Source organism: Actinomadura formosensis, assembly GCF_050948385.1.
GTDB classification, from domain to species: domain Bacteria; phylum Actinomycetota; class Actinomycetes; order Streptosporangiales; family Streptosporangiaceae; genus Spirillospora; species Spirillospora formosensis.
Window position 1 is genome coordinate 4,903,388 of sequence record NZ_CP192011.1, and the last position, 57,671, is coordinate 4,961,058.

Below are 57,671 nucleotides of genomic sequence, written 5' to 3' on the forward strand. Positions count from 1 at the left end.
TCGTCCTCGACGACTAGAACACGCACAGGGGGTTCCCTCTCTCGGTCGGGGCCACGGCCGGCCCACGGGCTTCCAGATATGCCACGGGCGCCGTAAGACGTCCGTAAGCAGGTGTTCAGCTCGGCGTAGACCGCACCCCGCCCGCACAGACGCAAGAATCCGCGAAAATTGCATCCGCGAACAGGTTTGCTTTCAGCTTAGGTCTGGGTAGGGCATGGAAACGATCCGGGAGGAGGCCCATGGGCGAGTTGTCACGCATGATCCAGCAGCGGCTCGACGATGCGTACGCGTCGCTGCGCACCGCCCACGCAGAAGGAGACACCTACCTGGTGGACATCCGTCAGGAGGAGATCAGCGAACTGCGCCGGATCGCAGCGAACAACGACATCGGCGTCGAACCACCCCGCTGCGACTGACCCGCCGCATATACACGAGCACCACCGCCGGCTGAGCCCGGGACGGCCCACCGTCCCGGGCTCAGCCGCGCACGGGGTCGAGCGGGACGAGAAGGGCGTGCAGGGCCTCGAACGTGCCCGGTCCGGCGGCCACGGTCAGCTCCGGGCCCGCGGGCGCCCCGTGCAGGCCCTCGACGCGTCCGCCCGCCTCCTGGACGATCAGCGCGCCGGCGGCGATGTCCCACGCCTGGACGCCGCGCTCGTAGTACGCGTCGACCCGTCCCGCCGCGAGGGAGCACAGGTCCACACAGCACGAGCCGCCGCGCCGGATGTCGCGGACGTTCGGCAGCACACCGGTGAGCACCTGCGCCTGCCGGGCGCGCCGTGCCGCGTCATAGCCGAACCCCGTGGCGACCAGGGCCGCGCCGAGCGGCACCCCGGCGTTCACGCGAAGCTCGCGGGCGCCGGAGACGGTGTGCAGGAGGGCGCCGCCGCCGCGCACCGCCGTGTACGACTCGCCGCGGCGCGGTATTTCCACGGCGCCCGCGACGGCCTCGCCGTCCACTTCGGCGGCGATGCTGACCGCCCAGTCGGGCAGGTCGTAGAGGTAGTTGACGGTGCCGTCGATCGGGTCGATCACCCAGCGGACGCCGCTACCGCCCGCACGGGTGCCGCCCTCCTCGCCGAGGAACGCGTCGTCCGGGCGAACCGCCCGGATCCGCTCGATGATCAGCCGCTCGGCCGCGCGGTCCATCTGGGTGACGACATCGGTCGGCGACGACTTGGTCTGCACGACGTCCGGGCCGCCCGCGGGACGCTTGTCGACCAGCATCCGGCCGGCCTCGCGGGCGGTCGCGGCGGCCAGTTCCAGCAGTTCGCCGGCCAGGCTCATCCGGCGTCCTCCAGGAGGTGGCGGGGCAGCGCCGCGAAACGGGGGTCGGCGCCGGGGGTGGCCGCGCGCGCGAACGCGAGACCGAGTTCGGCGGCCCGCCCGGCGGCCTCCACGTCGAGGTCGTACTTGACCTCCATGTGGTCGGAGACGAACCCGATCGGCACGACCGCGACGGCGCGGACGTCCTCGCCGTGGAGCTTCTCCAGATGGTCGGTGATCTGCGGGTCCAGCCAAGGCTGGCTCGGTGGCCCGCTCCGGCTCTGGTAGACGAGATCCCACGGCGCCCCAGGGGCCGCCTTCTGCGCGACGGTGCGCACGGCCTCCTCCAGTTCGGCCACGTACTTCTCCTGGCCGGGCTGGGACAGGGGGACGCTGTGCGCGGTGAAGACGAGGCGTGCGCCTTCTGGGAGGCGGCCCAGCGCGTCCTTGGTCGCGTCCACGAACGGCTCGATGAAGCCGGGCCGGTCGCAGTAGACAGGGAGCTTGTCGATCTCAGGGGCGCCCGGGACCTCTTCGCGCGCACGGGCGATGTCGGCCAGGTACTGGTCGTTCGTGGAGAAGCCGCTGTAGGCGGACGTGACGAACGCGGCCGCGCGGCGGATCCCGTCGGCCTTCATCTGCCGGACGGTGTCGGCGAGATAGGGAGTCCAGTTCCGGTTGCCCCAGTACACCGGCAGATCCACGCCATGGGTCGCGAAGTCGGTTTCGATCGCGGACTTGAGGTCCCGGCACAACTGGTTGATCGGGCTGACCCCGCCGAACAGGAAGTAGTGCTCCCCAACCTCCTCCAGGCGTTCCTTTGGGATGTTGCGGCCCCGGGTCACATTCTCCAGGAACGGGATCACGTCCTCGGGTCCCTCCGGTCCCCCGAAGGACAGCAGAAGCAACGCGTCATACGACGTCATGCCTCCATCCAACCAGCCTCCGCGCAGCGCCCGATCCTGGGGCGCCGTCCCGTTGCTCAGGCGTACCGGGCCGCGTACGCCCTGGCCAGGTTGAGGACCTTCTGCACGTACCAGTCGGCGTGGTTGTAATGCCACACCGCGTTGTAGAGCTGCTTGCCGCCGCGTCCCGCGCCGTTCGCGCACAGGTACCTGGCCGCGCCCGGGATGGCGTCGAAGGGGTTCATGATGTCGGCCTTGCCGTCCCCGTCGCCGTCCACCCCGTACGCCTTCCACGTCGCGGGCATGAACTGCATGGGGCCGAGCGCGCCCGCGCTGGACCGGCCGGCGTTGCGCCCGTGGTCGCTCTCCACCTGGCCGATCGCGGCGAGGACCGTCCAGGACAGGCCCGGGCAGGTCGTGGCCGCCTGCTTGTAGAGGTCCAGGTAGCCGCTCGAACGGCCGTCACCGGCCCGGTACCTGCTCTCGTGCAGGTTGAGCACGTTGGTGCGGGGGCCGAGGACCTTGCGGACGGCCTTGACGACCTTGGCGGGGCTGACGCCCGGCGCATTGACCAGGACCGCCACATTCGGGACGAGGCCCATCTCGCCGCCGGACCTCTCGCTGACGAGCATGTCGATGCCGGGCAGGCCGAGCGGGCCGGAACCGCCCATCATGAGGTTCGGCATCGTCCGCGCCACGACCGGATACCGGTAGCCCCGGGTGAGCTGCAGCTGCCCGGCGGCGGCCGAGGAGACCACGAACCTGTCGGCGGCCAGCGCCTCCCACAGCTCGGTCCTCTTGGCCGTGCCGGGCGGCGTCCAGGACCGGAACGAGGACGGGTCCACGGCGAACGCGTTCACCTGGCGGCCCTGCAGCTGAACGGCGCCGCCGGCGACCGCCGTCACGTCCTTGACCCTGCTCAGCCTCGCGATCCGCTTGATCTTGGCGGCGGAGATCGAGCCGGCGCCGACCGCGAGCACGTCCGGCGGCACGATGCGGCGCAGCGGCGCGACCTGGCCGCCGGTGGCGACGTTGACCGGGTCGCCGGCGCCGGTGCCGGGCCGCCGGTCCCGCGGCGAGTCGGACGCGGTGGGCCCCGCCCGTTCGGTGGTCAGCGCCGCGTAGACGCCGCCGGAGGTGCTGGCCATGGCGAGGACGGCGATGCCGCCGATGACGAACGGGAGCGCACGTCCACCCCGCCGCGTCCGCCCGTCCCTGCGCGGATTGCGCTGCTTCTTCTCCGGCCTGGGTCTCGGCGGGCGGGCGGGAGGCGCCTCGCCATCGCCGGACGCTTCCCCGATGGGGCCGGTGCGTGATGCTGATGGAGAAGCCACAACATTTCCCAACGAGTGTCGCTACGGACGGTTACCCAGCCGTGGTTACGGGATCGTACGTTATCGCCGGCTCCGCGCTCTCCCCGGGGCGAAAACATGAACTTTCCTCACGATCGATTGCCGAGTAGAGTCGCCGCATGTCCCCCGAGACCAACTCAAAATGGCAGAACTGGGCGGGAAACCAGCAGGCCACACCCCAGCGCGTCGCGACGCCGCGCACCCCCGATGAGGTGGCCGCGGCGGTCCGGTCGGCCGCCTCCGACGGCCTCACCGTCCGCATGACCGGCACCGGGCACTCCTTCACCGGCGCCGCCGTCGCCGAGGGCGTCCTGCTACGCCCCACGGCGCTCACCGCGGTCCGCTCGGTCGATCCCACGACCGGGCTCGTCACCGTCGAGGCGGGGCTCCCGCTGCACAGGCTCAACCGTGTCCTGGACGAGCATGGTCTCGCGCTGGCCAACATGGGCGACATCCAGGAGCAGACCGTCGCCGGCGCCCTGCAGACCGCCACGCACGGCACCGGACGCGACGCCGCCGGCCTCGTCTCGCAGGTCGCCGCGCTCGAACTCGTCCTGGCCGACGGCACGACCGTCACCTGCTCGCGCGAGGAGCGTCCCGACCTGTTCGACGCCGCCCGCGCGGGTCTCGGCGCGCTCGGCATCGTCACCGCCATCACCTGGCGGACCGTCCCCTCGTTCTTCCTCCGGGCACAGGAGGAACCGATGAAGTGGGACGAGGTCCTCGCGCGCGTGGACGAGTTCGACGCCGCCAACGAACACTTCGAGTTCTACTGGTTCCCCCATACCGAGGGCTGCCTGACCAAGCGGAACAACCGCGTCGAGGGCCCCGCCGAGCCGGTGTCCAAGTTCAGGTACTGGCTGGACGACCGCTTCCTGTCGAACACGGTCTTCGAAGCCGTCAACAGGGTCACGCACCTGGCGCCCGCCACGACACCGTTCGTCAACGGGATCTCCGCCAAGGCACTCGGGGCCCGCACCTACAGCGACACGTCCCACAAGGTCTTCACGAGCCCGCGGATGGTCCGCTTCAAGGAGCAGGAGTACGCGATCCCGCGGGAGGAACTCGTCCCGGCGCTGCGTGAGCTTCGCTCCCTGTTCACGAAGCGGAATTGGCGGATCAGCTTCCCCATCGAGGTCCGGGTGCTGCCCCCGGAGGACGCCTGGCTCTCGATGGCCCACGAGCGGCGGAGCGCTTTCATCGCCGTGCACGTCTACCACCGTGACCCGCATGAGGAGTACTTCCGCGGCGTCGAAGAACTTCTGACCGGGTTCGACGGCCGTCCGCACTGGGGCAAGCTCCACACACGCGACGCGTCGTATCTGGAGAAGGTCTACCCCCGGTTCGCGGACTTCCGCGCCCTGCGGGACGAGCTGGACCCTGAGCGCCGGTTCGCGAACCCGTACACGAGGCAGGTCTTCGGCGACTAACCGGCGGGCGTCTGCGGGACGTCGCCGCCCTGCCCGCCGCCCTGCCCGCCGTTCTGGCCGCCCCCGGTCGGCGCCGGCGTCCGCGGAGTGGTCGGCACCGGGGTCGTCGGCTCCTGCGTGGGCCGCTCGGTCGGCCGGGTCGTCGGCGCAGGCGCCGGAGTGGGCGCCTGCGTCGAAGGCGTCTCACTCGTCGGCTCCCGGCTCGGGGCGGTGCTCCGGGGCTCGGTCGGGCGGCCGGACGGGCTCTGCGGCGGCGGGTTGCCCGGCTGCCCGCCACCCCCGCCGTTCCACACCCTCGTGACGGTCAGCCCGCTGTTGCCGCCCTGGCCGATGGGCCCGCCGGTCGCCGCCTCGTAGGCGGTGATCCCGCCGATGACGACGGCGAACACCGCCGCCGACGAGACCACCAGCTTCACCCAGTGCGCCTTGGCCCAGCGGACCGTGCTCTGCCACGCCGTCCGGCGGACGACCTCGCGCACCGCGTCCTCGCCGGCCGCCGCGGCGAGCGATCCGGCGACCGCGTCCCTCGGGTCCAGGCGGGTGACGTTCGGATCATCGACCGGGTCGAGCCGGGTGGCGTTCGGGTCACCGCCGAACGGCGGGTCGAACCGCGTCGCGCCCGGATCCCCGGACCACACCGCGGTCCTGGTCGGATCGGCGCTCGTCGCCTCGTCCGCCGCGCCCTCGGCCACCGCCCGCCGCCGCATCGCCGCCTGCACGTGGGTCAGCTCCCTGAGCTGGTCCCGCCCCTGGTCGAGGTAGTGCTTGCCCACCACCGCCCCGGCCGTCGAGATCACGCTCATCAGGGCCGCGCCGATGATCGTCCCGTACACGCCCAGGTAGGACGCCCCGAAGGCGGCGGCCGCCGTCGCTCCCGCACTCGCGATCAGCTGCGTGGTGCTGAGATCCGGCAGCTTGCGCGGCATTCCTCCACTCACCCCTGTCCATAACCACAAATCCCCCGAACGGAAACTAACCGGAAGATCTGCGTGTTCCTGCCCAGTACGTGACACTCGCAACGTCCGGCGACTGGAACCGCACCGCCACGTCGGGCACAGTGTGGAAAAGAATGCACAAGGATCCGTCATGCCGGCCCTCGGCCGGTCACGTCCCCGGCAATCTTGGTCAGGTGTCCTCTTCCACCTCGTGAAGGGGGCTTCGAGAGCGGCGATGTTCGGACATGCCGGGTACGGTGCTGGCAGCAGGTGTGTCCGAAAGAGAGACTCGGGAACCCGGGGGAAGGGCACGCATGCGCCCTCGGTGGGCATCGGGCGGCCGACCGTGAGAGCACGGTCGCACGCTCCGGTGTCCTCCGTGCCATCAGGACAGGGCAGGAAGGACACGCATGCAGGAGCTGCGCCTCGTCGCGGTCAGCGAGGACGGAACGTACCTCGTCCTTGCCACCGCGGGCCGGGGCACCCGGTTCACCCTGCCCGTCGACGACCGGCTGCGCGCCGCAGTCCGTGGGCATTTCTCCCGCCTCGGCCAGTTCGAGATCGAAGTGGAGAGTCCCTTGCGTCCCAAGGAGATCCAGGCCCGCATCCGATCCGGTGAGACCGCCGAGGAGATCGCCGAGTCGGCGGGCATCCCGGTCGAACGCGTTCGCTGGTTCGAGGGTCCGGTCCTGCAGGAACGCGAGTACATGGCCCAGCAGGCGCAGCGCGTCGCCGTCCGCCGCCCCGGCGAGTCCACCCCCGGCCCGCCGCTCGGCGAGACCGTGGAGGAACGCCTCGGCCGCGGCGGCGTCGACCTCGAAGAGGCCGAGTGGGACTCCTGGAAGTGCGAGGACAGCACCTGGCGCGTCCGCCTCTCCTTCTTCGAGGGCGGCCGCCCGTACGCCGCCGAGTGGACCTTCGACCCGCGCCGCCGGCACGTCTCCCCGCTGGACGAGGTCGCCGCCCGGCTGACCTCGGTCGAATGGGACGACGACGTGCTCTCCGACACCGTCACTCCGCTCGTCCCGCGGCGTCCCGCCATGAAGGTCGTCGCCGGCGACCGCGCCCCGGCGGCCCGCGGCCTGCCCGCCGACCCCGGCGCCCCCGAGCCCCTCCGCGCCGCCGAGCCCCGCGAGTACCTCATCGAGCGCGGCCGGATGACCGACCCCCGCTCCCCCTTCCGCGAGACCTCCGAGCCCCCTCCGCTGCGCGAGGCCGCCCGTCCCTGGTCCCCCGAAGAAGCCCGCGAGCAGGAGATCGGCGAAGCGCGCGAAGGCGCACAGGCGGGTGGACCCGGGGCGACCGCATTGCACGACGTCTCGCAGGCGCCCGGCGACGCCCGGCCGCAGGACGAGCACGAAACGGCGCAGGCCGGCGACACGTCCCCGGCACACGACGAGCACGAACTCGGCGAAGACCGCGAAAACGCACAGGCGAGCGAGCCCGGGACGGCCGGTGACGCGTCACAGACGCGCGGCGACGTCCACCCGCGCGACGAGGACGAATCCGACGAAGCACGCGAAGGCGTACAAGCCGCCGAGTCCGGAACGGCCACACCGCACGACTCCGCGCAGACGACGGACGCCGTCCGGGCCCAGGACGAGCGCGAGTCCGACGAAGATCGCCAAAGCACCCGGGCGGACGAGCCCGGGACGGCTGCGCTGCACGGCACCTCGCAGGCGCCCGGCGACCGGCCCCAGGCCGAGCGCGACAAGGACGAAGCCGGCGAGGCGGCGCACACGGACGAGCGCGAACTCGGCGAAGACCGCGAAAACGCGCAGGCGGGCGAATCCGCGGCGGCCGAGCCGCACGACGCTCCCCAAACGCCGGGTGCCGCGCAGCCGCGGGATGAGCCCGAAACCGCGCAGATCGATGCGGACGAGGAAGCACGGGCGGGCGAGCCGCACGACGTCTCGCAGGCGCCCGGCGACGCCCGGCCGCAGGACGAGCACGAAACGGCGCAGGCCGGCGACACGTCCCCGGCACACGACGAACGCGAACTCGGCGAAGACCGCGAAAACGCACAGGCGGGCGAGCCCGAGACGGCCGAGCCGCAGTCCGGCGGGGGTGAGACGGCGCGGTCCGTCCCTCCGCGGGATGAGGACGAATCCGGCGACGCGGCTCAGCGCCAGGCCATCACACGTGCGGGCGACGGCGGCGCGGCGGCCGGGCGGTCGCGGGGTGCCGCGGCTCAGCCGCGCACGGCGGAGGCGCCGGGCGCGGAGAAGCCTTCGCCGGCCAAGAGGCCGGCGGCGCAGCGGCAGGCGGCGCGGCCGCCGGCCAAGAAGAAGCCGGCGAGCCGTCCCACCATGCCCGCCGCGCAGGACAAACCGGTCACCGGATCGCCCGCGGCCGCCGCGAACGGCGAGTCCGCGGCGGCCCAGCGGCCGGCCCGGCGCCGCAAGCCCAAGGGCAAGCGTGCCTCCGTCCCGTCCTGGGACGAGATCATGTTCGGCGCGCGCCGTCCCGACTAGGCGGCGCGTCGGCGGGCGGAGCCTCCAGGAACGGGGCCAGCCAGGCGGGGGTGATGGCGGCGGCCAGGGCGACCGCGTCCTCCTCGGCCATGTCGGCCGAGGAGTAGCCGCCCTCGCCCGCGCCGACGGCGGCGAAGAGGGTGGCGAGGCCGAGGCGGCGCTGGAAGAGGGTCCGGCGGATGCGCCAGCCGACGATGGCGCCGTGCTCGATGACGACCTGGCGGCGGCGCAGGGAGCCTGAGCGGACGCTGAGGCGTCCGCTGTCGGTGCCGTGGCCGAGCTGGCGGTACCGGTCCAGGCCCAGCGGGACGGCGAGGACGGCCAGGACGGCGCATACGTAGGCGACCCACGGCTGACCTGCCAGGACGGCCAGGACGGCGATGCCCACCGGGGGCGCGGCGGCACGGGCCACGCGGCGGCTGCGGGCGGCGGGCGGGTGGGCGACCAGGGGGCCGGGAACGGCGCCGACGATGCGGGTGGCGAGGGATTCGGCGACCGTGCGCGGCGCCGCGGGCAGGAGGCGGCCCCGGTGGGCGGCGTCCCCGAGCCCGGTGATGAGGGCACCGAGGCGGGTCACGCCGGCCATGCGCTCGAACGGGTTGTCGGTGAGTTCGACGCCGCGCAGCCGGCGGCGTTCGAGCGAGACGCTGCGCCGGGTGACCAGGCCGCGTTCGGCGACGACGGAGCCGTCCCGCTCGTGGACGGTGAAGTCCCAGTTGAACAGCGTGAACGCGATGACCGACATGACCGGCATGGCGATCAGGACCAGGAGGACCAGCGCGAGGACGAGGGCGGAGGGGAGGCCGACCACGTCGTGGCCGAGGTTCGCCACGCGTTCCCGCGTGATCAGGCCGAGGTCGTCCCCCAGGTTGTAGACGGTGCCGAGGAGGCTGCCCGCCACCGCGAACGGGGTCAGCAGGTAGGCGCCGCTGAGCGGGGCGTAGACGTACCAGCGGGGCCGCATCCGGGCGAGGACACGGCGGGGCGGGGTCCCCGCGTCCCGGGCCAGCAGGGCGCGGCGGAGCCGTTCGGCCTCGTGCCGGGAGACGGCGTTCAGTTCCCCTTCGCCGCCGTCCGCTCCGGCGTCGATGTGGACGATCGCGAGACCGAGCAGCCTGTGCGGGAGGGACGCGCTGATGTCCACGCCACGGATCCGGTCGCGCGGAATGCTTTTGACCGACCGTCCTATGAGCGCGCGCCGGAGCTCTATGCGGTCGTCATGCAGGACGTAGGTGAACGTCAACCAGCTGGCGACGTGGAAGAACAACCCCAGCGTCAGGCCGACGATGGTGAAGTAGAACGCCGTGGACATGCCGCCGACCAGCAGACCCGTGGCACCGGCGGCGAGGAGGGCGATGAGTTCACGGACGGCGCCGACGACGAACGTGAGCGGATGCAGCCGCACGTTCACGTCGCGTCGTCGCGGAGGTCGTGCGCGCGGTGCGCGAGGTCCTCGGCCAGGCGGGTCGCCACGCCTACGGGAAGGCCGGACACCTCCGAGGAGCCCGTATGGGACGCCGTGTTGACCTCGATGGTGGCGAGCCCCAGCATCCGCTCGATCCAGCCCTGTTTGGCGTCGACGGTTTGGATGCGGCCTACGGGCACCAGCAGCCATTCGCGGCTGAACCAGCCCGTCCGGGTGTAGACGACGTCGGCGCTGACCTCCCAGCGGTGGACGCGGTAGCGCCAGACGGGCGCGACGGTGACCATGAGCAGTCCGGCGGCGCCGATGATGTAGGGCAGCCAGCCGACACGCCCGGACAGCCAGCCGGGCAGGGCGTCCCAGTGCGCATCGCCGGCCCAGGCCGCCACACCCAGGGCGAGGCCGAACGCGAGCCCCCAGAGCAGCAGGTATTCGATCGCCCAATGCGCGATGGCGCGGCGTGAAAGCCGGTGTGCGGGCGGCCGGAGCCGCGGCGGGTGCGGCCCCCCGCCGTCCTTCTGGTGACCGCGCCGCACCGTCGTCACACCGCGAGTTTAGAACGCCGGAGACCCTCTCCCGCCGTTCCGGCCTGGACGAGCCGCCGGACTCAGTGGCCCGCCCCCGCGCCGTCAGCGTTTTGTCAGAGGCGCGTGCGAGGTTGAGAGCGCACATCACGCAGCCCGCGGAGCCTGAGCGGAGCGGCGGGAAAACCGAATGCGCACCGCCCCGGACAACACATATTTTGTCTGCTTCCCCGTCCGACGGGGCACAGACGTCCGGCAGACGAGTCCCAGGAGATCACATGACATACGCGATCCAGGCCGAGAGCTTGGAGAAACGGTTCGGTGAGACCCAGGCGCTGGCCGGCGTCTCGCTCACCGCCCAACCCGGAACGGTCCTCGGGGTGCTGGGGCCGAACGGCGCCGGCAAGACGACCATGACCCGCATCCTCGCCACGCTGATCGAGCCGACCGGCGGCACCGCCGAGGTCGGCGGGTTCGACGTGGTCAAGGAGGCGCACAAGGTGCGCCAGCTCATCGGCCTGACCGGCCAGTACGCCGGGGTGGACGAGATGCTGACCGGCACCGAGAACCTCATCCTGATCGGACGGCTGCTCGGCCTTTCCCGGAAGGCGGCCAGAACGCGCGCCGCCGAGCTGCTGGAGCGGTTCCAGCTCACCGAGGCCGCCGAACGCGCCGCCAAGACGTACTCGGGCGGGATGCGCCGCCGCCTCGACCTGGCGGCGAGCCTGGTCGGCCGCCCGCAGATCCTGTTCCTGGACGAGCCGACCACCGGCCTCGACCCGCGCAGCCGGGGCGGCCTGTGGGACATCGTCCGCGGCCTGACCGACGACGGCGTCACCGTCCTGCTGACCACGCAGTATCTGGAGGAGGCCGACCAGCTGGCCGACGACATCATCGTCATCGACCACGGCCGGGTCATCGCGCACGGCACGTCCGACATGCTGAAGGCGCAGGTCGGCGGGCAGGTGCTGGAGGTACGCCCGGTCAAGGAGAGCGACGGCGACACCGCGGCGCGGATCGTCGGCGAGCTGGCCGAGGCCGTCCCCGAGGTCCGCGACGGCCTGATCAGCGCGCCGATCGGCGACCCGGAGCTGATGCCCGCCGTGGTCCGCCGCCTCGATGACGCCGGGGTCGCCGTCGGGGAGCTGTCGCTGCGCAAGTCCAGCCTGGACGAGGTGTTCTTCGCCCTCACCGGTCACCACACCGACGACATCGACGCCGAGGCCGGCGAACCGGCCCGGTCCACTGACAAGGCTCAGTCCACCGACAAGGAAGGGGCGTCCGCATGACCACCGCGGCATTCGCGCCACAGGACCTGTCCAAGCGGGTCGCCCCGGCCACGGCCCTGCGCAACACGGTCACGCTGGCCTGGCGCAACCTCGTCCAGATCAAGCACAACCCGATGGAGCTGCTGGACCTGTCCATCCAGCCCATCATGTTCGTGCTGCTGTTCGCCTACGTGTTCGGCCCGGCGATGGAGGGCAGCGTCGAGGCGTACCTGCCGATCGTGATCCCCGGCATCATCGCGCAGAACGCCCTCTTCGCCGGGATGAGCACCGGTTTCGGGCTGAACACCGACATCACCAAGGGCGTGTTCGACCGGTTCCGGAGCCTGCCGATCGCGCGCAGCGCCCCGCTCGCCGGACGGATCATCGCCGACACCGTCAAACAGGCGTGGTCGATGACGGTCCTGCTGCTGGTCGGCATCGCCATCGGCTTCCGGGTGGAGACGAACGTCCTGGCGCTCCTCACCGCGTTCGCCCTCCTGCTGGCCTTCGCGATCCTGTTCTCCTGGACGTCGGTCTACATCGCGATGAAGGTCAACGAACCGGAGAAGGTGCAGATCTTCGGGTTCGTGGTGATCTTCCCGTTGAGCTTCCTCAGCACCGCGTTCATCAAGTCGACCCACGGCATCCCCGGCCCGGTGGCGTACATCATGGACAACAGCCCGGTGACCCACCTGGTCGAGGCGCTGCGAGGCCTGCTGGTGGGCGGCCCCGTCCTGGAGCACGCCTGGATCTCCCTCGCCTGGGGCATGGGCATCTCCCTGGTCTTCGCCCCCCTTTCCCTGAGGGCCTTCAAACAGCGCGCGTGATCTCGGGGGCGGACGGTCCGGCCACCGGTCAGGTGGCCGGGCCGGCCTGCGGGAGTTCGCTGGGGTCGGGCAGGGCGAAGGCGGTCAGGATGTCGCGGAAGGTGCGGGTCCGGCCGGTGTCGTAGGCGGCGGTGAAGGCTTCTTCGCCCAGGTCGGCGCGGGTCGCGGCCTCTATGGCGAGGACGTCCGGCTGGGAGAGGTCGCGGGTGCCGCGCAGGGCGTCGGCGGTGCCGAGGAGTTCGGCGGCACGGCGGGGGTCTGCGAGAAGGCGGGCGCGTTCGGCGTGGCCGGCCAGAACATGGGAGAGAACCGGGTAGTCCTGGGCTTGGACGGCGCCGCGCAACGCCTCGTCCAGGCGGGCGGCGGCGGAGTCCATGGCGCCCATCGCCATGTCGAGCTGGGCGCGCGTGCACAGGACCATGGCGCGGAACTGCGGGGGGCCTGGCAGGTCCTCGGTGAGCTCCTCGGCGCGTGCCAGGCGGCGCAGGGCTTCGGCCATGTCGCCGGAGCGGCGGGCGAACTCGCCGAGCTGGTAGTGCAAGGCGGCCGTCTTCTCCGGCCCGAGCGAGACGGAGTCGCGCATGGCGGTGTGGAGGAGCGTCTCGGCCCGCTCCCGTTCGCCGATGAGGTCCAGTTCGTTCGCCAGTCTCATGTGGACGTGCAGGAGCCCTGCGGTACCGCCGCCCAGCTCGGCGTTCAGCCGCAGCGCCTCCTCGTAGAGGGCGACGGCGCCATGGTGGTCGCCGTGGCGGCCGAGGATCTCCGCCTGTGAGGTCAGGGTGAACGCCAGGCCCCAGCGGTCGCCGGACTCGCGGAAGGCGGCCAGAGCCCGGTCGAAATCGTCCTCGATCCGGTCGAGCCGCCCGAAGTTCTGGGAGATCTGGCCCCGGATGAAGTACGCCAGGCCGCGCACCCATGGGTCGGGGTCGTCCAGCAAGGTCTCGATGCCAGGGGCGGACGACGGGTCCCAGCCGACCGTGTACATCCAGGTGGTTTCGAGGACGAGCCGCAATACCGGGTGCAGGGACGCGCGGTCGAGCCCGGCGCAGATGTCCTGGGCGCGCGTGAGCCAGGCGGAGATGCGGTCGCCGTCGGGCTGGTTGTCCAGCAGCGTCAGGGCGCTGAGCGCGAGGACACGGGCGGTGGTCTGGTCATCGGGGACGCCGGGGAGGGCGAGGATCTCCTCCAGGTTTTCCACACCGTCACCGAGCCGGCCGTGCAGGAACCAGTACCAGCCGAGCGCCGCGCAGAGCCGCATGGCGAGCGGGGCGTCCGCGGCGGAGATCGTCCAGCGGAGGGCGGCGGAGGTGTTGTCGACTTCGGTGGACAGGAGGCGCAGCCACGGCAGCTGGTCCGCGCGGTTCAGGTGCGGCTCGGCCTCCTCGGCGAGCCGCACGAAGTACTCGGCGTGCGCCCGCCTGGTCGCGGCCTCGTCGCCGGACTCGGCGAGGCGTTCCAGGCCGTAGGCGCGGATCGTCTCCAGCATCCGGTAGCGGGGTTCGGGGCCCGTGACGGTCACCAGCGACTTGTCGGCGAGCGCGGCGAGGAGGTCGAGGGTCGCGGCCCGGTCCGGGCCGGGGCCGGCGCAGACCGCGTCGGCGGCGTCCGCGGTCGCGCCGCCGGGAAAGACGGCGAGGCGGCGCCAGAGGATCCGTTCGGGTTCCTCCAGCAGGTCCCAGCTCCATTCGACGGCGGCGCGGAGGGTCCGGTGCCGTGGCAGGGCGGTGCGGCTGCCCGCGGTGAGCAGCCGGAACCGGTCGTCCAGCCGGCCCGCGATCTGCGCGGGCGTCATCGCGCGGAGCCGGGCGGCGGCCAGCTCGATCGCCAGCGGCATCCCGTCCAGGGCCCGGCATGTCCGGACGACCGGGGCGACGTTGGCCGCGGTGACCGCGAAGCCCGGCGAGACGGCCGCGGCGCGGTCGGCGAACAGCCGGACGGCCGGGTAGGTCAGCGCCTCCCGCGGTCCGGCGGTGGCCGGCGGCGGTTCCAGCGGCTCGACCGGCCAGAGCGTCTCCCCGGTGATGCCGAGCGGTTCGCGGCTCGTCGCGAGGATCCGGACGCCGGGGCATTTCTCCAGCACCCTCCCCGCGAGCCGCGCCGCCGCGTCCAGCAGGTGCTCGCAGTTGTCGAGGACCAGCACGAGCCGCCGGCCCGCCAGTGCCGAGACGAGCCGGTCGGACGGGTTCGGCGCCGGTCCGGGGCCGCCGATCAGGGTCATCTCGCGGAGCCCGAGCGCGGTGATGACGGCGGCCGGGACCTCGGCCGGGTCGGTGACGGGCGCCAGTTCGACGAGCCGGGCGTCGCCCGGCATCCGGTCGGCGGTCTCCAGCGCCAGCCGGCTCTTGCCCGACCCGCCCGGTCCGGTCAGCGTGACGAGCCGTGCCCGCGCCAGCAGGTCGTCCACCCGCTTGAGGTCGGTGTCGCGGCCGATGAAGCTGGTCAGCCGTGCCGGCAGGTTCCCCCTGGGCGGCTCGGGCGGCGTTGGGACGTCCGGCAGCAGGGACGCGTCCTGCCGCAGAACCGACAGGTAGACGGCCTCCAGCTCGGGGGACGGGTCGACGCCGAGCCCCTCCCCCAGGGCGCGCTTGGCCTGCGCGTACCGGGCCAGTGCCTCCGCCTGGTGTCCGGAGGCGTAGAGGGCGCGCATCAGCAGGGCGATGACGGGCTCGCGCAGCGGGTCGCCGGCGGCGAGGGCCTGCAGTTCGGGGATCAGTTCCGCGTGGCGGCCGAGCGCCAGGTCGGCGTCCAGCCGTTCCTCAAGCGCGGTGCGGCGCAGGGAGTCCAGGCGGGCGGTGGGCGCCTGCGCGAACCGCAGGCCCGCGGCGTCCGCGAGCGCCGGGCCGCGCCACAGCGCGAGCGCCGCACCGAGGCCGGCCGACCGCGCGGCCGGGGACGCGGCGCGCCGCGCATCGCGGACCCGCGCCTCGAAGTCGTGGGCGTCCACGGCGCGGGGCGGCAGGACGAGCCGGTACGCGCCGGGCCGCGACTCGATCAGGTCCCGGCCGATCGCGGCCCGCAGCCGGCGGACGAGCGACTGCAGCGCGTTCGGCGCGCCGCCCGGCACCCCGTCCTCCCAGAGCGCGTCGATGATCCACTCGGCCGGGATCACCGCGCCGGGGTCGAGCGCGAGCAGTGTCAGCAGGGCGCGCAGCCGGGCGCCGCCGACGGCGACGGGCTCGCCGCCGTCCGCCCGCACTTCCAGCGGCCCCAGGATCGCGATCCGCACCCGTCGATTCTTCCGCACCCCGCCCGGACGCGGGACGCCCCGGCGGTCACGGGAACCGCCGGGGCGTCATGGCGTGCGGGCCGGGTCAGGCCGCGTTCTCCTTGGTCTTGCCCCTGGTTTCGTCGAGCGCGGCGAGCTGGAAGTCGGCGCGCGGCTGCTCCACGGTCGCGAGCGAGACGGTCTCGCGCTTGAGGAACAGCGCGAGCGTCCAGTCCGCGACGACGCGCAGCTTGCGGTTGAAGGTCGGGACCTTCGCACCGTGGTAGCTGCGGTGCATGAACCACGCCGGCCAGCCCTTGACCTTGAAGCCGTAGGTCTGGGCGACGCCCTTGTGCAGGCCGAGCCCGGCGACGGCGCCGATGTTGGCGTGCACGTACGGCTTGAGGGTCTTGCCGCGCAGCGACCGGACGATGTTGTCGCCGAGCAGCTTGGCCTGCCGGACGGCGTGCTGCGCGTTCGGCGGGCAGTACATGCCCTCCTGCGTCAGGTCCGGGATGGCGGCGTTGTCCCCGGCGGTGAACGCCCGCACCAGGCCCTCGATGGTGAGGTACTCGGTGCCCTTGACGCGGCCGCGCTCGTCCAGCGGCAGGTCACCGTGCCGGACGACGGGGGACGGCTTGACGCCCGCGTTCCACACCAGCGTCCCGGCGGGGAAGCTGCTGCCGTCCGACAGCTCGATCTGCCCGTCGACCGCCGATTCGAGGTAGGTGTTCATCTTCACCGCGATGCCGCGGCCGCGCAGCTGCTCGGCGGTCCACTTGCCCATGTCGGGCCCGACCTCGGGCAGGATGCGGTCGGCGGCCTCGACGAGGATGAACCGCAGGTCCTGCGGGGTGACCTTGCGCATGTACTTGGTCGCGTCGCGGGTCATGTCCTCCAGTTCGGCGACGGCCTCCACGCCGGCGAACCCGCCGCCGACGAACACGAAGGTCAGCGCCTTGCGGCGCAGCTCGACGTCGTTGGTCGACTCGGCGATCTCCAGTTGCTCCAGGACGTGGTTGCGCAGGTGGATGGCCTCGCCGACGGTCTTGAGGCTGATGCCGTGCTCGGCGAGCCCGGGGATCGGCAGCAGCCGTGGCACGGCCCCGGCGGCCATGACCAGGTAGTCGTAGGAGATCCGCTCCGGGGGGCCGGCCAGCGGCTGCAGGATCGCCCAGCCCTCGTCGTGGTTCAGTTCGGTGACCCGGCCCTTGCGCACGGTGCACTTGGGCAGCACCCGGCGGAGCGGGACGACGACGTGCCGCGGCGAGATGTTCCCGGCGGCGGCCTCGGGGAGGAACGGCTGGTACGTCATGTACGAGTTGGGGTCGACGATGGTGACCTTGACCTCGCCGCGTCTCAGTTCTCGCTTGAGCTTCTTCTGCAGACGCAGCGCGGTGTACATGCCCACATAGCCGCCACCCACGATGAGGATGTGGGGAGCGCCAGGGGTGTCCTCGGCGGTCCTGGCCATTGCGGCCCTCCAATTAGTCACGGTCGGCTTGTGAAGACATTCACAAGCTAGCGGATGGAACGTGCCCGACACCAATGAAAAACCAGGAAAGAACCCGAAAACTTCCCATCCCGGCAAAGGGAAGAGGTGGATCGGCTGTGAAACCCGCCACTCTTTCTCAAATAGTGGGATGGAGCGGGACAAAACACGCATGACCAACGTCACAGGGATCTTCTTCGGGCGAACCGCGGGACGACACCGGGATCGGCCCGTTCCAGTCCCGGAAAACCCCTATCGTGGGGGCGGACGAGGAAGGGGGCGCCGGCGGCGGACGCGCGCGGCCGAGACGCGGGCCGAGAAGACGGCGGCCCGGCGACGTGCGGCGTACGATCTCGCCCGGGAGCGTATCGATGATGAGCAGAGACCGGCGTCCGATCCTGGCCGCGGCGGGTGCCCTCGCCCTGGCCGGGGCGCTGAGCGGCTGCGGCCTGATCGGCGAGCCGCAGAACAAGAGCGCCGAACTGTCGGAGTGGTTCACGGTGACCAGCCCGGTCTTCCATGATGGCGGCGACCTGCCCCCGCGGTACGGCTGCGCGACGTACCCTGGCGGGCAGGGCAAGACCCCGCCGCTCCGGTGGTCGGCGCCGGCGGGGGTCAAATCGTTCGCGATCGTCATGGACGACCCCGACGCCTCTGGCGGGGCCTACGTCCACTGGGTGATCGCGGGCATCGACGGAACGGTGAACGAGATCGTCGAGGGTGCCCGGCTGGACAGGACCCTCGCGGGGCTGACCACAGGCAAGAAGGCGGGTTACGCGCCCCCGTGCCCGCCCAAGGGAGAAAAGCATCGGTACCGGTTCACCATCTACGCGCTGGACGATCCGGCACCGTTCCAGAACGGCGCCGCACTGAAGAACTCGCTTCCCGCCATCGCCAAGCACACGATCGGCCGCGGCAGGATCACCGGGAACTTCGGCGGCGAACAGGCGCGTTGACCGTGGGGCCTGAGAGCACAGGGTCAGGGCGGACCCCTCGGGGGGCTGGAGCTGACGGGGGTGTGCGGGTCGGCGAGGTTGGCCGATCGGCACGCGCCGTGTGAGGGTAGATGTGCGCGAAGGGTGTGACAACGGTCATAGCGCTCGGACAGAATCGGGCTGAGCCGCGGGGGCGGAAACCCGTGATGATCGGGTCATTTGCGACAATCGGGACGAACCCGCGGTCCGCGCCGGCGACTCCCGCTGGGCCAAGGCATTGGGTGGTGGCATGACTTCTTACATCGTGGTCTTCGGCCTCATTGTGGTCGTGGTCCTGGTGGTCGTCCTCGTGGCCCTGGGCCTGCGGGCCAGCAGGGCGGGACGCGACGACGACGACTGGATGGACGACGAGCCGCAGCAGCCGCGCGGCCGCCGGGGAGTCCCGCCGCCCGAGCAGATGAGCGGCCCGGACAACTACGGGCCCGGCTACAACGACGGGTACGACGAAGGCTATGACGGCGGCTACGACCGCGCCCCCGAGCCCGTGCCGGACCGCCGTGTCGCCGGCGGCGGCCCGCTCGCCGCCCCCACCGGCTCCGCCCCGCCGCCGCCCGCCCCGAGCGGCCGGCCGTCGGACGAGATGGAGGACGACGACTACTGGGCGACGATCACCTTCGACAAGCCCAAATTCCCCTGGCAGCACGACCAGGGCGGCGGCCATGCCGAGCCGGACCCCGCCGCCGACCCGCTGAACGCGCAGCCCCCGCCGCCCGAGCAGCCACCGGTCGAGCCGCCCCAGCTGACCCAGCCGGTCTCGATGAGCGCGGACGGCACCGTCCTCAACGGCCTCGGCGGGCAGGGCGGCGGACCGGGCGGCGGCACCGGGCCGCAGCATGTGCCCCCGCCGGCGCCCGGCGGCTTCCAGGGCGGTGGGCCGTTCGGCGGCGACCCGGGCTCGACGGCGCTCGACCCGATCCCCACCGACCTTGCGGGCCCGGGTGGTCAGAGCGGTCCGAGCATGCAGCCGCCCTACGGCGGGCCGGGCGCGCCCGACCAGCCGGTGTACGGCGGCCAGGAGCCGCAGCCCGTGTACGGGGCCGCCGACTACGGGCCCGGTGACTCCTCCTACGGCGGGCAGGACCAGTACGGCGTCCCCGAGCAGCCCCAGTACGGCTCCCCCGAACCCTCCTTCGGCGACTACGGCGCCGACCCGCTGGGCGGACGTCCGGCCGCCGGGCCGCCCCCCGGTGGACTCCAGGACTTCGAGATGCCGCTCGGCTCCGGTGGCGGGCTCGGCGGCGACCAGCGGGCGTCCGACCCGCTCGGGCTGCCGCTCGGCCGTCCCGACGAGCCGGCCGCGCCGCCGCCACCGGCTCCCGCGGCTCCGGCCGCGCACGGTGGCAGCGGCGGAGGGTCCGACACCGACGGCCACAAGCTTCCGACGGTGGACGAGCTGCTGCAGCGCATCCAGTCCGACCGGCAGCGGACTTCGGACCCGGGCGGCTCCTACGGCGGCGGTTCGCTGAACGATCCGCTGGGCGACCCGCTCGGCACCGGCTCCTACGGGACCGGCTCGACCCCCGCGAGCACCGGCAACACGGGCCCGTGGCCGTCCGGCGGGCCGGGCGGCGGGTACGACTCCGGCATGGGCGGGCAGGCCGGATACGGGCAGGGCCAGCAGAGCGACGGCTACCCGACCGCCCCCGCCTACGGCGAGTCGACGCGCTACGAAGACCCGCTCGGCGGCGGTGGCGGAGTCTACGGCGACTTCAGCGGCAGCAGCTACAGCGGCGGTGACCCGCTGGCCCCGCCGCCCGAGCAAGGCGCACAGGGCGGCTACCCCGACCCGAACTCCACCCAGGCGTACGGCTCCGGCTACCACGGTTCACAGCAGCAGGGCGGCTCGCCGCAGCAGGGCGGATACCAGGATGGCCAGTCGAACGACGACTGGGAGAACTACCGCCGCTAGGCGCACGGCACGTTCGCGCGAGGGCCGCCGGATCTTCGTCCGGCGGCCCTCTCACTGTTCCAGGGCGCCGCCCCCGTCCACGCCCTGCGGCCCCATCCGCAGGCCACGCCCGCGGGGGCGGCTCGCCCGCGAACGCCGGCGAAGGCGGGGTCGGCATCGACGGGGTTCACGGCGCTTGGTATGAAAGAGCCGTGACAGGCGATGCGACCCAGCCACGTAAGACGATCCCGCCGGCCCGCTGGTGGGCCCCCTGGGCGAACCGGCGGCGTCGCGCCGACGCCGAACTCGACGCCCCCGAGGTCTCCCCGGCGGCCGTGCTGCTGGACGGCGTCCGCGAGTACCACGACAGCACGGCCCGGCTCGTCCGGCCGATCATGGCCGAGCTGGCGATGGAGCAAAAGCCCGAGCACCTGTTCATCACCTGCGTGGACTCCCGCGTCGTCCCCAACATCATCACCGCGAGCGGCCCCGGCGACCTGTTCATCAACCGGAACGTCGGCGCCCTCGTCCCCCGGCACGGTTCCCGGACGCCGGACGACTCGGTCTCCGCGACCGTCGAGTACGCCACCAACGTCCTCGACATCCGCACGATCACGGTGTGCGGCCACTCCAACTGCGGTGCGATGGCCGCGCTCCTCGCGGGCGGCACCGAGGTCGAGCACCTGACCGGCCTGTCGCGCTGGCTGCGGCACGGCAACCACAGCCTCGCCCGCCTCCTCGCCACCGACCCCGACACCTGGGACGAGCCGCCGCTCACCCGGCTCTGCAAGATCAACGTGATGCAGCAGCTCGACAACCTGCTGACCTACCCGTGGCTGCGGGACCGGGTCGAGGCCGGCGAGATCGAACTGGTCGGCCTCTACCTCGACCTCTCGTCCGCCACCGTCGAGATCCTGGACCGCTCGTCCGGCACGTTCGCGCCCGTCCCGGACGAGGCCCCCGAAACCCGGACCCTCACCTGACGAGGCGCGGGCCGTCCCCCCGCCAGGACGACCCGCACGCCCATCCCCCGATCAGCGTCCGACGAGCTCGTCGTCACGCCGGTAGTCCCGTACGTACATGCCCGTCACCCGGCGCGCCCGCCGCGCGCGCCGGTCGGGCGCCGGCAGGAACAGCGCGTCGCGCCGGCTGGCGCGCGAGAAGTCCCACAGGTACACGAGCCCCCCGAGCAGCCCGGCGAGCACGAGGGCCGCGAACACGATGCTGAACATCAGCGCTCCTTTCCACGGAGCCCAGGCCCAGCACCCCGACCCCGCCGCAGTCACCGGTCAAGCCGACCGGCTTCTACCAGGACAGTAAGCGCCCTGTTTCATCCCCTCTGTGTCCTGTGACCCGCTTCCCGGGAGTCGCGCGGCGCATGCGAAGAAGGACGGCACACGCGAAGAAGCGCCGAAGGGCGGACGAGCCGGCCTGTAAGCCGGGTTCTGTGCCCGCCGGCCCTTGCGGGCGGCGGGTGACGGCCATCCATCTCGGACCGCCGTTGCCGGCGGCCTCCAGCGGTCTACCCGCAGGCTCGGGCGGGCCGCCCTCGGGCACCTGCGCGGGGCCTCTCCCGAGGCCCCTTCTTGACCTTGCTCCGGGTGGGGTTTACCGAGCCGCCCACGTCACCGTGGGCGCTGGTGAGCTCTTACCTCACCGTTTCACCCTTACCACCGGGGACCGGTGGCGGTTTGCTTTCTGTGGCACTGTCCCGCGGGTCACCCCGGGTCGGTGTTACCGACCACCCTGCCCTGTGGAGCCCGGACTTTCCTCGACGGGAATCGCTCCCCGACGCGGCCGTCCGGCCGGCTCGTCCGCCGTAGGCCAAGGGTAGCGGGTTCTCAGGGGAGGGTGGTCAGGGCCTCGTCCAGGCGGGCCTGGGGCAGGGTGTGGTCTTCCATCTGGCCGGACAGGAAGCGGTCGTAAGCGGCCATGTCCAGGTGCCCGTGGCCGCAGAGGGCGGTGAGGATGACCTTGGGTTCGCCGGTCTCGGCGCAGCGGCGGGCCTCCTCGACGGCGGCGGCCAGGGCGTGCGTGGGTTCGGGGGCCGGGACGATGCCCTCCGTCCGGGCGAACAGGACGCCGGCCTCGAAGCACTCGCGCTGGTGTTTGGCCGTCGCCTCGAAGAGGTCCAGTTCGTACATGTGGGAAAGCAGGGGGGCCATGCCGTGGTAGCGGAGGCCGCCCGCGTGGATGGGGTCGGGGACGAAGTCGTGCCCGAGCGTGTGCATCTTGAGCAGGGGGGTGAAGCCGGCCGTGTCGCCGAAGTCGTAGGCGTAGCGGCCGCGGGTGAACGACGGGCACGCGGCGGGTTCGACGGCGCGGACGACCGGGTTCATGCGGCCCCGCAGTTTCTCGCGGAGGAACGGGAAGACCAGGCCGGCGAAGTTGGAGCCGCCGCCGGTGCAGCCGACGATCACGTCCGGGGTGTCGTCGACGAGGGCGAGTTGTTCGAGGGCCTCCTCGCCGATCACGGTCTGGTGCAGCAGGACGTGGTTGAGGACGCTGCCGAGGGCGTAACGGGTGTCGTCGGGGGCGGCGGATTCGACGGCCTCGCTGATCGCGATGCCGAGCGAACCCGGCGAGTCCGGGTCGTCCGCGAGGATCTTCGCGCCGGACGCGGTCAGCGGCGACGGGCTGGGATGCACCCGCGCCCCGTACAGCCCCATCATCGAGCGGCGGTACGGCTTCTGGTCGTAGGAGGCGCGCACCATCCAGACCTCGCAGTCCAGGCCGAACTGGGCGCACGCGAAGGCGAGGGCGCTCCCCCACTGGCCGGCGCCGGTCTCGGTGGTGAGGCGGCGGACGCCCTGGCGCGCGTTGTAGTACGCCTGCGGGACGGCGGTGTTCGGCTTGTGCGACCCGACCGGCGAGCCGCCCTCGTACTTCACGTAGATGCGGGCGGGGGTGCCGAGAGCGCGTTCGAGGCGGTGCGCCCGGATCAGCGGTGTCGGACGCCAGAGCCGGTAGACCTCGCGGACCTCTTCCGGGATCTCGATGTACCGGTCGCCGCTGACCTCCTGGGCGATGAGGTCCGCGGGGAACAGCGGCGCCAGGTCGTCCGGCCCGACCGGCTCGCGCGTGCCCGGGTGCAGGGGCGGGGGCGGCGGCGCGGGCAGGTCGGGGACGATGTTGTACCAGCGGTCCGGGAGCTTCGACTCGTCCAGCAGGATCTTGGTGATCACGCGGTCCCTCCCCAGGTCAGGCGCCTACCGGGCAGGGTAGGCGCCGCCGGGTCATTAGGGAAGGTGGTGGACGTCGTTGAAGGTGCGCAGTGTCGCGGGCCCATCGGCGTACCAGTCGATGGACGAGAGCGCCGCCACGTCCAGGTGCATCCGGTACAGGGATGACATGGGAGCGCCCAAGGCGTCCTTGACCAGGAGCTTGATGGGCGTGACGTGCGAGACCACCAGCACCGTCTGCTCGCGGTAGCGGACTTTGAGCTTGTCCAGGGCCGTGCGGACGCGGCGGGACACCTGGGCGAAGCTCTCCCCACCGGGCGGCGCGGCGCCCGGGTCGGCGAGCCACGCCTTCAGCTCGTCCGGCCAGCCCTTGCCCGCCTCGGCGAACGTGAGGCCCTCCCACCGGCCGAAGTCGGCCTCCCGGAAGCCGTCCTCAACGCGCACGTCCAGGCCGGTGACGGCGGCGACCTCGGCGGCGGTGTCACGGCAGCGGGACAGCGGCGAGGTGACGATCGCGTCGAGCCCGCGGTCCTTGAGCGCGAGCGCGGCGGCGCGGGCCTGGGCGACGCCGTTCGCGGTGAGCGGGGTGTCGCCCGTCCCGGCGAAGCGCTTCTCGACCGACAGCGGCGTCTCACCGTGCCGCAGCAGGACCGTGGTCATCGGGGTGGACGAGACGGGACGCGGCGGCGGCTCGGACTCCCCCGGCGTCTCCTCGACCTTGCGGGTCCAGTGCTCGCCGCGGGCGGCGGCGTCCATGGCCTCGTTCGCGAGCCGGTCGGCGTGCGCGTTCCGGTTGCGCGGGATCCAGCCGTAGGACACCGAGCCGAGCCCCTCGGCCAGCTCCCGCGCCCGCAGCGCCAGCGGGACCATGTCCGGGTGCTTGATCTTCCAGCGGCCGGACATCTGCTCCACGACGAGCTTGGAGTCCATCCGGACCTCGACGCGGGCGGACGGGTCGATCGCGGCGGCGGCCGTCAGCCCGGCGATCAGGCCCTGGTACTCGGCCACGTTGTTGGTGGCGTGCCCGATCGACTCGGCGACCTCCGCGAGCACCTCGCCGGTCAGCGCGTCCCGGACGAGGGCGCCGTACCCGGCCGGGCCGGGATTGCCGCGCGAGCCCCCGTCCGCCTCGATGATCAGCTTGCGCGAGCCCCCGCCCCCGGTGCGGGACGGCTCCCCGCGGCCACCGGCACCCGCGCTCACAGCCCCGACTCGGGCGTGCGGACGAGGATGCGCCGGCATTCCTCGCAGCGGATGACCTCGTCCTCCGCGGCGGACCGGATGTTGTTCAGGTCGACGGTGTTGAGCGCCAGATGGCAGCCCTGGCACGCGCCCCGGAACAGCTTGGCCGCGCCCACGCCGCCGAACTGGCCGCGCAGCTTCTCGTAGAGGGCGAGGAGGTCCTCCGGGATGTCCTTGGCGACGGCGGTGCGCGCGGTGCTCGTGGTCCCGGCCTCGTCGTCGATCCCCCGCTGGGCGGTGTCGCGCCGCTCGATGAGCCCCGCGAGCTCGTCCTGCACGGCGGACCGCTCGGCGCGCAGCGCGGCGACCCTCCCCTCGGCCTCCTCCGTGCGCTCCATGATCTCCAGCACGACCTCCTCCAGGTCGGACTGGCGGCGCTGCAGCGACTCGATCTCCGTCTGCAGGCCGGCGAGGTCCTTCGCCGAGGTCACCAGGCCCGAGTCGAGCCGCTGCCGGTCGCGGTCGGCGCGGGTGCGGACCTGGTCGACGTCCTGCTCGGCCTTCTTCTGCTCCCGCTGCAGGTCGCCGAGCTCGGTCTCGGCCGCCACGATCGCGTCGCGCAGCTCGGTCAGGCGTCCCTCCAGCCGCTCGATCTCCGCCAGTTCGGGCAGCGTGCGGCGGCGGTGCGCCAGCCGGTCCAGCGAGCTGTCGAGCTCCTGCAGGTCGATCAGGCGAAGCTGGGCTTGCGGTGCGGCTTTCACATTGCTCCTTCTGCGTGGAGGCGCCACGCGTCGGTGACGAGCGTGGACACCCGTGTCTCCAACTTGCCCGCTTCCGGGGAGGACGCGGCCAGCCGGCGTTCGGCATCGGCCAGCCACGGCCATTCGGTCGCCCAGTGCGCGGCGTCCACCAGCGCGGGCCCGCCGTACTCGGCGAACTCCGACGCGGGATGGTGCCGCAGGTCGGCGGTGAGGTAGGCGTCGACACCGGCGGCCCGCGCGGTGCCGAGGAGGGAGTCGCCGGCGCCGCCGCAGACGGCGACGGTGCGGACGGCGGCGTCCGGGTCGCCCGCCGCCCGGACGCCCCAGGCGGTGGACGGCAGCCCGGCGGCGGCCCGCTTCGTGAACTCCCGCAGCGTGACGGGCTCGTCCAGCTCCCCGATCCGGCCGAGGCCGCGACGCGGGTCGTCGGCGGCGGGGACCATCGGACGCAGCTCGCCGGTGAGGCCGACCGCCCGCGCCAGCGCGTCCGACACGCCGGGATCGGCCCGGTCGGCATTGGTGTGCGCGGTGTGCAGCGCGATCCCGTTGGTGATCATCCGGTGGACGAGCCGTCCCTTGGGGGTGGTGGCGGCGACCGAGTGCACCCCGCGCAGCAGCAGCGGATGGTGCGTGACCACCAGGTCGGCACCCCACTCCAGCGCCTCGTCGATCACGGCGGCGACGGGGTCGACCGCGAACAGGACCCGGCCGACCTCCTGATCGGGGTCTCCGCAGACCAGGCCGACGGCGTCCCAGGACTCCGCCCAGGCGGGCGGGTAAAGCTCCTCCAGAACCGTGATGACATGGGATAGGCGCACGTCCCGCAGGCTACCGCGCTGAGCCGCTTCCAACGAGCCACCGAGCGTCACCTCGGGACACCGCCGTCTGTAACGATATGGACGGGACAGTGCACGATGGAGGGGAGAGCGCCATGTCGGCCGCCGGTGCCGCGGGACGGGGACCAGTCGAACCCACTGCGGAACGTCCGTACATGCCCGGCTACGGCATCCGGGGACCGGATGAGGGAAGCGGCCTGCTGCCGTGGTCGTGGGCCGTGGAGCGGCTGCGCGCGGCGCGCAACTTCTGGGTGTGCACGGTGCGGCCGGACGGACGTCCGCACGCCATGCCCGTGTGGGGCGCCTGGTCCGGCGAGGCCCTGCTGTTCAGCAGCGCCGTCCCGTCCCGCAAGATGGTGAACCTGCGCGCGAACCCGCAGGTGGTGGTGGCCACCGAGGCGGCGGAGAACCCCGTGGTCATCGAGGGGCGGGCCGAGATCGTCACCGCGCCCGGGGATCTTCAGCGGTTCATCGACCTGGTCAACGCCAAGTACGCCACCCGATATCGTGTTGATTTCCTGGACCCGGAGGTGAACGCGACCGTAGCGGTGCGTCCACAGTCGGTGTTCGGGCTCCGCCAGGGAGATTTCACCGGTTCTCCCACTCGGTGGTCGTTCGTACCCTGAATGTCCGCCGGGATCATTCTGGAGCCTCATCGCGTTGGAGAGTGTGTGAAGTCACCCTTTCGCCGCCGTAAGCGCGTCAAGGGCCGTCCGATGGGCAACCGCCCCGAGGCGGCCGAACCGGAGATCATCGAGTGGCCTCGCGAGGGGACGGGCAAGTCGTCCCTGATGGGCGCCATCCGCGGCGACGGCGAGACCGGCGCCGGCTTCGGCGGCGGCATGTTCGAGGACCTCGCGTCCGCGTTCGAAGGCTCGAAGAAGGTCAAGCTGGAGGAGCAGCAGCGCCAGCAGGTGCTGCGCCAGGACGACCACGAGCAGACCGGATCGGGCGCCACCCGCGACGACCTGGATTCGGGCAGGATCCGGATCCGCCGGACCCCGCCACCGGAATAGCGTCCGTTTTGTCTCGAACATAGGTTCTAATACGCGTTATCCTGCCCTCGTGAGCACCTACGTTCCGCCCGGCTGGCCCGCGCAGGTGCACCCACCGGGCACCGACCGCTTCGAGGACACCGCTCTCGCCTGGCTGCTGGATCTCCTCCCGCCCGAGTACCGCCGCTACGGCGTCCTGCGCCGCTACCCCATCGCCCTCGCCCGGATGGCGCGCCACCACGTGGGCGCGTCCGTCGAGGCGGCCCGCGAGGGCTTCCGCACCGCCCGCGTCGACCTCGGCGACACCGTCCCGCCGCACGGCATCGAGTCCGTCCTGGACGCCTACCGCCGCGAGGGCGCCCGCCTCGTCGCCGTCCTGCGCGCCATCGAACTCGTCGAGACGGCCCTGCGCGGCCTCGCCGAGCCCGACGACCCCGCCCACCGCCGTCCTTTCACCCCCAAGCTGTGACGGTCCCGCCACCTCACCCGGCTCGGCCTCGGCGCCTGGACCAGCGATCACCTCCTGACCGCCCGCCCAGGTCGGCGGGGGCTGCGTCAGGTTCGGCTGTCCCGCATGTTCGCGTCGCCGGAGGCGGTCGTCCAGGCGACGACGTAGCCTGCGAGTTCGCGGGTCTCCACGGTGGTGACCGTGCCGTTGGCCGCGATGAGGAGCCGCTCGGCGTCAGCGACGGTCACGACCGGTTCGGGACGGTCCGGACCCGTGTTCATCGACCGCAGTACCGCCTGCTTGGCCGCGCGTATCCGCGCGTTGTTCTCGTTCACGGCGAGTCCGATGCCGGCCGGTGCGTGACCGGGCCGCACCAGCGCCACGCCCAGTTCGGCGTCCGAAGCGATCGAGACCGTGAGGGGCTCGTCGAACGGTCCCGTTACGGCCGGTCCCTCCTGGACTGTGAGTTCTGCGGGGAACAGGGGTCCGTGGCCGTTGCGCCATAGGTGGTCCCTCACGGCGTCCTTGGCCGCGATCCGTCCGAGCAGCCACGGCCCCTGCGCGAACGGCGGGAGGCCGTCGTACTCGGCGCGTTCGGCGGCGCACAGGTACTGGCGCATGAGCAGGTCGCGGGACGCGGCTCCGTCCCAGCGTTTGCGGGCCAGCGTCCAGCCGCCGGGCTGGGGCTCCCCCGTCCCCGAGACCTCGGGGGTGAACTTCATCCGCCAGAGGGCCTCGTCCGTGTAGAAGCGGCTCGTGGTCCATCCGTCGATGCGTCCCCACACCGTTCCGTTCTCCCGGACCATCTCCGCCGAGCAGCGCATGGTCGTGTCGGTGAGGGACTGGTTCCAGACGGTCGTCTCCAGGCGTTCCCCGGCAGGCGGCAAGGGCCCGTACATGAGGACCCTTTCGACCCCCACCGGGAACACCGTCTGGTTGGTGTCGCCGTACACCTGGATCCAGTGCGCGCACAGTTGCCCAGCGCTGTCCATGAGCGCACCCGGCGTCGGCAAGGAGGTCAGGACGGCACGCACACCGTCCTCAGCGAGCGCCCTGATCTCGCTGATGCCGTGGAAGAGCGGACCTTGGAACATCCAGCGTTCCTCATACAGCCGCTCAGCGGTGACTATGGGCGGGCCCTCGATCGTGAGCGGAGTGCGGTCCGGGGCGGGCGGGCTGGGGTAGCGGTCAGCGAGCAGGACTGTCCCGTCCGCATGGTCGGGTATGACGACCTTCACCCTGCGCGGGCGGTCCCCGTCATCGACGAGATAGGCGCGGATGTCCACGGTCGTCGGCGGGGTCGCCACGACCCACCGGACGGCGCGGACGTTCTCGAATCCGATGACCACCATGTCGGGCAGCAGCTCGCGGGCCGTGTCGGCCATCACCTCCGCCAGCGTGGCCAGCGGAACGATCGGAAACCTGTCCGACATGTCGGGCCAGCCGGGGGGCTGCGGGACCACGCAGTGGTCCGCCAGATAGGGCATCGCCTCGACGGAGAAGACACGGGAAATGCTCAGCTCGGCGGACATCGTGGACGCCTCTCCCGCCGGGACCGGCGACGGGCCGCCCCCGAGCGCCTCCAGCACGGACTGCGCCCCGGCCGCCGCGTCGTTGAGCAGCGCCTCCAGCTCCGCCAGCACGGGAGCGCCGGCCGGAAGCGGCGGCACCGCGGGAGCCAGCCGCAGCGGCTCCACGGCCCCGTCCAGCCTGACCAGCGGCGTGCCGAGGTCGAGCCGCATCCCCGTGGCCGGCGGCGGGGACGCGCCGTGGCCCTCGGCCCACAGCGCGGCGGCGACCCGGCGGGGAGCGGGTGACGGCGGCTCCTGCAACACCACGTGCGCGTTGACGCCGCCGAATCCGAACGCGTTGACCACGGCCCGCCGCGGGCCGCCCCGCCGCTCCCACTCGGCGGGTTCCCGGACGAGCCGCAGCCGGCCGTCCGCCAGCGCCGGATGCGGGTCGTCGGCGTGCAGCGTCGGCGGCAGGACACCGTCGCGCAGCGCGAACGCCGCCTTGATCAGCCCGGCGATCCCGGCGGCGGGCATCGCGTGCCCGATCATCGACTTGACCGTGCCGAGCCCGATCCGCGGGCCGTCGGTGCCGAGGACGCGGCGCAGCGTCGCCAGTTCCGCCTCGTCCCCCGCCGGGGTGCCGGTGCCGTGCGCCTCGACGAGCCCGACCGCGCCGGGCGCCGCCGGATCCAGGCCCGCGTCCCGCCAGGCCCGCTCGACCGCGAGGACCTGCCCGTCCACCGGCGGGCTCAGGATGCTCGCGGCGCGGCCGTCGCTGGACGATCCGGCGCCCAGAATGACCGCGTGGACGCGGTCGCCGGCCCGCTCGGCGTCCGACAGCCGCTTGAGCAGCACCATCCCGGTGCCCTCGGCGAGGAGCGTCCCGTCCGCGGCCCGGTCGAACGGGCGGATCGTCTCGGTCGGGCTCAGCACGCGCAGCCGGTTGAACACGCTCCAGACGGTGGCGTGGTGCGCATGGTGCACGGCCCCGGCCAGCATCGCGTCGGCCTGCCCGCCGCGCAGCGCCCGCACGGCGTGCTCGACCGCGAGCAGCGACGACGCGCACGCCGCGTCCAGCGTGTACGCGGGGCCGCGCAGGTCGAACCGGTCGGCGATGCGGGACGCGGTGAAACTCGGGACCAGCCCGGCCGAGGCGTCCGGGCCGTCCGGCCCGAGCCGCGCGCAGAACGCCCGGCGGATCTCCGCCAGCCGCCGGTCCCCGAGTTCGGGGACCAGGTCGGCGAGGATCGCGGCGACCTGATGGGACGTTCTGACCCGCTGGTCGTGGCGGGCGGCGCCCGGGGCGAGGTAGCCGCCGCGCCCGATGACCACGCCGATCCGGGACCGGTCGGGCAGCCGCTCCGCGCCGCCCGCGTCCGCGATCGCGTCGCCGGCCGTGCGCAGCGCGAGGAGCTGGTCGGGCTCCATGCCCGGCACCGCCGCCGGCGTGATCCCGAACCGGGCCGGGTCGAAGGTGGCCAGTTCGTCGACGAACCCGCCGCGCCGGCAGTAGAACCGGTCGCTCTGCGGCGCCCGGCCGTAGGCGCCCGGGTCGTAGTAGAGCGCGGGATCCCAGCGTCCGGGCGGCACCTCGCTGATCGCGTCGAACCCGGCGAGGATGTTGCGCCACAGCTCGGCCGCCGATCCCGCGCCGGGGAACACCGCCCCGGCGCCGACGATCGCGATCGGCTCCCGGGCGTCGCTCACCGGACTTCTCCGGTCAGCACGACGTGCGGTTCGTCCCCGTGCGTGATCTCCCTGAGCAGTGCGGGCGCACCGGCGTCCGGGCCGAGCAGGGTCTCGGCGACGAGCACGCGCCCGCGCAGCCGCCTGCGCCACACGTGCGCGAGCGTGCCGCACGCGTCGTTGGCCGCCGCGGCGCCGGCCCCGCCCCGCTCGCCGTCCGCACCGGACAGGACGGCGAAGAACCCGAGGTCGGATCCGGCCGCCTGGGCGAGCGCGCAGGCACCGGCCACCTTCGTCAGGTACACGTCCTCGAAGGACCCGGGCGTTGTGCCGCCGCCGGGGCGGGGCTCCGCGAGCGCGGCACCGTGGATCATGCCGTCCAGCCGCCGGTGGGTCAGGTAGATGTTCTCGACGACGTCCCGGACGGCCCGCGGGTCCCGCACGTCCCCCGCGTGATACCGGACGGACGCCGCGTGCTCCAGCAGGGCGTCCACCCGGATCTCCCGTTCCGGCGTGCGGCCCATGAGCTCGATGTGGCAGCCGCTCGTCCTGGCCAGTTCCAGGGCGAGCCGCGCGGTCATCCCCCGCTCGCCGCCGGTCAGCAGGACGACCGCGTCCCGTGCGAGGTTCAGGGGGGCGCCGCCGGGCGGCCCGGACGGCACCAGCTCCAGCCCGTAGCGCAGGCCGCCCTCGTGGCCGATCACGACCGGCGCGTCGGCGGTCAGCAGCTCCGCCATGATCCGCTGGGCGAGCGCCCGGGGGGTGTCCTTGGTGTCGACGTCCAGCGCGCGCACGAGGACCTCGGGATGCTCCCGCGCGATCGTCCGGGCGAGTCCGCGCAGGCCCGCACCCGGTGCCGGATCGCCGACGCCGCCGTCGAACCGGTGCCCGAACGTGCCCCCGGCCCCGCTCGCGAGGACCAGCCAGCGCAATCCGCCGGCGAGCGCCTGCCGGATCGCGCCGAACGCCGGGGGCAGGACGCTCGCCGCCCCCGGGCGCAGCGCCGCCAGGTGGACGAGCCCGTCGCAGGGGCCGTCGACGTCCGGCGGCGTCCGCACCTGCGCACCATGGCGTTCGAGCAGGTCGCCCAGCTCCAGCGCGATCCCGCAGCCGTCGTCCACGATCAGGAACCGCAGGCCGGTGAACGCCGTCCCCGACTCCGGCGGCACCGGCAGCGGATCGAGTTCCACGACCCGCGGCACCCGCCGCACCACCCCGGCGGCGGCCTGCGGCTCGGGACGCGGCCACACCTGCGCGCCGGCCCCGCGCGGGCGCGGCGCGGGCCGGGCGTACCGCGGCGCCGCGGGCGTTCGGTCCCGGGGGCCGGGGACGCGGGGCTCCCGGACAGGGCCGCGGTCCGCACGTGCGCGCCGGCCCGCGCCGCGGCCGGCGCGGCCAGGTGCCGCAGGACGGCATCGCGCTGCGCGGCGATCAACTCCCGGCTCGTCCGCAGGTACTCCAGCACGGCGGCCTCCGCCGGACGGCCCGTCGCCGGCGTGCCGGACGCGGCGGCCGGGCGTCCGCCGGCGGCGCTCCGGACGGAACGGCCGCTGACGAGCAGGCGGGGCCGGGCCGGGACGTCGGAGAGCGGCTGGGCGCCGCGCCCCCCGAAGAGGGGCAGCGGGTCCACACCGGCACCGGCGGCGGCCAGCGCGGCGAGCGCGTGCAGGAGCGTCACCAGCGTGTTCTCACCGGGGGCGGCGCAGCTCACGGCGGTGTGCGGGCGGTCACCGAGGACCGTCCCGACCAGGCCGGTCAGGACGCCTCCCGGGCCCGTCTCCACGAAGGTCCGGGCGCCCGCCGCGTACATCGCCTCGATCTGCTCCGCGAACCGGACGGGCGCGCCGGGCTGCCCGGCGAGGTCGGACGGCTCGGTCTCGTACGGGCCGGCCGCCGTGTTCGCCCAGACGGGGAAGGCGGGCGACCGCAGGTCGCCGGAGCGCAGCCCGGCGCGGCCGGCGCTGATCTCGATCATGGCGGTGTCGTCGATGACGCCGGCGGCGCAGAGCGCGGCGAGTTCGCCGGGGCCGTGTCCGGCGGCGAGGTCCGGGTGGACGCCGACGGCGGTGAGCAGGCGGTGGACGGCGAGCCCGGCGGCGGGCGGCGGGAGCGTCCCCTCGGGGTATCGCCCGCCGGCCAGCCGCAGCAGGCGCTGGAGGCGCGGGAAGGCGACGAAGAGGTCGGTGAACATGCCGGGGCTCCCGTCCTCACCCGGGAAGAGGAACGCGACCTTGCCCGGCCCGCCGGACGCGGCGAACACCCCCGGCGCCGGACGGGCCTGCGCGGCGAGGGCGAGCTTCGCGCGGAGATCGTCCAGTCCCGCGGCCACGAACGCCACCTGGACCGGCCCTTCGGACGAGGCCGCGGTCCGGGCGAGGTCGCGTAGCCGGGGATCGCCCTTGAGCAGGCGCGACAGCCGGCCGATCTCGGCGTGCGCGGCGGCCCGGCCGTCCCCCCGGATCAGGAACAGCTCGGCGGGCCACGCGGCGAGCCCGGACACCGGTTCAGGACCGCCCCCGTAGCCGGAGAGGACGGCGTGGAAGTGCGCGTCACCGGATCCGTACTCGCTCACCCCGGCGAGCCGCTCGCCCGGACGGACGACCCACGGGCGGGAGGGGTGCGGCGGCCCCGGAAGCACGCCCGTGTGCAGCGCGTACGCGGTCTTGATGAGCCCGGCGATCCCGGCGGCGCATCCGGTGTGCCCGATCTGCGAGGTGACCGATCCGGGCGCGGCACCGTCCGGGGCCGCCGGCTCGGGCCGGTCCGCCTCCACAAGGCCGATCGACGGCGCCCGGATCCCCGCGCGCTCGTGGGCGCGCTCCATTGTGAGCCGCCGCCCTCCGGCGACCGAGGTGACGATCGCGTAGATCCGGTCGCCGTCGCGTTCGGCGTCCGCGAGTCGCCTGAGGACGACGCACGCCACGCCCTCGCCGGGCACGGTGCCGCCGGGGCGGTGCCCGCCCGGCCCCGGCCGCAGATCGGCGCCGCCGCAGAGCACCATGTCGCTGGAGCGGGTCAGGAGATCCTTGCAGGCGACATCGAGGGCGGCGAGGGACGAGGCGCCGACGGTGCAGGTCATGCCGCCGAGGTCGAGCCGGGCGGCGATGGCGCCGGGCAGCGCGTCCTCGCCGTCCGGCTCGACCTCGGCGGCGAGGAACACCGAGGCGCGGGAGCGGTCGAACGGGCGGTCGGCGTAGCCGGCGTCCTCCAGGGCGCGGGACGCGACCTCCACCGACACGAGCTCGATCGGGGCGCCGTCGCCGGGCGCGTCGAGGGGGATCTCGGGGATGACACCGGCCCGCTCCGCCCCCGCGGCCCGCGTGATCGAGTCGACACCGCCGACGATGTTCGCCCAGAAACCGTCGGCGTCGCGAGCCCCCGGAAAAACGCAGCCCATCCCGATGATCGCGATGTCGGCCCGGGAGGCGGCGCCCTCACCGGCCTCCCGCACCCCGATCTCGGCGGCGCGGGCGGCCAGGAAGGCGGTCCCGCCGGACGTGACCTCCTCGTGGAGGGCGGCGATCCCGACCGTGGACCGGCGCAGCGCCGCGACCTGCCCCATCGCGTACAAACCCTCGGCATACTGCCGGGCGGGCTCGACCGGCGTGTTCAGGCGCAGCCCCTTGCCGGCGACGCGCAGCCGGCCGAGGTTCAGCTTGTCCAGGCGGCGGCGCACCTCCTGCGGCGGTGTCCCGGCCTGTTCCAGCTCGCGCCGGGTCTCCGCGAACGTCTCGACGTACGGGGTGCGGGCGCAGCGGATCGCGTGGCCGGGCGCCGTCTCCAGCAGCGCCGTCCCCGCACAGGTGAGCGCGACACTCTGGTAGCCGGGCAGGATCGCCCCCACCGCGACCGCCTCGGGCGTGAACAGGTACGCGGTCCCCATCAGGACGCGGACGTCGGCGCCCCGCTCGGCCAGCGGACCCGCCAGCGCGGCGACCATCGCGGCGGACCGCGCGTCGTGCACGCCGCCCGCGAACATCACCGACAGCTCCCCGGCGTCCTCGCCGACCGCCATCAGCCGCTCGACCTGCGCGTCCCACAGCGGGAAACTCGCGTACGGCCCGACGTGGCCGCCGGACTCGCCGCCCTCGAAGACGAACTTCCGCACGCCCGCGTCGAGGAAGCGCCCGAGCAGGGCCGGGAACGGGACGTGCAGGTAGGTGCTGATCCCGGCGGCCTCAAGCGGCGCCGCCTCCGCCGGGCCTCCGCCGGCGATGATCGCGTACGGAGCCCCGGTGTCGCGAACGGCGGCGAGTTGCTCCGCCCGCAGTTCCGGTGGCGCGATCCCGAGGACGCCGGCGCCCCAGGGCCGTTCGCCGAGCCGCTCGGCGGTCTCGCGCAGCAGCGCCCGCACCCGGCCGCCGTCCAGCAGGCCGAGCGACAGGAACGGCAGGCCGCCGTCCTGCGCGACCGCGCCCGCGAACGCCGACCCGTCGGTGAGCTGCGCCATCGGCCCCTGCACGACCGCCGGATCGGCGCGCGACACCAGCGGCTCGGTCCGGACGGCGGCCCGGATGTGCAGGCGGATCTGCTCGCGGACGGCCTGCACCACTCCCCCGGCCGTCTTGTACCGGCCCGCGAGCGCGGCGGCCGGCGAGCCGGGCCGCGTCGGAACCGGCCCGCCCAGATCCATCTCCCGGACGAACGCGAACTGCTCGTCCAGCACGACCCCGGCCGCGCCTCCGGCGACCGCCGCCGCGGCCGTGTGCGGGCCGATGTCCCCCGCCGCGTGAACCGGGACGTCGACGTCGGCGAGAAGCCGCTGGAGCAGGACGAACGCCGTCAGCTCGCCAGAGCGCGCGATGAGCCCGACCTCCCCGGTGAGGCCGCGCGCGACACGGACGACGGCGGCGGCCTCCGCCGGGTCCGCGATCTCGATCAGCAGGCGGCGGCCGCGGGCGAATCCGGCGACGTCGAGCCAGTCGTCCGAGCGCAGCGCGGCGGCGCCCACGAGCACGGTGCCGACGGCGGGCGGGAGCTCACCCGGCCGGACCCGGCAGCCGGGCGGGACGCGGACGCCGAACGGACCCGGCCACCAGCGGCGCACATCGGCCAGCGCGGCGAGTCCGGACGCCCGGTCGGCACCGAGGTCGAGCACCCCCGTTCCGCCCGCGCGCGCGACGGACACGGCGAGATGGGGGACGGGACGGCCGAACGGGGTGACCCCGATGATCTCCGGCCGCTCCCCCGGGCCCGTGCCGTATTCGCCCTTGTCCGCCGTCATGCACTGCCCCCCGACGTACCGTGCGGCACCAACGGTGCGTCACATTACGGTCGGCGACGCATTGATCACCGAGATGACACACCGGCGGGCGCGCTGATGGCGGCATCGCAAAGAAGATTGGACCGTCCCTTGGTGTGCGCAAGACCTGCGGCAGCGCCGGTCAGACGGTGAGCGCGGTGCGCTGCGCCCGGATCCCGTGCCTGACGGTGCCCTCGTCGAGCCACCGGTCCAGATGCCGCCACGTGGTCGTTCTGGCCTCCGGTCCGGTCAGCACGCCGAGGTGGCCGCCGGACGCGATCTCAAAGCGCACCTCCGGCGCCCCGCCCAGCAGCCGCCCGAGCGGCCGGACGGCCCGGGCGGGCGCGAACGCGTCACCGCGTCCCGCGATGGCCAGCACCGGCACGCCGACCCGGCCGAGATCCACCCGCCGGCCGCCGATCTCGACGTCCCCGCCCATCAGCCCGCCGTCCCGGGAAAGGGACCGGTAGATCCGCCGGACGGCGTGCCCGGGATAGGCGATCTCCAAGCTCGCGAAATGATCGACCGCCTCGATCTGCTCCAGAAGATCGGCGTTGTCGAGATTGACCAGCATTTTGCAGGGACGCAGCACGTATCTGCCCACGCCGGCCGGCAGCCGGACCCGGTGCGCCGGCGGCGCCGCGTGCGCGTCCACCGGCGCGGCGATGGCGGTGACCGACGCGATCGGCAGGCCGGGGTCGGCGGCGGCGGCCAGCAGCGCGACGATCCCGCCGAGGCACCAGCCGACGAGCTGGACGGGCTGGCCGCCCGCGTCCCGGCTGACCGCCCGGACCGCGGCCGGCAGCACGTCCCGCACCCAGCCCGCGAAACCCCGGACACGGTCGCGGTCCTCGGCCGGACCGTGATCGAGCAGGTAGCTGAGCCGCCCGGCGCGCACCACGTGCTCGGCGAGGCTGCACCCCCGGCGCAGGTCGTAGCAGCGCGCCGGCATGCCCGGCGGCGGGACGAACAGCACCGGCGGCCCGGCCGGCACCACCCCCTCCGGGGGACGGTAGCGGCACACCGCCGGTCCATGGCCGTCGCCGATCGGCTCCGCCGGCATCGGGCGCAGATCGGCGACATGACCGTACAGCGCCAGCCGGAGGAGATTGGACGCGGCGTCTCGCGCGCCTCGCGGGGTGAGGATCATTCGTCAGTGTCCATCCGCATTCGACGGTGACGGCGGAAACGCGGTGACCAAAGGCGGTCTCCCCCGTCCAGGCCATTGATACACCGGTCACCGCCCGGCGAAATCACCGCGCCGTTAATCCTGCGTGAACTCGGTTTGACAGCACGGGAGGGAGACGGCCGCGAGAATCTCGCGCAGGACGACGGCATCCCGCATAATGGTGATCACGTTCCGTGGCGGCGGGAGCGGCCCGTACCCCGTGCGGGCCGCCTCCGCCGGCGGTCAGCGGCGGACACGTCTGAACGGGCCGTCCCCCGGGAACTGCCGCGCCGCCCCCACCACCGCCGACAGCAGCGCGACCACGGCCGTCCCGCCGGCCAGGTTCAGGCCGGAGGTCGCGAGCGCCGCGTCGAACGGGCCGCGCACCGTCAGCGGCAGCACCGTCAGGACGAAAACGGCGATCGCGCCGATGCACACGAACGCCCGGACGGGACGCGCCGCCGTCGCGAGCAGCAGGTGCATCAGCGCGGTCGCCTGGATCGTCACCGCCATCGCGCACAGCGCGTAGCTGGTCGCGGCGGGCGTCGCGGGGGTGTGGCCGCCCGCGAACACCGGGACCTGCACGCCGAACACCGTGCGCAGCGCCATCACCGCGGCGAACGCGAGGCCGCCGCCGAGCAGGGACGCGGAGATCCCCGTCCACCACAGCGGCCGCAGCGGACGGTCGGCGTCCTCGGAGATCTCCTCGTGCAGCGCGACGAAGTCCTCGTAGCGCTTCGGCGGCGCCTCCGGCGGGCGCCGACGCACCGTGGAGGGACACCGGAACGACCGTTCCCAGGGCCGTGGCGCAGGGCGGCCGACATGCCTGCCGGGCGGGCCGCCGGAGTACCACCCGAATGGCGAATCGGGCATGTTCCCTCCCCCGGGTGCGAACGTAGGGGGTGCTACCCGGGACCGATAGGCGGAACTCACCCCAGACCCACAATTTGCAGACGTTTGGCCACCTCACCCGGCACGGCGAACATGCCGATCCCCCGCAGAGCCGGGCTCTGCGGGGGATCGTCGTCGCGTCCGGTCAGACCTGGCCGGCCTTCTCCAGCGCCGCGCAGCAGGTGCTCGTGATCAGGCGGGTGACCACGTACGGGTCGACGTTGGCGTTCGGGCGGCGGTCCTCGATGTAGCCCTTCTTGTCCACCTCGGCCTGCCACGGGATCCGCACGGACGCGCCGCGGTCCGACACGCCGTAGCTGAACTCGCTCCACGGGGCCGTCTCGTGCATCCCGGTGAGCCGGCGCTCGATGTCGGCGCCGTAGTTCGCGACGTGCTCGTCCGCCTTCTCGGCGAGCGCCTCGCACGCCGTGATGATCGCGTCGTAGCCCTCGCGCATGGCCTTGGTCGAGAAGTTCGTGTGCGCGCCGGCACCGTTCCAGTCGCCCTCCACCGGCTTCGGGTCGAGGGTCGCGGACACGTCGTGGTCCTCGGCGATGCGGTAGAGCAGCCACCGGGCGACCCACATGTGGTCACCGACCTCGACCGGGCCCGCCGGGCCGATCTGGAACTCCCACTGCCCCGGCATGACCTCGGCGTTGATGCCGGAGATCTTCAGCCCGGCCGCCAGGCAGGCGTCCATGTGGGCCTCGACGATGTCGCGTCCGAACACTTCGTCGGCGCCCACACCGCAGTAGTAGAAGCCCTGCGGGGCCGGGAAGCCGCGCTCGGGGAAGCCCAGCGGACGGCCGTCCTTGAAGAACGTGTACTCCTGCTCGATGCCGTACCAGGAGTCCTGGTCCGCGTATTGCTCGGCGATGGGACGCAGCTTGGCGCGGGTGTTGGTCTCGTGGGGCGTCCCGTCCACGAGGTAGACCTCGCACAGGACCAGCTTGTCGTCGCCGCCGCGGATGGGGTCGGGGCACGAGAAGACCGGCTTCAGCACGCAGTCCGAGTGGTCGCCGGGCGCCTGGTTGGTGCTGGATCCGTCGAAGCTCCAGTCCGGCAGGTCGGCGCCGTCGGCGAGGATCTTCGTCTTCGACCGCAGCCGCGCGGTCGGCTCGGTGCCGTCGATCCAGATGTACTCGGCCTTGTAGCTCAACGTCGGTCCCCTTCGTGTCCGCCTGGCCTCGTGGGTTCGGCCCTACAGAAGGTGCCAACCGGGCATTTCGCCACTGTTGCCCGTTTGTGAACGGCATGTAACACGCAACCTGACCGCCGAGACGTTCGTCACACACCCCGGACCCCGTCCCCGGCACCAGCGAAACCGAAATATTCCAGCAAATACCCAAATCCCCCACCCCCCTGCAATCTTCGGGTGTTCTTTACTCCACTGAAATCGTCGGCATGAAGTGTCCGTTCCAAGATGATCGAGTGATCTCATAGCGGCACCGCCATGAGATTTAGCACCGCTGAAAAGAAACGGGGGAAAGGAATGAAGCGGACTTTCGCGGTCTCGCTCAGCGCGGTCGTCGCCGCCGCCGGACTCGCCGCATTCGGGCCGGCCGCCCAGGCCTCGACACACGGCTGGAAAGGCGGACACTGGAAGGGCGGACATGTCCATGTCGTCCGGCCGGGCAAGTCGATCCAAGCGGCCGTCGACCACGCCAGACCCGGTGACGTCATCCAGCTCAAGGCGGGGTACTACGACGGAGGCATCTACGTCAACAAGCGCCTCACGATCCGCGGCGCGGGCTTCAAGACCGTCATCCGTCCCGGCCGCAAGGACCACTGCGCGAAGGCCGGGGTGCCCGGCATGGGATTCTGCGTGGTCGGCAATTACAAGCACCTGGTCCGGGGCGTGACGATCAAGGACCTCACGGTGTGGAGGTTCAAGGAGACCGGCGTCTACGGCATGTACACCGACCGGCTGACGGTGGAACGCGTCCTGGCCAAGAAGAACGGCGAGTACGGCATCACCGAGTTCAGGTCCATCCGCGGCCGGTTCGTGCACAACTGGGCCATCGACAACGCCCTCGACGCCGGCATCTACGTGGGCGACATCAAGAACGCGCGCGGGACGATCGTCGCCGGGAACTACTCGTCCGGCAACACGCTGGGCCTGCTCGTCCGGCACGCCCACCACGTCAAGGCGTGGGGCAACAAGCTCGTCTACAACTGCGTCGGCGCCGCGCTCGTCAACGACGACCAGAGGGGCGGCCAGGGCCACACGAAGCTCTGGAACAACTACATCTCCAAGAACAACCGGTCCTGCCCGGCGCACGAGGAGGTCCCGCCGCTCGGCGGCACCGGCGTCCTCGTCCTCGGCGGCGACCACAACCTGATCACGGAGAACATCGTCACCCGGAACCGCGGGACGCTGCCCTCCTCCGGAGGCGTCGTGCTTCTCCCGAGCCCGGGCGGCCGGCCCGCACGCCACAACCTGATCAAGAACAACATCGTCCTCGGCAACTCACCGTACGACCTGGTCGACCAGAGCGGCAGCAAGACCAACCGCTTCCGCCACAACGAGTGCCGGACCTCCGACCCGCAGGGTCTCTGCTGACCCGATCGTCATGAACCCCCTGGTCCCCGCCATGGGATCAGGGGGTTCACCTACCCGCCGCAGCACGTCCCGCTCAAGCCGCGCAGGCGGGATCCCTGATCACCGTGCAGGGCCGCCTCCACTGCGCAGAAACCGTTCGCCGAGGGGCGTCAGCGCATGATGCACCGTCTTGCCCCGGCGTTCGCTGGTGAGGAGACCGGCGCCGCGCAGGGCGGTGGCATGCTGGGACGCCGACGCCGCGCTGACCCCGAGCCGGGCCGCCAATGCCCCGGTCGTGAGCTCCCCGTCCGCGCCGACCAGCCGGATCACGGCCGCCCGGGTCCGGCCGAACACCTGCGGCAGGGCGTCGAGGGCGCCGCCCGTTCCGCTGAGCGGCCGGGACGCGGGAAGCACCACGGTCGCCGGGCCGTCGCCGCCGATCAGGACACGCGGTCCCGTGACGAACAACGAGGGGATGAGCAGGAGCCCGCGCCCCTGGAGGCGGACGTCGCCGCCGCACAGCGTTTCGATCTCCAGCACCGGGGGCGTCCAGCGGATGGCGGCGTGCAGGTTCCCCAGCAGGGCGCCGATTCCGAGGTCGGCCATCGTCCGGGCATGACCGGCCGCTTCGGCGCCCAGGTGAGCGCTCAGGTCGGACCACAGATCCGCCAGTGCGACCCGGTGGAAATCGCCGAGCCCGCGGATCAGCGTCCGCACCGTCTCCCCGTCCCCGGCGCCGAGGCGGGGCAGCCACGAGGCCGGGGGCCGCGGGCCGTACGACCGCTCCAGTTCGGCGCGGATCCGCCGTGCGGGCGTCGAGGCGACGGCGTCGAGTTCCGATTCGATCCCCGGCACGCGTGTGTACGGCGTCAGGAAGTCGGGAATCCAGCGCCCGGGCGGCACCAGGTCGAGCAGCAGACGGGACGGGCCGGTGAGCCTTGCGCGCGTACGCGATCGCCACGAACCGGCAATCGGCTCCGGCCCGCCCTCACGCAGCGCCTGAGCGCTGAGAACGGTCTGGGCGATCGGTGAGAGGCCGGGAGTGATGCGGATCCGGGTCAGGTCCTCATAGTCGAGCCAGAGCCGCAGCATGGCCGGAATATACGACATTTCAGCTATTTCCAAAATCATTGCGCTCGGCGCAGAACCTCATGGAAGGTGCGCCCATGAACCGACTCCGCCTGTTCTGTCGCACCGTTCCGCTGATGGTGTTCGCCGCCCTGGTCACGGTCGCGCTGCCCGCTCGCGCCGACGCAACCGTTCGTGAGGGCAGCATCGACGGGGTTCCCTACCGTGTCGAGGTCCCGAGTCACTGGAACGGGACGCTGCTGCTGTGGAGCCACGGCGCGTACAGCCTGGAGTTCCCCCCGCCCTCGGAGATCGCGCTGACGAACCACCCGGCCACAAGGCAGTGGCTGCTCGATCAGGGGTACGCGCTGGCGGCCTCGCAGTACCGCATGGTGCGCGGCTGGGGGGTGGTCGAGTCCGGGGCGAAGGACCAGATCGACCTGCTCGACTGGTTCACCGCGAACGTCGGCAAGCCCCGGCGCACCATCTCGGCGGGCGCGTCGGCCGGCGGGCTCCTCGCCCTGCTGCTGGCCGAACGCAACCCCCGCCGCTTCACCGGCGTCGCCTCCCTCTGCGGAGTGGTCGGCGGTACGACGGGCCACTTCAACAGCGCTCTCGACGCGAACCACGCGATCAAGACGCTGCTCGCACCCGAACTCGAACTGGTGCGCATCAAGGATCCGGAGGCGAACACCGCGGGCGCCCGCCGGGCGCTCAGAGCCGCGCTGAACGACCCTCGCGGACGTGCCCGGCTCGCCCTCGCCGCCGCGCTCGCGGACGTTCCCGGCCGCTACACATCACGGGCACCGGCACCGGAAACGGTCGCCGACCAGGTGCGGCAGCAATACTTCTACGCCGCCTATGACCGGGGCGCCTTCTGGGGTGTCAACCGCACCGACATCGAGAACCGCGCCGGGGGAAATCCGTCCTGGAACACCGGTGTGGACTATCGGGCGCTCTTCGCCCGCTCCAGCCAGAAGGCACTGGTGAAGCGCGCGTACCGCGAGGCCGGCCTGAGCCTCCGCGAGGACCTCGGGCGGCTGAACGCGGCGCCACGCGTCAAGGCGGACCCCGCCGCCGTCCGCCACCTCGACCGATACGGCACCCCCACCGGCCGGACGCCCTGGCCGGTGGTCACCCTGCACTCAACGGAAGACGGCAGCGTCCCGCCGGAGAACCAGCGCTGGTACGCCGCCCAGGTGCGGCGCGCGGGCGACCCCGCGAACCTGAAACAGCTCTACGTCGACCGCGGCTACCACTGCACCTTCACCGCCGCCGAAGAGATCGTGGCGCTGCGAACCCTGCTCACCCGGATGAACACCGGCCACTGGGGCGACACCCGACCGGCAACGCTCAACGGCGCCGCGGCAATGTTCGGCCCCGACCATCAGACCGTGTTCGACCTAGACCCCGAGCCGGGCCTGCACCCCACGACCCCGTCCTTCACGCACTACAACCCCGGCCACTACCTCCGCCCATAGCCGCCCCACCCCTGTTCAGAACAGAGCTAATGGCACGAGCCCCCTGTTCCCAGGATCGGGAACAGGGGGTTCACGCAGTGGGCGCGGACGGTGCAGTTCATCTGGACGATCAAGAGCACCGCTACGGCAGCTGTAGATCGTGAATTTGGGGATGTCGCTGCTGGTCAGCGGGGCAGCTTGAGATGATCACGATCGGGTGGAGTCCCGGACATGCGGGACGGCCGCCGTGATCTTTGCTTTGTGTGACGAAAACCAAAACCCCGACGACCGTCGGGGGCACGATAGCGCATGCCGAACAGCAGCGGCGGGCCCGGTTTCTGGACGCGGTGATGACCCGGATCGCGGGGTGTTTCCGCAGGTGTGAGCCGCGACGGCTGGCCCGGGAGTTCGTGCTGGGCCTGCTGATGGAGCTGGAGGACCACAACTGCTGGACCTTGGGCGAGGCGCTCGGGCACACAGGCCCGCACCGGCTGCAGCACCTGCTGTCGAGGGCGAAATGGGACGAGCGGCAGGTCCTGGACGAGGTCGCGGCCTGGGCCGTTGAACACTTGACCGGCGGCGACGGTGGCGCCGACGGTGACCAGGACGCGGTGTTCATCGTGGACGAGACCGGCGACGCCAAATCCTCCACCGATTGTGTCGGGGCGGCGCGCCAGTATTCGGGGAGCCTGGGCGGGGTCGCGTTGTGCCAGGTGACGGTGAATCTCACCTACGCCACCGGCCATGGCCACACCATCATCGACCGCCGCCTGTACCTGCCCAGAGACTGGGCGGCCGATGAGGAACGCCGCGAGCTGGCCGGTGTCCCCGAACAGGTCGAGTTCGCCACCAAACCGCAGTTGGCCGCCGCGATGCTCGCCCGCGCCCGCGGCCGCGGGATAGGCGCCGGGTTCGTGGCCGGGGACGAGGTCTACGGCGGCCGAGACCTGCGCACCTGCGTCCGGAGCCTGGGCATGGGCTATGTGATGGCCGTCAAGCACGACCACACCGTGGCCCTCGGCCCGCACACCACCACCGCCCGCAGGGCCGTCCGGCTGATCAGTGACGGCGGGTGGCAGCGCATGCGCACCGGCACCGGGACCAAAGGCGTCCGCTCCTACGACTGGGCCATGCTCGCCATCACACCCGACGACACCCCCGACAGCCACCAGGCCGGTGACCAGGCCGGATGCACGGTCCTGCTGGTGCGCCGGCACCGCTACACCCGCAAACTGTCCTACTACCGCTGCTACAGCCCGACCCCGGTGCCGCTGGCCCGGCTGGTGGCCATCGCCACCGTCCGCTGGAAGATCGAAGAAGACCACCAGCTCGCCAAACAGGCCTGCGGCCTGGACAAAGGCCAGACCACCCGCTGGGTCTCCTGGCACCGCTGGACCTGCCTGGCCCTGCTCGCCTACACCTACCTCGCCGTCACCACCGCCACCGAACGCCACCCCGGCGACCCCGAATTGATCCCCATCACCGTCCCCGAACTGCTACGGCTCATCCGGGGGACCGTCGTACCCCCGCCCCGCACCGACCCCCAGCACCGACACGCATGGTCACTATGGCGCCGACGCCACCAGCAACGAGCCCGAGCCTGCCACCACGCCTGGCACACCTACGCCGAAACCACCCCATGATCACAGCAGGTCAGAGCCGAAATTACAGCTGCCGTAACCGCGCAGAAAGGATTCCCGGCCCCCCACAAGCCGGGGAGGATTTGGCACTCCGATGCGTAACGAGATCGGCGGGGCGACCGTTCAGGGCGCACGGGAAACCCATGCTCGCCCCCACCGCGTCGATGTACCGCTCCTCACTTACTCCTTTGGAAGGATCTTAGGTGTCTCCTTCTGGGGGATATCAGGCGTTGGCATGCAGGAGGGAGGGCCGCACCAATCCTGCGGACTGCACGACTGCGGGCAGGCGATCGGATTGCAGACGTGCGAGTTCGGCGGGCATGAGGAGATGTCGGGGTCGCAGCTCTGCGGGCAGGGGTCGCAATGAGCGGACGGGGGTGGCGTCTTCGGCAGCCATGCCTCCTCGAAGATCGCCTTTCGGGTGCTGCGCAACTCCCCACCCGTCACGATGCGGGCGAGTGTCTCCGTCAGCGCATTGCCGACCGGCCACTGCCTCGCCATCACGCACGGGTAGGCCAGGCCGTCGGGCGCGATGCAGAGTTTCCCGTTCCAGCAATGACCGCAGAGGGCCGACATGCTCCCCTGCTGCCCGGTCAGAGCTTCACCCCGTCCGAATTCACGGACCCGGGACGTGCGCACGCTTCCCACGCCGAGATCTTCCAAGAACCGCTGGGCCTCCTCGGCCGCCGTCGCGTCCTGACGGATATCGACAACGGCGGCGCGCGTCTCGACGCCACTGGTGATGAGCCGCCGCAGATTCTTGATCGTGCGCACATGGCTGGACCGAACGCCGGTGACACCGTCATGCGCTTCCGGGGCCCGGGAGTACACCGAGGTCGCGAAACGCACACCGTGCCGGGTCGCGAAGCCGAGGGTCTCCTCGGTGAGGCGGGTGAGGTTCGTGAACACCTCGACGAACTCGAAGCCCGTCTCCTTCGCGTACCTGAGGAGCCTCATGAAGTCCGGAGATATCTGAGGTTCGCCGCCGATGAACTGGATCTTCCGGCATCCCAGCTCATATGCCTGGGTCATGACCGACTCGTAGTCGCGGGCGGTCATGATGTCGCGTCCTCCACTGCCCGGATGAGACTCCGTGTAGCAGTGGACACATTTCAGATTGCATCGGTTGGTGAGTTCCAGCCAGAGGAACCCGAGCCCCCGCCCGGCCGGCCCCATGGCCGATTCGTGATCGACCTGATCGACGTCATGCACAGCGCTCCCCCTGAGGCTGACCGCTACCGGCTCTTGTAGATCTTCCATCCCGCCTTGGTGTCCACCAGGAAGTAGATCAAGAGCGAAGACCGTGGAGAATTCTGCAGCTTTCCGCTGCTCGTGTAGATCTCTTCGACCAGAACGGCGATGCCGGTCTCCGACGCTTCGTGGAAGTACAGGATCTTCGACGTCATGCCGTCGACGGACAGGTAGCTCTCGCTGAGCCCCGAAGGCAGCTCATGGAGCTGAGTGGACAGGAACTGCGCTACGTCCTTATTGCGCACGGACTCGTCTCGGAGCCGGAACAGAGCTTGGATCTCATCCCTCATGATGGCCCCCAGGTGCGAAATGATCGCTTCGACTTCCAGCAGGAGGTGGCAGAGTCCAAACAATATCCGGCCAGAAGTCAGTTCATCCCCCTCATGGCCGTATCCGGTCGCCACAAATAAACGGATAGATACCCCAAATTGGGCAATATTGCCTCACCCTCAACGAGGCAGGACACCCTGGTGCGCAATCCGATCACCAGATCCATCTGCTCACCGACTCCGACAGGTGATCGCGGCTGCGAGGGTGAGGAAGCGGTGAACACCGCCCGATCGTCCCCCGCAGCCGTCCCGCAGCACGGCCGGCGCGGCGTGAACTCCGGGATCAACGGCTCGACAAGATTCCCGCAGGCCGCACACCGTCCACGTGAGACACGCGAGGTACGTCTGGCAGCCCGTCCGCAAGAAGGCGACGCCAAGACTGTCTCGTCATCGGTGGTGACCGGCACCGGGCTACTCAACACGGCGGCCGGCGAACGTTCGCGGTCACCGCGTTAGTCACTCACAAGACCAAAAGGCCATGATCCACGACGGCGGACCATGGCCTCTACCTGTGTGGGCGCGGACGGTTTCGAACCGCCGACTCCTCGCTTGTAAGGCGAGTGCTCTACCCCTGAGCTACGCGCCCGCGTGCTCGTTGCCGGGAAAGCGTACCCGGTTCGTGAGGGGGAGCGCGAAACGGTATCAAGTGGGTGGGCGGCGGGGCCCGCGCCCACCGTGACGACGCCGCGCATCACAGATGCCGGTTGAACCAGTCGGCGGCCTGCATGGTCACCTCCTCCAGCGCGCCCGGCTCCTCGAACAGGTGACTCGCGCCCGAGATGACATGGATCTCGGAACGGTCGAGCATCTTGCCCGCCCGTTCGTTCAGCTCCAGGACCTCGGTGTCCCGGCCTCCGACGATCAGCAGCACGGGGGCCCGCACACGCGGCAGCGACGGTCCCGCCAGGTCGGGACGCCCGCCACGGGACACCACCGCGGCGATCCGGGGCCGGGCCGCCGCGGCGGCGAGCGCGGCGGCGGCGCCGGTGCTGGCGCCGAACAGGCCGACGGGGAGACCGGCGGTGTGCGGGGCGGATTCCAGCCCCTCCGTCAGCCGGTCGATCGCGCCGATCAGCCGGAGGGTCAGCAACTCGATGTCGAAGCGGAGCACGGCCGTGACGCGGTCGATCTCCTCCTCGTGCTGGGTGAGCAGATCGATGAGGAGCGTCCCGAGGCCGGCGGCGTTCAGGCCCTCGGCCACGGCCCGGTTGCGCGGGCTGTGCCGCGAGCTGCCGCTGCCGTGCGCGAACAGCACGATGCCCATGGCACCGTCCGGTATCGCCAGGTCGCCGGCGAGTTCGGCGTCCGGCAGCTTCAGCGTGATCACGTGTTCGGCGGTTCCGCGCTGATGTCGGCGAGGGCCGAGTGCTCGTCGCGCTGGACGGCCAGGTCCCCGATCGACACCATGCCGATCGGGCGGTCGCCCTCCATCACGGGAAGCCGGCGGATGGCGTGCTCGCGCATCAGCCGGACGGCCTCGTCGGCGTCCTCGGCGGGCCCGATCGTGACCATGTTTGTGCTGCAGATGTCGGCGACGGTCGTGGTGGCCATGTCCCGCTGTGCCGCGACGGCGCGGATCACGATGTCGCGGTCGGTCACCAGGCCGCGCAGCCGCCCCTCGTGGACGACGAGGACGTCGCCGATGCCGTGCTGCCGCATGAGGTCCCCGGCCTCCACCAGGGACGTGTCCGGGGACACCGCCACGGGCACCGGGGTCATCACCTCGTTCACCTTCTGGGCCATGAGCGAACCTCCCTTCTCGGGCGCTCGCCTACCCAGCGGCGGACGGGATATGTCTACCCGGACGCCTCGGGCCCGTCCTGCTCGGCGAGGAACTTCTCGAACTGCGCACCGAGCTCCTCCGCGGTGGGCATGTCCTGCGACTCGGCGAGGAGGTTGTCGCGCTCGGCGGCACCCGCGAACGCGTCGTACTGCTGCTCCAGCGCCCGGACGACCTTCTCGACCTCGTCGTTGCCGTCCACCTGCTCGGCGATGTCGGCGTCGGTGGCGGCTGCCGCGTCCCGGAGCCGGTCGGCGGGCAGCACCAGCCCGGTGGCGGAGACGATGGCCTCCAGCGCGGCGACGGCGGCGGCCGGGTAGGCGGACTGGGCGAGGTAGTGCGGGACGTGCACGGCGAACCCGATGGCGTCGTGCCCGGCCTCGCCGAGCCGCAGCTCCAGCAGGCTCGCGGCGCTGCCCGGCACCTGCACCTTGTCGAACCAGGAGTTCCGGGTGACCAGCTCGGGCCGGGTGGCGTGCGCGGTGGTGCCGACCGGGCGGGTGTGCGGGACGCCCATCGGAATGCCGTGGAAGCCGACGACCATACCGACGTCCAGCCGCTCGACCAGGTGCATGACGGATGCGGTGAACCCCTCCCACAGCCGGTCGGGCTCGGGCCCGGTCAGCATCAGGAACGGGCTGCCGATCTCGTCGCGCAGCAGCCGGACGACCAGTTCGGGCGCGTCGTAGGAGGCCCAGTGGTCGCGGTCGAACGTCATCGCCGGCCGCCGGGCCCGGTAGTCGATCAGCGAGTCGACGTCGAAGCGGGCGATCACGCGGTGCTCAAGTGACTCAAGGAGGTGCTCGCGCACGAGCTGCCCGGTGGAGCCGGCGTCCACGAAGCCGTCGAGGCTGTGCAGCAGGACCGGACCCGTCATCTCCGGCAGGTCGGCGTCGAGCTCGTACAGATCCTCTGGGTTAAGCAACTTCTCCCCCACCTCTACATGTCTTCGCCCCAACAGTACTCATTGCGCCGCCTTCGGCGTCGGGCCCTGAAGCCCTCCTCCGGCGGGCGATGCGGCGATCGCCGCATCGCTCCGGGGCACTGGTGGTCGAGGTGGTGGCCGAGGCCGCAGCCCCAAAAAATTACGAAAAGACCCTGCTGGCCAGGAAGTCTTCCGGGTGAAGGGTGGTGAGGGCTTCGCGGTCCACTTCGCCGCCCGCGGCGAGGAGGCGGTTGGCGTGCCGGAGGCGGGCCCGTTCGATGGCGTTGCGGACGGAGCGGGCGTTGGCGAAGCGGGGCTGCGCGCGGCGGCGGGAGAGGTAGTCGCGGAAGACCGGCTCGGTCTCGGGGGCGAGGCCGTAGCCGTCGCGGTCCATCATCAGGTGGCCGATGGCCTCCAGTTCGTCGGGCTCGTAGTCGGGGAAGTCGATGTGGTGGGCGATGCGGGAGCCCATACCGGGGTTGGAGGTGAAGAAGGAGTCCATGCGGTCCTTGTAGCCGGCGAGGACGACGACCAGGTCGTCCCGCTGGTTCTCCATCACCTGGAGGAGGATCTCGATGGCCTCCTGCCCGTAGTCGCGCTCGTTCTCGGCCCGGTACAGGTAATACGCCTCGTCGATGAACAGCACACCCCCCATGGCGCGTTTCAGGACCTCCTTGGTCTTGGGCGCGGTGTGGCCGACGTACTGGCCGACGAGGTCGTCGCGGGTGACGGAGACGAGGTGGCCGCGACGGATGTAGCCGAGGCGGTGCAGGAGTTCGGCGAGCCGGACGGCGACGGACGTCTTGCCCGTCCCGGGGCTGCCGGTGAAGCACATGTGCAGGTTGGGTCGTCCCGAGTCGATGCCGAACCGGGCGCGGACACGGTCCACGAGCAGCAGCGCGGCGATCTCCCGGATGCGTGTCTTGACCGGGGTGAGGCCGATGAGCTCGGCGTCGAGGGTGTCCAGGACGGAGTCCACCTGCGAGTCGGCGCGTTCCTTGGCGAGGTCGACGCGGGCGTCCGCGGGGAGCGGCTCCCCGGTGGCGGGAACCGGGGAGGAATCCTCCGGGGAGCCGTTCGGACGCATCCCGAAGCCGGGCCGTTCGCTCAACGTCCCGCCCCGTAACGGTCGCCCTCGGGACGGTCCAGGGCGTACGGGTGGACGGTGTAGCGGACACGCCGGTCGGAGGTCTCCGCGCGGCCGAGCCGGAAGCCCGGCTCCTCGGCGGGACGCTGCACGATGAACTGGAGGGCGGTCGTTTGCCGTCCGTAATGCGCGTCGTAGGCGTTCAGCCGGATGTAGTGGTCCGGGTACGCCTTGCGGCATTCGTTGACCTCGTACAGGACGCCGGCCGGGTCGGCGAGGTCGAACATCGGCAGGCCCCACATCTCCCAGTAGGAGTTGCGCGGGTGCGGGTCGTCGGTGAACTCGACCGAGCACGGCCAGCCCTGGTCCAGGGCATAGGCGATCTGCTTCGCGATCTCGTCGTCGGTCAGGTCGGGCAGGTACGAGAAGGTTCCTTGGGTGATCCGCATCAGACGCTCACAGGGGTCTCGACGACGTCCGGGGTGTCGGTGGATTCGTACGTGAAGGTGATGTCGCCCCAGGTGGACAGGGCGATGTCCAGTTCGCGGCTGTTCTTGGCGGCGGCGCGCAGGATCTCGGGGCCCTCGGCGAGGTAGTCGCGGCCCTCGTTCCGCGCCTTGATCATCGCTTCGAGCGCGACGCGGTTGGCGGTGGCGCCGGCGGCGATGCCCATCGGGTGGCCGATCGTCCCGCCGCCGAACTGGAGGATCGAGTCCTCGCCGAGGTAGTGCAGAAGCTGGTGCATCTGCCCGGCGTGGATCCCGCCGGACGCGACCGGCATCGTGCCGGGCAGCGACGCCCATTCCTGGTCGAAGTACAGGCCCTTGACCGGGTCGGCGGCGACCTTGTCCAGGCGGAGGGTGTCGTAGTAGCCGCGGACGCTGTTCGGGTCGCCCTCCAGTTTGCCGACGACCGTTCCCGCGTGGATGTGGTCGACGCCGGCGAGCCGCATCCACTTGGCGATGACGCGGAAGTTCACACCGTGGCTCTTCTGCCGCGTGTACGTGGAGTGCCCTGCGCGGTGCAGATGCAGGAGGACGCCGTTCCTGCGCGCCCACTTGGCCATCGACTGGATCGCCGTGTAGCCGATGGTCAGGTCGATCATCACGATGACGCTGCCGAGTTCCTTGGCGAACTCGGCGCGCTCGTACATGTCCTCCATGGTCGCGGCGGTGACGTTGAGGTAGTGGCCCTTCACCTCGCCCGTGGCGGCCTGCGCCCGGTTGACGCCCTCCATGCAGTAGAGGAAACGGTCGCGCCAGCGCATGAACGGCTGGGAGTTGATGTTCTCGTCGTCCTTGGTGAAGTCGAGGCCGCCGCGGAGGGCCTCGTAGACGACACGCCCGTAGTTGCGGGCCGACAGGCCGAGCTTGGGCTTCACGGTCGCGCCCAGGAGCGGGCGGCCGAACTTGCCCAGGTACTCGCGTTCCATGACGATGCCGTGCGCCGGCCCCTGGAACGTCTTCACGTAGTGGGGCGGGATCCTCATGTCCTCCAGGCGCAGCGCCTTCAGCGCCTTGAACCCGAAGACGTTCCCGATGATGGACGACGTCAGGTTCGCGATCGACCCCTCCTCGAACAGGTCGAGGTCGTAGGCGATGTAGGCGATGAACTGGTTCTCCTGGCCCGGGACCGGCTCCACCTTGTAGCACTTGCCCTGGTAGTTCTCGTAGGAGGTGAGCCGGTCCGTCCACACGACCGTCCAGGTCGCGGTGGACGACTCGCCCGCGACGGCCGCGCCGGCCTCCTCCGGCGGCACGCCCGGCTGCGGCGTGATCCGGAAGGCGGCGAGGATGTCGCTGTCCTTCGGTTCGTAGTCCGGACGCCAGTAGCCCATCTCCGCATAGGGGATCACGCCCGCCGACCATCTGCCCGAGCCCATCGCCGCTCTCCCTTCGTGGGCGACGGAACACGGTGCCCGCCCCGGTGAAGGACGGCATGTCCCAGGGGTTTCGGAGCGGGCACCGCGTCCCGGTCGCGTGGAACCGTGACGCCTCAAGCTTCACCTCCCGATACTTGTGATGTCCATCAAGTGTTCTACGGTGAAGATTGAGCATTCACTTGAATGAGGAGGCCGGACGTGACGGAGGCGCGGCTGCGGACGTTCGTCGCGCTCGCCGACACCGGGTCGGTGCGGGCGGCGGCGCGGCGGCTGTATGTGACCGAGTCGGCGGTCTCGGCGGCGGTGGCCGCGCTGACCCGCGATCTCGGCGTCCCGCTCGTCCGGCGGGTGGGGCGGGGGGTCCGGCTGACCGCCGCCGGGGCCGTCTACGCCGGGTACGCGCGGCAGGTCCTCGGCCTGCTGGAGGAGGGGCGGGCGGCGGCGCGCGGCGCGGCCGATCCCGGGCGGGGGCCGCTGCGGCTGGCGGCGGTCACGACGGCCGCCGACCAGATCCTGCCCGAGTTGCTCGCCTCGTTCCGGGCCCGCTGGCCGGAGGTCGAGCTGACGCTGGAGGTGGGGCCGCGCCGCCAGGTGTGGAGCAGCCTCGCCGCGCACGAGGCCGATCTCGTGCTGGCCGGCCGGCCGCCCGCCGAGGTCGCGGCGACCGTGCTGGCCAGGCGCCCGAACGAGCTGGTGGTCGTGGGCGCGCCGGACGTCGCGGACGGGTTCGCGCCGGCCCGCACCCCCTGGGTGATGCGCGAGCCGGGCTCGGGGACGCGGGCGAGCGCGGACGCCTACCTGGCCGACCGCGAGGTGGCGCCGCCCCGGCTCGTGCTCGGCTCGAACGGCGCGGTGATCGCGGGCGCGGCGGCCGGGCTCGGGGTGGCGCTGGTGTCGCGGGACGCCGTCGGCGCGGAGCTGGCCGCCGGGCGGCTCGTGGTGGTCGACGCGCCGGGGATGCCGCTCGACCGGCCCTGGCACGCGGTCGCCGGGGCGGTGCCGACCGCGACGACGCTGCTGTTCGTCCGGCACCTGCTGGACGCGCCCGGCTGGAGGCCCGCTGCGGCGGGCCCCACAGCGACACCGGTGGCGGGCCCGGCCGGACCGCGGTCAGGATCATCGCGGCGCCCCTAGAGGAGTGCCGTCGCTCACATCGCCGTCCCCTCGCGCATGCCCGGCCGCCGACGCGACAGAATCAGGTTCGGACCCGTGAAAGGGGTGCATCGATGACCGCCGACCGCCCGTACGACATCGTCCTGTTCGGCGCCACCGGCTTCACCGGCGCCCTCACCGCCGAGTACCTGGCCCGGCATGCCGATCCCGGGACGCGCTGGGCTCTCGCCGGACGCGACCGGGGCAGGCTCACGGCCGTCCGCGGCCGGCTGGCGGAGATCGATCCCGCGTGCGCCGGGGTGCCGCTGCTGCACGCCGACACCACCGACGCCGCCTCCATCGAGGAGCTGGCGGAATCGTCGCGGGTCGTCATCACCACGGTCGGCCCCTACGTCAAGTACGGCGAGCCCCTGGTCGCGGCCTGCGCGCGCGCCGGTACCGACTATGTCGACCTCACCGGCGAGCCCACGTTCGTGGACCGCATGTACGTGAAGTACCACCGGGAGGCGGTGCGCAGCGGCGCGCGGATCGTGCACGCCTGCGGGTTCGACTCGATCCCCCACGACCTCGGCGTCTACTTCACGGTCAAGCGGCTGCCCGAGGGCGTCCCGCTGCGCGTCGAGGGATTCCTGCGGGTGCGCGGGGACGCCTCCGGCGGCACCCTGCACTCGGCGATCGGCATCTTCGGGGACGCGGCCGGGATGCTGCGCGCCGGACGCGAACGCCGCCGGCTGGAGGACCGGCCCGCGGGCCGCCGGGTGCGCCTCGCACGCGGCCCGGTGCCGAAGGCCCGGGTCGGGGACGGCTGGACACTGCCGCTGCCCACCATCGACCCGCAGATCGTCGTCCGGTCGGCGGCGGCGCTCGACCGCTACGGCCCCGACTTCTCCTACGGCCACTACGTCGCAGTCAGGCGGCTCGCGACCGCCGCCGCGATGGCGGCGGGCTCGGGCGCGCTGCTCGCGCTCGCCGCGCTCCCGCCGACCCGGAGCCTGCTGCTGCGGCTCCGCGCACCGGGCGAGGGGCCGTCGGCGCGGCGCCGCGCCCGCAACTGGTTCAGCGTGAAGTTCGTCGGCGAAGGCGGCGGCAGGCGGGTCGTCACCGAGGTCGCGGGCGGCGACCCCGGCTACACCGAGACGGCCAAGATGCTCGCCGAGTCGGCGCTGTGCCTCGCCCATGACGACCTGCCCGCGACGTCCGGGCAGGTCACGACCGCGACGGCGATGGGCGACGCGCTGGTCGAGCGGCTCGTCAAGGCGGGGATCACCTTCCGCGTCCTGGAGGAGCGCTGATCCGGGTACCGCCGGCCACCGCCCGATGAGGGCGGCGGCGGGACGGTTCAGCCGCGGCGGCCGGGGATGGGGATGACGGCCTCCACCGTCGTCCCGGCGCCGGGCCGGCTCCGCACCGCGACCCGGCCGCCGAGCAGTTCGGCGCGCTCGCGCATGCCGCGCAGGCCGTAGGAGTCGGGGCGGCGGCCCCGGCCGCCGCGGGCGAGGACGTCCCGCATCGAAAAGCCGAGCCCGTCGTCGGCGATCTTCAGCCGTACCCGGTCGCTGGAGTGCTCCAGCAGCAGGTCGACGCGGTTCGCGGACGCGTGCCGCAGGCTGTTGCCGACCGCCTCCTGCGCGATCCGGTACAGCGCGGTCTGCACGTGGTCGGGCAGCTCGTCCTCCAGCTCGCCCTCGACGGTCACCGTCACGTCGATCACGCCGGACGGCCCAGGACCGTCCCCCGCCTCCCGGGCCAGGGTGGCGAGCGCCGCCGACAGGCCGAGATCGTCCAGGACGGGCGGGCGCAGCCCCCCGATCGCCGCGCGGGTCTCCCCCGCCGCCAGCTCGCACAGCCGCCGCGCCATCATGATCTGCGCCAGCGCCTCCGGATGGTGCTCGGGCAGCGCCCGCTCGGCGGCCGACAGGTGGAAGCCGAGGCTGGCGAGCCGCTGCGCGATGCCGTCGTGGATCTCCCGGCTGAGCCGCGACCACTCCGCCTCCTGCGCCTCCACGGCCCGCTCGGCGAACCGCTCGGCGGCGTGCTCGCGCTCGCGGGCGGTGCGCAGCCGGCGGCACGACGACAGCACCGGCGCGAACAGCTCGGCGAGCGCGGTGACGAGCGCGAGATCCTCCGGCAGGGCGGGCCCGGCGGACCGGACGTCCACGACCGCGATCACGCCGCCGTCGCCGTGCACCGGGATCGCGGCGCCGCGTCCGTCCGCGTGCGCGCGGACCCGGCCGTGCGCGGCGGCCCAGCCGGCATCGCCCTCCCCCAGCGGGACGGGCGGGCCCGGCCATTCGAGGGCGCGCTCCTCCTCGTCCAGGACGTACACGTCGCAGAACGTCAGCGCCCGCGCGGACCGTACGACGAGCCCGGCCAGCTCCTCGGCCATCCGCGGCAGCTCCCGGTCGGAGCAGGCCGCGGCCACGACGCGGACGAGCAGATCCGTCCCGCGGCCGGCGAGCAGCTCCAGCGGGGACGTCACCGGAACAGGCCCTCGCGCAGCGCGACCGCGATCGCCGCCGACCGGTCGGTGACCTCCAGCTTGCGGTACAGGGCGCGCAGGTGGCTCTTGACGGTCTCCTCGCTCAGCACGAGCCGCGCCGCGATCGCCTTGTTGGACAGGCCGCCGACCAGCAGCGACAGCACCTCGCTCTCGCGCTGGGTGAGGCCCCGGTTGGCGCCCGGCCAGAACTCGCCGCGGGTCAGCCGGGCCGCGGTCACCGCCATCCGGCCGGCGAGCGTCGGGTCGACGACCGTCTCGCCCTGCGCGACCTCCTCCAGCCGCCGGACCAGCTCGGGGCCGTCCACCCGCTTGAGCAGGTAGCCGCCGGCGCCCGCCCGCAGCGCCTCGAAGACGTACTGCTCGTCGTCGTACACCGACAGGAACACCACCCGCGCCTCCGGGACGCGCCCGCTGATCAGCCGGCAGAGATCGAGGCCGCTCTCCGGGCCGAGCCGCACGTCCAGCAGGACGACATCCGGGCGCAGCGTCGTGACCAGGCGGGCCGCCTCGTCCCCCGTTCCCGCCTGGCCCACGACGCGCACCCGCCCGGAGAACCCGGCCAGCATCGCCTGCAGCCCGGCGAGGATCATCTCGTGGTCGTCGACCAGGACGACGCGTACGGGTGCACTCATTCCCGCACGATAACAACCGCGATCCGCCTGCCGGCGGCCCCGGTCCGGGGAGTGCCTCCGGTGCTCTCACCCCCCCTCTCCCCTGATTGGGGGACGCGTCCGCGACCGGGTCCTCGTACCGTCTTCTACGAAAACCGGATTTCGCAGGACGGAGGTGCCAGGTGCCCCATCGGATCGTGCACATGCTCCGGGCGCGCGGGTCGGGCCGCCGCCCCGTCATGCTCGCCATCGCGGGCGACAGCGCGGCGGGCAAGACCACCCTGACCAGGGGGCTCGTGGAGTGCCTCGGGGCCGACCGGATGACCGCGGTCTGCGTGGACGACTACCACCGCTACGACCGCGCCGAACGGGCCGGCAAGCCGTTCACGGCGCTGCACCCCGACTGCAACCACATCGACATCATGGAGCAGCACCTCCAACTGCTGTCGATGGGCGAGCCGGTCCTGAAGCCCGTCTACGACCACTCGACCGGCGAGCTCGTGCGGCCGGAGCTGGTCGAACCCCGCGACTTCGTGATCGTCGAGGGCCTCCTGCCGCTGCACACCAGGATGGCGCGGGCCTGCTTCGACATCACCGTCTACCTCGACCCGCCCGAGCCGCTGCGGCACTCCTGGAAGGTGCACCGCGACTGCGACAAGCGCGGCTACAGCCCGGAGCAGGTCATGGCGGAGCTGGCCCGCCGCGAACAGGAGAGCGCCGCCTACATCCGCCCGCAGCGCAAGCACGCCGACATCGTCGTCCGGTTCGCGCCCGTCGCCGGCCGCCTCGACCCGCCCGGCACGCCGCTCTCCGCCGAGCTGCTGCTGCGCCCCACGATCGACCATCCCGAGCTGGCCGACGTCCTGGACAGCGGCTACGGTGACACCGAGACCGCCATGCACCTGCGGCTGCACCGCGACGACGACGGCCGTCCCGTCGACGCCCTGCACGTCCACGGATACGTCTCGCCCGAGGAGTCGCAGGTCGTCAAGAAGGCCATCTGGGAGCGGCTCGGCCCGCGCGCCGGCGCCGCGCTGCCCGACCCCGACGCCCTCGGCCGGCTGGGCGACGCCGGGACCAGCGACCCGCTCGCCATCACCCAGCTCCTGCTGCTCTACCACCTGCTCGACGCGGACCACCGCCAGGCGGCGTAGGGGCCGCCGCCTGGCGGCGCAAAGGCTCCGCATGCGCGCGGGGAGGCCCCGGGGTTTCCCTGGACCTGTGCCCCGGGCCGCGCGCAGGCGGCCGCCGGGAGGGCGCCCGCCGCGGGCGCCCTCCCGGCACCGGTCAGAGCTCGCCCCAGGGGATCACCGGGCGGTCGGGGGCGACCACCGCCAGGGACTGGCCGCCGCGGACCATCTCCCCCGGCATGGACGTGAGCCGGAAGCGGGCGTTGGGACGGTGCGACTCGCCGACCGCGAGAAGCGTGCTGCCCCGGCGGAGCAGGAAGATCGCCACATCGAGGCGGGACCATTCGCCCGCGTCCTCGGGGACGTCCACGCGGTACAGCGTGCCGTCCGTGTCGAGGGTGCTCGCGAGGTTGTGGTAGATGGCGGCCACGCCCGGGTTGCGGATCGCGACCGCGACCACCGCC

49 protein-coding genes, 1 tRNA gene and 1 other RNA gene (2 of these 51 running past the window's edge) are annotated in these 57,671 nt (G+C 72.4%); 17 read left to right on the top strand and 34 right to left on the bottom strand.

The features are described 5' to 3' along the window. A protein-coding gene (locus ACQP1N_RS23185) for a response regulator transcription factor (RefSeq protein ID WP_067805866.1) crosses the window boundary here: on the bottom strand, positions 1–26 show its 5' portion. Its footprint begins 628 nt before the window's first position; 26 of the gene's 654 nt are visible here — the first part of the coding sequence; the start codon lies at positions 24–26; its stop codon lies beyond the left edge, outside the window. Positions 27–239: 213 nt separating this feature from the next. Here ACQP1N_RS23185 and ACQP1N_RS23190 point away from each other — a divergent pair, with 213 nt between their 5' ends. Beyond that, on the top strand, positions 240–416 hold the full coding sequence (locus ACQP1N_RS23190) for a hypothetical protein (RefSeq protein ID WP_165488477.1): 177 nt from the start codon (positions 240–242) through the stop codon (positions 414–416). A 61-nt stretch (positions 417–477) separates the two neighbouring features. Here the strand turns inward: ACQP1N_RS23190 and ACQP1N_RS23195 are convergent, their stop codons facing one another. Genes ACQP1N_RS23195 through ACQP1N_RS23205 form a run of 3 tightly spaced genes read right to left on the bottom strand, consistent with a single transcriptional unit; the run spans position 478 to position 3,319 of the window. Beyond that, complete coding sequence (locus tag ACQP1N_RS23195; RefSeq protein ID WP_067805871.1) at positions 478–1,287, bottom strand: inositol monophosphatase family protein; 810 nt, start codon at positions 1,285–1,287, stop codon at positions 478–480. Next, positions 1,284–2,192 carry a ferrochelatase gene (locus ACQP1N_RS23200; protein ID WP_433226598.1) on the bottom strand — a complete coding sequence of 303 codons (909 nt, stop codon included), beginning with the start codon at positions 2,190–2,192 and terminating at the stop codon, positions 1,284–1,286. Before ACQP1N_RS23200 ends, ACQP1N_RS23195 begins: the two co-directional genes overlap by 4 nt. 56 nt (positions 2,193–2,248) lie before the next feature. Beyond that, complete coding sequence (locus ACQP1N_RS23205) at positions 2,249–3,319, bottom strand: lytic transglycosylase domain-containing protein (protein ID WP_433226600.1); 1,071 nt, start codon at positions 3,317–3,319, stop codon at positions 2,249–2,251. Positions 3,320–3,642: 323 nt separating this feature from the next. Between ACQP1N_RS23205 and ACQP1N_RS23210 the strand changes: the two genes are divergently transcribed. Then, positions 3,643–4,953, top strand: coding sequence for a D-arabinono-1,4-lactone oxidase (locus ACQP1N_RS23210; protein WP_067805880.1), 1,311 nt, complete (start codon positions 3,643–3,645; stop codon positions 4,951–4,953). On the opposite strand, the gene ACQP1N_RS23215 is transcribed toward ACQP1N_RS23210, so the two are convergent. Beyond that, complete coding sequence (locus ACQP1N_RS23215) at positions 4,950–5,879, bottom strand: hypothetical protein (protein WP_433226603.1); 930 nt, start codon at positions 5,877–5,879, stop codon at positions 4,950–4,952. The two genes, ACQP1N_RS23210 and ACQP1N_RS23215, sit on opposite strands and share 4 nt — an antisense overlap. 419 nt (positions 5,880–6,298) lie before the next feature. Here ACQP1N_RS23215 and sepH point away from each other — a divergent pair, with 419 nt between their 5' ends. After that, the gene (gene sepH, locus ACQP1N_RS23220; protein WP_433226605.1) at positions 6,299–8,362 is read left to right on the top strand and encodes a septation protein SepH; all 2,064 of its coding nucleotides are present in this window, start codon (positions 6,299–6,301) and stop codon (positions 8,360–8,362) included. On the opposite strand, the gene ACQP1N_RS23225 is transcribed toward sepH, so the two are convergent. Beyond that, positions 8,334–9,773, bottom strand: a complete 1,440-nt coding sequence (locus tag ACQP1N_RS23225) for a PH domain-containing protein (protein WP_067805893.1) — start codon at positions 9,771–9,773, stop codon at positions 8,334–8,336. The genes sepH and ACQP1N_RS23225 overlap by 29 nt on opposite strands. After that, positions 9,770–10,330, bottom strand: a complete 561-nt coding sequence (locus tag ACQP1N_RS23230) for a PH domain-containing protein (protein WP_433226607.1) — start codon at positions 10,328–10,330, stop codon at positions 9,770–9,772. Before ACQP1N_RS23230 ends, ACQP1N_RS23225 begins: the two co-directional genes overlap by 4 nt. Positions 10,331–10,587: 257 nt before the next feature. Between ACQP1N_RS23230 and ACQP1N_RS23235 the strand changes: the two genes are divergently transcribed. Beyond that, entirely contained in the window at positions 10,588–11,598 is a 1,011-nt protein-coding gene (locus tag ACQP1N_RS23235; RefSeq protein ID WP_067805899.1) for an ATP-binding cassette domain-containing protein, read from the top strand. Continuing rightward, a complete protein-coding gene (locus ACQP1N_RS23240) occupies positions 11,595–12,404 on the top strand; it encodes an ABC transporter permease (RefSeq protein ID WP_067805901.1) in 810 nt (269 codons plus the stop codon). The genes ACQP1N_RS23235 and ACQP1N_RS23240 overlap by 4 nt, the downstream gene beginning before the upstream one ends. A gap of 28 nt (positions 12,405–12,432) precedes the next feature. Here ACQP1N_RS23240 and ACQP1N_RS23245 read toward each other — a convergent pair whose 3' ends face one another. Both ACQP1N_RS23245 and ACQP1N_RS23250 read right to left on the bottom strand, forming a co-directional pair. Continuing rightward, positions 12,433–15,630, bottom strand: coding sequence for a BTAD domain-containing putative transcriptional regulator (locus ACQP1N_RS23245; protein WP_433226610.1), 3,198 nt, complete (start codon positions 15,628–15,630; stop codon positions 12,433–12,435). 85 nt (positions 15,631–15,715) lie between these two features. Next, positions 15,716–17,014, bottom strand: coding sequence for an NAD(P)/FAD-dependent oxidoreductase (locus tag ACQP1N_RS23250; RefSeq protein WP_433232796.1), 1,299 nt, complete (start codon positions 17,012–17,014; stop codon positions 15,716–15,718). 458 nt (positions 17,015–17,472) lie between these two features. On the opposite strand from ACQP1N_RS23250, the gene ACQP1N_RS23255 reads away from it, so the two are divergent. From ACQP1N_RS23255 to ACQP1N_RS23265, 3 genes are all read left to right on the top strand, one after another. Beyond that, positions 17,473–18,057 (top strand): YbhB/YbcL family Raf kinase inhibitor-like protein, encoded by a 585-nt coding sequence (locus ACQP1N_RS23255; RefSeq protein WP_242609039.1) that lies wholly within the window; start codon positions 17,473–17,475, stop codon positions 18,055–18,057. A 268-nt stretch (positions 18,058–18,325) separates the two neighbouring features. Further along, on the top strand, positions 18,326–20,005 hold the full coding sequence (locus ACQP1N_RS23260; RefSeq protein ID WP_131733009.1) for a hypothetical protein: 1,680 nt from the start codon (positions 18,326–18,328) through the stop codon (positions 20,003–20,005). 191 nt (positions 20,006–20,196) lie between these two features. Next, complete coding sequence (locus ACQP1N_RS23265; protein WP_242609038.1) at positions 20,197–20,967, top strand: carbonic anhydrase; 771 nt, start codon at positions 20,197–20,199, stop codon at positions 20,965–20,967. 51 nt (positions 20,968–21,018) lie between these two features. On the opposite strand, the gene ACQP1N_RS23270 is transcribed toward ACQP1N_RS23265, so the two are convergent. From ACQP1N_RS23270 to ACQP1N_RS23295, 6 genes are all read right to left on the bottom strand, one after another. Then, the gene (locus ACQP1N_RS23270) at positions 21,019–21,216 is read right to left on the bottom strand and encodes a hypothetical protein (protein ID WP_067805787.1); all 198 of its coding nucleotides are present in this window, start codon (positions 21,214–21,216) and stop codon (positions 21,019–21,021) included. 186 nt (positions 21,217–21,402) lie between these two features. Next, an RNA gene (gene rnpB / locus ACQP1N_RS23275) (RNase P RNA component class A) lies at positions 21,403–21,797 on the bottom strand. 28 nt (positions 21,798–21,825) lie between these two features. After that, positions 21,826–23,169, bottom strand: coding sequence for a TrpB-like pyridoxal phosphate-dependent enzyme (locus tag ACQP1N_RS23280; protein WP_067805790.1), 1,344 nt, complete (start codon positions 23,167–23,169; stop codon positions 21,826–21,828). 54 nt (positions 23,170–23,223) lie between these two features. After that, complete coding sequence (locus tag ACQP1N_RS23285; protein WP_433226614.1) at positions 23,224–24,369, bottom strand: bifunctional RNase H/acid phosphatase; 1,146 nt, start codon at positions 24,367–24,369, stop codon at positions 23,224–23,226. Continuing rightward, the gene (locus tag ACQP1N_RS23290; protein WP_067805797.1) at positions 24,366–25,109 is read right to left on the bottom strand and encodes a zinc ribbon domain-containing protein; all 744 of its coding nucleotides are present in this window, start codon (positions 25,107–25,109) and stop codon (positions 24,366–24,368) included. The genes ACQP1N_RS23285 and ACQP1N_RS23290 overlap by 4 nt, the downstream gene beginning before the upstream one ends. Next, positions 25,106–25,927, bottom strand: a complete 822-nt coding sequence (locus tag ACQP1N_RS23295) for a Nif3-like dinuclear metal center hexameric protein (protein ID WP_067805800.1) — start codon at positions 25,925–25,927, stop codon at positions 25,106–25,108. The genes ACQP1N_RS23290 and ACQP1N_RS23295 overlap by 4 nt, the downstream gene beginning before the upstream one ends. 173 nt (positions 25,928–26,100) lie before the next feature. Here ACQP1N_RS23295 and ACQP1N_RS23300 point away from each other — a divergent pair, with 173 nt between their 5' ends. From ACQP1N_RS23300 to ACQP1N_RS23310, 3 genes are read left to right on the top strand one after another with little or no spacing between them, the layout of a single operon-like run. Next, the gene (locus ACQP1N_RS23300) at positions 26,101–26,571 is read left to right on the top strand and encodes a pyridoxamine 5'-phosphate oxidase family protein (protein WP_433226617.1); all 471 of its coding nucleotides are present in this window, start codon (positions 26,101–26,103) and stop codon (positions 26,569–26,571) included. 45 nt (positions 26,572–26,616) lie between these two features. After that, entirely contained in the window at positions 26,617–26,961 is a 345-nt protein-coding gene (locus ACQP1N_RS23305) for a DUF6191 domain-containing protein (RefSeq protein WP_067805807.1), read from the top strand. A 49-nt stretch (positions 26,962–27,010) separates the two neighbouring features. After that, positions 27,011–27,409 carry a hypothetical protein gene (locus ACQP1N_RS23310; RefSeq protein WP_067805810.1) on the top strand — a complete coding sequence of 133 codons (399 nt, stop codon included), beginning with the start codon at positions 27,011–27,013 and terminating at the stop codon, positions 27,407–27,409. An 86-nt stretch (positions 27,410–27,495) separates the two neighbouring features. Here the strand turns inward: ACQP1N_RS23310 and ACQP1N_RS23315 are convergent, their stop codons facing one another. The 6 genes from ACQP1N_RS23315 to glnII all read right to left on the bottom strand — a co-directional run bounded on the left by ACQP1N_RS23315 (position 27,496) and on the right by glnII (position 39,048). Next, entirely contained in the window at positions 27,496–30,609 is a 3,114-nt protein-coding gene (locus ACQP1N_RS23315) for a beta-ketoacyl synthase N-terminal-like domain-containing protein (protein ID WP_433226620.1), read from the bottom strand. Continuing rightward, positions 30,606–31,790 carry an SDR family NAD(P)-dependent oxidoreductase gene (locus ACQP1N_RS23320; RefSeq protein WP_433226622.1) on the bottom strand — a complete coding sequence of 395 codons (1,185 nt, stop codon included), beginning with the start codon at positions 31,788–31,790 and terminating at the stop codon, positions 30,606–30,608. Before ACQP1N_RS23320 ends, ACQP1N_RS23315 begins: the two co-directional genes overlap by 4 nt. After that, positions 31,712–35,812, bottom strand: a complete 4,101-nt coding sequence (locus ACQP1N_RS23325) for a beta-ketoacyl synthase N-terminal-like domain-containing protein (protein ID WP_433226624.1) — start codon at positions 35,810–35,812, stop codon at positions 31,712–31,714. The genes ACQP1N_RS23320 and ACQP1N_RS23325 overlap by 79 nt, the downstream gene beginning before the upstream one ends. A 160-nt stretch (positions 35,813–35,972) precedes the next feature. Then, positions 35,973–36,980 (bottom strand): alpha/beta hydrolase, encoded by a 1,008-nt coding sequence (locus tag ACQP1N_RS23330; RefSeq protein ID WP_067800368.1) that lies wholly within the window; start codon positions 36,978–36,980, stop codon positions 35,973–35,975. Between the two features lie 261 nt (positions 36,981–37,241). Beyond that, positions 37,242–37,766, bottom strand: coding sequence for a hypothetical protein (locus tag ACQP1N_RS23335; RefSeq protein WP_067800371.1), 525 nt, complete (start codon positions 37,764–37,766; stop codon positions 37,242–37,244). Positions 37,767–38,034: 268 nt separating this feature from the next. Next, on the bottom strand, positions 38,035–39,048 hold the full coding sequence (gene glnII / locus ACQP1N_RS23340; protein WP_433226626.1) for a glutamine synthetase: 1,014 nt from the start codon (positions 39,046–39,048) through the stop codon (positions 38,035–38,037). A 333-nt stretch (positions 39,049–39,381) separates the two neighbouring features. Here glnII and ACQP1N_RS23345 point away from each other — a divergent pair, with 333 nt between their 5' ends. After that, positions 39,382–40,452, top strand: coding sequence for a right-handed parallel beta-helix repeat-containing protein (locus ACQP1N_RS23345; protein WP_067800376.1), 1,071 nt, complete (start codon positions 39,382–39,384; stop codon positions 40,450–40,452). Positions 40,453–40,551: 99 nt separating this feature from the next. On the opposite strand, the gene ACQP1N_RS23350 is transcribed toward ACQP1N_RS23345, so the two are convergent. After that, positions 40,552–41,523 carry an ArsR/SmtB family transcription factor gene (locus tag ACQP1N_RS23350; protein ID WP_067800380.1) on the bottom strand — a complete coding sequence of 324 codons (972 nt, stop codon included), beginning with the start codon at positions 41,521–41,523 and terminating at the stop codon, positions 40,552–40,554. Positions 41,524–41,597: 74 nt separating this feature from the next. Here ACQP1N_RS23350 and ACQP1N_RS23355 point away from each other — a divergent pair, with 74 nt between their 5' ends. Together ACQP1N_RS23355 and ACQP1N_RS23360 are read left to right on the top strand one after the other, a co-directional pair. Next, positions 41,598–42,980, top strand: a complete 1,383-nt coding sequence (locus ACQP1N_RS23355) for a prolyl oligopeptidase family serine peptidase (RefSeq protein WP_433226629.1) — start codon at positions 41,598–41,600, stop codon at positions 42,978–42,980. 242 nt (positions 42,981–43,222) lie between these two features. Then, a complete protein-coding gene (locus ACQP1N_RS23360; RefSeq protein ID WP_433225973.1) occupies positions 43,223–44,602 on the top strand; it encodes an IS701 family transposase in 1,380 nt (459 codons plus the stop codon). Between the two features lie 177 nt (positions 44,603–44,779). Here the strand turns inward: ACQP1N_RS23360 and ACQP1N_RS23365 are convergent, their stop codons facing one another. From ACQP1N_RS23365 to ACQP1N_RS23405, 9 genes are all read right to left on the bottom strand, one after another. Further along, a complete protein-coding gene (locus ACQP1N_RS23365) occupies positions 44,780–45,811 on the bottom strand; it encodes a radical SAM protein (RefSeq protein WP_433226631.1) in 1,032 nt (343 codons plus the stop codon). A 23-nt stretch (positions 45,812–45,834) separates the two neighbouring features. Beyond that, positions 45,835–46,254: a hypothetical protein gene (locus ACQP1N_RS23370; protein WP_131732794.1), complete on the bottom strand. Its 420-nt coding sequence runs from the start codon at positions 46,252–46,254 to the stop codon at positions 45,835–45,837. Positions 46,255–46,693: 439 nt separating this feature from the next. Beyond that, a tRNA-Val gene (locus tag ACQP1N_RS23375) sits at positions 46,694–46,765 on the bottom strand. A gap of 105 nt (positions 46,766–46,870) precedes the next feature. Further along, positions 46,871–47,506 (bottom strand): dienelactone hydrolase family protein, encoded by a 636-nt coding sequence (locus ACQP1N_RS23380; RefSeq protein ID WP_433226633.1) that lies wholly within the window; start codon positions 47,504–47,506, stop codon positions 46,871–46,873. Beyond that, entirely contained in the window at positions 47,503–47,922 is a 420-nt protein-coding gene (locus tag ACQP1N_RS23385; protein ID WP_433226635.1) for a CBS domain-containing protein, read from the bottom strand. The genes ACQP1N_RS23380 and ACQP1N_RS23385 overlap by 4 nt, the downstream gene beginning before the upstream one ends. A gap of 53 nt (positions 47,923–47,975) precedes the next feature. Next, a complete protein-coding gene (locus ACQP1N_RS23390; protein ID WP_207394123.1) occupies positions 47,976–48,884 on the bottom strand; it encodes a PAC2 family protein in 909 nt (302 codons plus the stop codon). Positions 48,885–49,044: 160 nt separating this feature from the next. Then, positions 49,045–49,995 (bottom strand): CbbX protein, encoded by a 951-nt coding sequence (gene cbbX / locus ACQP1N_RS23395; protein WP_433226637.1) that lies wholly within the window; start codon positions 49,993–49,995, stop codon positions 49,045–49,047. After that, positions 49,992–50,420 (bottom strand): ribulose bisphosphate carboxylase small subunit, encoded by a 429-nt coding sequence (locus tag ACQP1N_RS23400; RefSeq protein ID WP_067800402.1) that lies wholly within the window; start codon positions 50,418–50,420, stop codon positions 49,992–49,994. Before ACQP1N_RS23400 ends, cbbX begins: the two co-directional genes overlap by 4 nt. Continuing rightward, complete coding sequence (locus ACQP1N_RS23405) at positions 50,420–51,853, bottom strand: form I ribulose bisphosphate carboxylase large subunit (RefSeq protein ID WP_433226640.1); 1,434 nt, start codon at positions 51,851–51,853, stop codon at positions 50,420–50,422. The genes ACQP1N_RS23400 and ACQP1N_RS23405 overlap by 1 nt, the downstream gene beginning before the upstream one ends. 198 nt (positions 51,854–52,051) lie before the next feature. On the opposite strand from ACQP1N_RS23405, the gene ACQP1N_RS23410 reads away from it, so the two are divergent. Continuing rightward, the gene (locus tag ACQP1N_RS23410) at positions 52,052–52,987 is read left to right on the top strand and encodes a LysR family transcriptional regulator (protein WP_084263076.1); all 936 of its coding nucleotides are present in this window, start codon (positions 52,052–52,054) and stop codon (positions 52,985–52,987) included. Between the two features lie 92 nt (positions 52,988–53,079). Then, the gene (locus ACQP1N_RS23415) at positions 53,080–54,258 is read left to right on the top strand and encodes a saccharopine dehydrogenase family protein (protein ID WP_433226642.1); all 1,179 of its coding nucleotides are present in this window, start codon (positions 53,080–53,082) and stop codon (positions 54,256–54,258) included. A gap of 47 nt (positions 54,259–54,305) precedes the next feature. Here ACQP1N_RS23415 and ACQP1N_RS23420 read toward each other — a convergent pair whose 3' ends face one another. Further along, a complete protein-coding gene (locus ACQP1N_RS23420; protein WP_433226644.1) occupies positions 54,306–55,445 on the bottom strand; it encodes a GAF domain-containing sensor histidine kinase in 1,140 nt (379 codons plus the stop codon). Next, positions 55,442–56,098 carry a response regulator gene (locus tag ACQP1N_RS23425; RefSeq protein ID WP_067800414.1) on the bottom strand — a complete coding sequence of 219 codons (657 nt, stop codon included), beginning with the start codon at positions 56,096–56,098 and terminating at the stop codon, positions 55,442–55,444. Before ACQP1N_RS23425 ends, ACQP1N_RS23420 begins: the two co-directional genes overlap by 4 nt. Before the next feature lie 161 nt (positions 56,099–56,259). On the opposite strand from ACQP1N_RS23425, the gene ACQP1N_RS23430 reads away from it, so the two are divergent. Continuing rightward, on the top strand, positions 56,260–57,231 hold the full coding sequence (locus ACQP1N_RS23430; protein WP_067800418.1) for a phosphoribulokinase: 972 nt from the start codon (positions 56,260–56,262) through the stop codon (positions 57,229–57,231). Between the two features lie 133 nt (positions 57,232–57,364). On the opposite strand, the gene ACQP1N_RS23435 is transcribed toward ACQP1N_RS23430, so the two are convergent. Continuing rightward, on the bottom strand, positions 57,365–57,671 hold the final stretch of the coding sequence (locus ACQP1N_RS23435; RefSeq protein WP_067800423.1) for a potassium channel family protein. The gene runs 752 nt beyond the window's last position; 307 of the gene's 1,059 nt are visible here — the last part of the coding sequence; its start codon lies beyond the right edge, outside the window — the gene reads right to left on this strand; the stop codon is at positions 57,365–57,367.

Excerpts from the sequence above, each read along its gene's own strand:
- ACQP1N_RS23210 (WP_067805880.1), top strand. The coding sequence starts at position 3,643 with ATGTCCCCCGAGACCAACTCAAAATGGCAGAACTGGGCGGGAAACCAG.
- ACQP1N_RS23240 (WP_067805901.1), top strand. The coding sequence starts at position 11,595 with ATGACCACCGCGGCATTCGCGCCACAGGACCTGTCCAAGCGGGTCGCC.
- ACQP1N_RS23350 (WP_067800380.1), bottom strand. The coding sequence starts at position 41,523 with ATGCTGCGGCTCTGGCTCGACTATGAGGACCTGACCCGGATCCGCATC.
- ACQP1N_RS23425 (WP_067800414.1), bottom strand. The coding sequence starts at position 56,098 with ATGAGTGCACCCGTACGCGTCGTCCTGGTCGACGACCACGAGATGATC.
- ACQP1N_RS23405 (WP_433226640.1), bottom strand. The coding sequence starts at position 51,853 with ATGGGCTCGGGCAGATGGTCGGCGGGCGTGATCCCCTATGCGGAGATG.
- ACQP1N_RS23415 (WP_433226642.1), top strand. The coding sequence starts at position 53,080 with ATGACCGCCGACCGCCCGTACGACATCGTCCTGTTCGGCGCCACCGGC.
- ACQP1N_RS23235 (WP_067805899.1), top strand. The coding sequence starts at position 10,588 with ATGACATACGCGATCCAGGCCGAGAGCTTGGAGAAACGGTTCGGTGAG.
- ACQP1N_RS23270 (WP_067805787.1), bottom strand. The coding sequence starts at position 21,216 with ATGTTCAGCATCGTGTTCGCGGCCCTCGTGCTCGCCGGGCTGCTCGGG.
- ACQP1N_RS23300 (WP_433226617.1), top strand. The coding sequence starts at position 26,101 with ATGCCCGGCTACGGCATCCGGGGACCGGATGAGGGAAGCGGCCTGCTG.
- ACQP1N_RS23355 (WP_433226629.1), top strand. The coding sequence starts at position 41,598 with ATGAACCGACTCCGCCTGTTCTGTCGCACCGTTCCGCTGATGGTGTTC.
- ACQP1N_RS23345 (WP_067800376.1), top strand. The coding sequence starts at position 39,382 with ATGAAGCGGACTTTCGCGGTCTCGCTCAGCGCGGTCGTCGCCGCCGCC.
- ACQP1N_RS23255 (WP_242609039.1), top strand. The coding sequence starts at position 17,473 with ATGATGAGCAGAGACCGGCGTCCGATCCTGGCCGCGGCGGGTGCCCTC.
- ACQP1N_RS23250 (WP_433232796.1), bottom strand. The coding sequence starts at position 17,014 with ATGTACACCGCGCTGCGTCTGCAGAAGAAGCTCAAGCGAGAACTGAGA.
- ACQP1N_RS23195 (WP_067805871.1), bottom strand. The coding sequence starts at position 1,287 with ATGAGCCTGGCCGGCGAACTGCTGGAACTGGCCGCCGCGACCGCCCGC.
- ACQP1N_RS23205 (WP_433226600.1), bottom strand. The coding sequence starts at position 3,319 with ATGGCCAGCACCTCCGGCGGCGTCTACGCGGCGCTGACCACCGAACGG.
- ACQP1N_RS23385 (WP_433226635.1), bottom strand. The coding sequence starts at position 47,922 with ATGGCCCAGAAGGTGAACGAGGTGATGACCCCGGTGCCCGTGGCGGTG.
- ACQP1N_RS23400 (WP_067800402.1), bottom strand. The coding sequence starts at position 50,420 with ATGCGGATCACCCAAGGAACCTTCTCGTACCTGCCCGACCTGACCGAC.
- ACQP1N_RS23325 (WP_433226624.1), bottom strand. The coding sequence starts at position 35,812 with ATGACGGCGGACAAGGGCGAATACGGCACGGGCCCGGGGGAGCGGCCG.
- ACQP1N_RS23330 (WP_067800368.1), bottom strand. The coding sequence starts at position 36,980 with ATGATCCTCACCCCGCGAGGCGCGCGAGACGCCGCGTCCAATCTCCTC.
- sepH (WP_433226605.1), top strand. The coding sequence starts at position 6,299 with ATGCAGGAGCTGCGCCTCGTCGCGGTCAGCGAGGACGGAACGTACCTC.
- ACQP1N_RS23215 (WP_433226603.1), bottom strand. The coding sequence starts at position 5,879 with ATGCCGCGCAAGCTGCCGGATCTCAGCACCACGCAGCTGATCGCGAGT.
- ACQP1N_RS23200 (WP_433226598.1), bottom strand. The coding sequence starts at position 2,192 with ATGACGTCGTATGACGCGTTGCTTCTGCTGTCCTTCGGGGGACCGGAG.
- ACQP1N_RS23260 (WP_131733009.1), top strand. The coding sequence starts at position 18,326 with ATGACTTCTTACATCGTGGTCTTCGGCCTCATTGTGGTCGTGGTCCTG.
- ACQP1N_RS23190 (WP_165488477.1), top strand. The coding sequence starts at position 240 with ATGGGCGAGTTGTCACGCATGATCCAGCAGCGGCTCGACGATGCGTAC.